Consider the following 57,671-nt stretch of genomic DNA (forward strand, 5'->3'; position numbering starts at 1 on the left):
CACCCTTTTGTGCGATTAGACATGCCACTCCCAATGTTGTCGACCAAAAGGACTCAGGAATGTAAGGATTCTTTAAACCGGCGGGCTGGAACAACGCCCGGTAAATTCGATTAACGTGCTGCTCTGTTGTTTGAGAATCCGTTTCACGTTCGCCTCGTGCCAGCAGAAACACATAACGCATCGACTGAAATAAGTTATCACCCGGCATAAACGTGTATTCTTTAAAAAATTTCACCTGTTTCTCAGTTTCCTGCTTTAAGCCGGAACCCACAGCCAGATCATCTAAATGTTCATGCAAATGCCGATACACTTGTTGAAAAATTCTGCGCTTCTCCTCCTGCATCACCTTATCTGTATAAATGCTTTGTAATTTTTCAAAGGCAGTTTCTTTTGTCCAAGTCATAGGAATCACCTCTTCATTCTTATTCGATAAAAGTATTTTCATTCCTTCCAAAGCCAAAGTTCTTAGCCTCCCATTCTACCGAACCATATAGCTCCGGGAGAGATGACGAGTGTTCCTTTAATAAGTCGGGAAGGTGCGGTACGATTTTATTCCAAACCATCGGGTTAGCTGCCATGGCTTGAAAGAGAGCCTTCTCGTCCCGTGACCATGGCCTCATGGATTGAATGTAATCAAGAGTTAATCGATAGCCTGGCTCTAATTGTTCGTCCCGCTTTTGCTTAAATTCAGCCATCACATGATCCCAGGATCTCCCTTCATCATGTTTCTGTATAGCCTCCGCCAACAAGAAGGACTGCATGAATGCATCGTTTATTCCGAGGCCAGTACTCGGGTCTTTACTATGAGCAGCATCTCCAATTAAAGCCCATCCTTCTCCAGCCGGCTCCCGAAAAAAATTCGGTACGCCGGGTGTACCGACGATTTTCCCTTGCAGCGAAGCCCTTTGCAACCGTTTTTCCATCCCATAGAAAGATTGATAAATCTCTTTAAATTTATGAGAATTTTTCACCATCTCCTTGAACTCTTCAGAGTGAACTTCCAGCCCTAAGCAGTCGATACCCGGCTCCATCGGAAAGAGGAAACCAATTCTTCCTTCATTAAGAAAAATCTCTGTTGTTGGCTCCGTTAACGGTTCAATCCCATGATAATAGCCGTAAAATACCGGCCGCTGTGGTGAGTGGAAACCGTACTTGCCTGCTTGAACGTTTTCGGCAATGAACGAATGTCTGCCATCTGCTCCTACCACTAGTGAAGCATGAATCCGCTTCGTCTCTCCCGTTTTATCCACGGCTTCCACACCTATCACACGCTGTTCATCAGTTATCAAGTCTTTAACCGTACAGCTTTCAAGCAGCTCCACTCCCTCATTACTGCAGGCTTTCGTCAAAAGTACATCATCTAAATGACTACGCTTAGGAATGATCGTATAGAAATCCCTTGGTCCTTCCACAAAGCTATCACCGACATATGTACGCATTCTATTAATCTTACGCAATCCAGTAGATTCCACTTCTTCTCGGACACCAAGCTTCTCCAAATAATGCACATGGGACAGATGATGTGTAGATAACGTATCACTAGGAAAGGATGCCTTATCAATCAGAAGGACCCGTTTCCCCATTTGTCCAAGTAAAATCGCCAGACTCGCACCAGCGACTCTTGCTCCCACGATCACAATATCCACACGTTGTTCCATAAATCCGCACCTCGTCCTCACTCTATTTCCTCTAGCGTAACGTTTTTTTGCAATAACAGCCAGTTATGAGTTTGAAACGAGTGAACACATGAATTGGATATTTATACATAAAAAATGACTCCCATCTAAGGGAGCCTCTTTTTACTTGAAATTCCATTCATTTTCTACGTTGTGATTTTTGTCCATAACCTGCAGACGGCTTGGCTTATTGTTCTCTGCCAGTTCTGTTGCCTTTTCGACGGCTGTATCTCGTTCGTCGTATAAGTCTGTCGGGGCTACGTCCTCAATTTTCACAAACCAGCCTGTAACATCCTTATTAGGTACCACACTATATTCCTTCATCAAAATCTCTCCTCTCCTCATTGCTCTATTAGATGTTTTCCCAGCATAGTTGTCTGTCAAACGTTCCTTCCTATTGCAAAAATAGTTTGACAATATTTACTTCTGCTTTTATAATTCGTAACATACATTTAAAAACAATATTCTATCTTGGCTGTATCGAAAGAATTCGTTAAAAGGCTTCATGCTTGTGATGATTGGAAAAATTAATTGAATATCTCTTATCGAGAGTGGCAGAGGGACTAGGCCCTGTGATGCCCGGCAACCTTCAAGCATTCGGCTTGAAAAGGTGCTAATTCCTACAGATCGAAGGATGGATCTGACAGATAAGAGGAGGAATATATACATACGCCCTCTTCTTATTACAGAAGAGGGCTTTTTATATGGAATTTTACATTAAGGAGGGATGATGCATGTCATTGCATAACCCTGTCGAACAGAAACAGTCTGTGGCAAAAGTTTCAATCGAAGACTTCACATTTGAATCTGGTGACACACTCTCCAAGATTGAGCTGGCATATGAACACTATGGCCCTGAGGGAGCCCCGGTTATTTTACTCTGCCATGCTTTAACTGGAAATCAGTACGCTGTCGGTTCAAGTGAAAATCCCGGCTGGTGGGCAGGATTGGTTGGAGAACAATGTCCGATTGATATCACTCAGTATCAAGTCATCACCTTTAATGTGCTGGGAGGGTGTCACGGTTCAACTGGACCGGCAAGTATAAATCCTGAAACTGGCGATCTTTACCGTCTTGACTTCCCTGAAGTAACGATTCGTGACATGGTTCACGCCCAGTATAGGGCCCTGCATCAGTTAGGGTATACCGAATTACATGCGGTCGCTGGCGGATCTCTGGGAGGGATGCAAACGCTCGAATGGGGTTTGCTCTATCCTGATTTCATGAGGCAGCTCTTCGTATTAGCTGCGACCCCTTATTTGAGTGATTATGGAATCGCCTTTAATCATATTGGAGCAAGGGCCATACAAGATGATCCAGCGTTTAAGGAGGGATATTATTCATCTAATGATACGCTTCACGGCTTTGAAGTTGCCCGGATGGCCGGCATGGTCACCTACAGAAGTGCTCCACTTTTCCAAAAAAGATTTGCAAGAGAGCAAGAGGATGCCCTTTATTCAATTCAATCCTATTTGAATTATCAAGGGGAAAAAATAAAGCAGCGTTTTGATGCCAACAGCTATCTGTATTTGTTAGAAGCGATGAACAACCATGATATTAGAAAAGGTCGAGGCAGCTTACAAGATACAGCTGCTGCCTATAAACCAGCCTTATTTACAGTAAGCTTTGAGCATGATCTGCTTTATCCAAAAGAACTGATTCAGCCCTTCTCCCATCATGCGTTAAATGGGGAACATTATCATGTGAAAACAGATTATGGACATGATGGATTTCTCGTGGAATTTGGAGAATGGGGAGCATGGATAAGTGATAAATTGAACGAGGAGGGAACTAACTATTGACTATTAAAGCAGCCATATTGGGATTTGGGACAGTCGGAGAGGGAGTCTATCAAATCCTGCAAACGAAACGAGACCATTTAACCAAATTAGCAGGAGCCCCTATCGAACTATGCGGCATCCTCGTAGATAACTTGTCTAAAGAACGCGAGCTCCCCCATTCTGTTTTCGTCACGGATCAATATGAGCAGATTCTTGCCCAGAAGCCTGATGTGATCTTTGAAGCCATCGTCGGCGAAGAACCATGTTTCTCCTATTTAACAAAAGCTGTTGATCGACACATCCATGTCGTTACAGCGAACAAAGTGATGTTTGCCAAATACGGAACCCGTTTATTGGAGCAGGCTGCCCAAAAAGTAGGAATTGGCTACGAAGCGACGACAGCGTCCGGCACGCCTATCCTTGGAACCATCACAAGGCTCCTCCAGGCAAATTCAATCACGAAAATAGAAGCGATTTTAAACGGGACAAGTAACTATATTCTTTCATCCATTCAGAATGAAGGAAAAGGTTTTCAGGAAGCGTTAGAGGAGGCTCAAAAACGAGGATTTGCCGAGGCTGACCCGACGAATGACATTAAAGGTTACGATGCCTTTTACAAATTAATGATTCTGAGTCAGCTTATCTATCAAAGCCAGCCAAGCTGGGAGTCGGTTCCCTGTGAAGGAATTGATCATATAACCGCAGATCAATTCAATGATGCTCAACAACAGGGAAATAAAATTCGTCATATCGCTTCGATTGAAGAAGTAAATGGTGAACTTCATGCCAGTGTAAAACCGCAAGTCCTGTCTCCTTCTCACGGGCTTCATTCGATAGATGGAGTTGATAATGCCATTCATCTTTTCGGAGATTTAGTTGGTCCTTTGACGCTCAGAGGACCAGGAGCAGGCCAATTAGCGACAGCCAGCGCCATGGTGGAAGATTTTCTTTATATTTGGCAATCTTACCCGGCCAAACAACTATTATATTAAATAAGAGCCCTTGACGAAGCTGCGTCAAGGGCTCTTATTTGTTGTCTATAATGCACTTACTGGTACAAAACTGTACCCTTGTGCCGTTAACTCCTCAAGTATAATTTCTAAGGCTTCTGGTGTAACAGAATGAAGGCTGCTTAAGACAATAATGGAGCCATCTTCCACCTTGGAAATCACTGCATGAGCAATTTCTGAAGCATTCGTTAAGTTCCAGTTTTCGGTAGTATTAATAGTCCAGGGAATCACCCTATATTGGTCTTTAAAAGCTTCTGAAAGCTTTCCACCAAACGGCAAACGCACAATCTTGGTATTCACACCCGTTACCTCATGAATCAACTGTTGGGTTTTATCCAACTGAGCTTCCCGCTGACTATCAGAAAGACGCCCAAAACTTGGATGATCCCATGTATGGTTACCGATCACATGCCCCTGTTTCACTACTTCTCTAGCTGCTTCAGGGTAATGCTTAAGTCGTTTTCCTATCATAAAAAAGGTGGCGCTGGCGTCATACTTCTCTAGCATGTCTAAAATAAGGGGCGTTCTTTTTGGATGTGGACCATTGTCAAAGGTGAGTGCTACTTTCTTTTCGACTGCACGTTCAGGTGCCTGATCCGATTTCTTAATCTTAGGAAAAGAAGTTTTATCCTTCTTCTTCTCTGCAGTTTGTACAACTTTTTGTGCATATTCTGGTAATAATATATCGTTCAGCTCGTGTTTATCTATAGATACCTTCGATGTGCTCGTGTTCCATCTCTTTTGGTCTTCATTAGTTAGGTACACAACTAGAGAACTTCCCGTCAGTGCTGTATTTTCAATACTGACAGACGTGTGCCCTGTTTCGTTTTGCGTCCCAAGTTCTTCTTTTGCTTCCTGGGCCAAGACTTCTTTATAATTGGTATCCTTTTTAAATAAGTTCTTCAGTTCCAAAAGCTTGCCACTTGATTTATCAAAATTCATGACGGTACGGCTTACATCCACCTGCTTTTGCCCAACGTCTGCTGTCTCTATAAATTCAACGACAAATACTTTTTCATTCTGATACACGACATCAAAATCAATATGCAATTCATGTACAGATTGCTCTTCACTAGTTAAAACTACTTCATAACTTCTCTTTTTAAAGGCATCTTTCTTCTGATTCACGTAATCTATAATCACCTGATCGATTTGGTCATTTGGCGTTTGCGGATAATGAATAGTGATATGATATTTTTCATACTCTTCTATATCACTAACCATGGATACGTCATAGTAGCTCGCAGGATCGGAAGCCACCTTGACAGAACCTTCATTTGCATCTGCTATAAAAATAGAACAAGCCGTCAAAATCAACAATAAACTAAGGAGTGCTATATATATATTTAGTCGTCTCATAACCTTCCCTCTTCACCGTAATAAACTCACACCTTAGTGTAACATAAATGTAATAATAAAATAATATATTTGTTATGTTCCGGCTATTCTGTTAATTTAGAGGGTCGTACGAATATCCCATAGTTCTGGAAAGAAACGGTGGTCTAATACTTTCTTTAAATATCCTACACCTGATGACCCTCCTGTCCCCGTTTTGTGGCCAATAATTCGCTCTACTGTTTTCATATGCCTGAAACGCCACTGCTGAAACCAATCTTCAATATCCACTAACTTTTCTGCCAACTGATAAAGATCCCAGTACTTATCGACATCCTTATACACTTGTTCCCAGGCTTTTTCCACTGTAGCATCAGACTGATAAATGGTTGTATAGTCCCGATTAATGAGATCAGGATTAATTTTGAATCCCGCTTCGACCAGCCTTTCAATGGCTGCATCATATATACCTGGAGCTTCATAAGCATTTTTAAGTTCTTGATGGAGTTCAGGATCCTTTTCATAAATCTTTAATACATGTGGTGTTTTATATCCTAACGCAAATTCAACCATACGGTATTGGTAAGATTGGAAACCAGACGCCTGCCCTAAATCATCCCGAAACTGGATATATTCAGCAGGAGTTAGTGTGGATAGAACATCCCAGGCGTGGATAATTTGAGTTTGTGTCTTTGATACCCTCGACAACATCTTCAGTGCTTCCTGGATCTCCCCCTCCCTAATCAGATCAATGGCCGCCCTTAACTCATGTAAAATAAGTTTCATCCATAACTCACTCACCTGATGTATGACTATGAACAACATCTCATCATGATGTTCAGAAAGTCTATTTTGGGAAGAAAGTAGCCGGTCAAGGTTTAAATACTCGCCATAAGTCATTCTTTCTTTAAAATCTGTATGTACATTTTCATTCGTTTTCGAATCACCGTTGCTCATCTTAATCCCCCTATGTTAATATCCCGCGATCTGGAATATGATTGGCCGTAATGGGTAAAAATTCCGTATGCACTAATCCCTCGTACATGAGTAAAGTTCCTAGTAAAGGATGATCCACATGGACGTGAACGCGAAATGCTTTCTGTTTCTCGTCATAATGCTCGTACAAGGATGTCCGTGGACCATTGAAAGAGAACTTGTCTGCTACTCTCATCTCCCGGGAGTGCATGAGTAATCCGCCTTCTCTTGTCACATCAAGATCCATCTGTGTCGATAAGCAGCCTGACTTGCCTAAATCGTCTATTAATGATTGCTTTTCATTGTCAAAAGACATAACGGCATCAAACCCACGAATCGCATATGGGAAGAAAAAGCGGCGAATATAGCTAATTGATTCTCGGCCCCGTTCATCCACATAAGCATAGTTTTCCAGGGTAAAAGGAACTTCTTTACCCCTCTCTGCAAAAATAAGATGATCTTTTGATCCTATGCTTAAAAAGGGACGGAGAATGAGAGGAGTCCCCCGGATTTCTGTCATACGTCCTTGACCTAGGACCATTAATTTTTGATCACTCGTTAAACCAAATTTCTTTTGCAACTCAGGGTGCAGTCGGTCGAATTTTTCACCTAACGCTTGCTGATAAATGGATTTCAAGTGGATCTTCCTCCTTATAAAGTTATATGTAGGTGGGCTTCACTAAGCAGCCCACATTTAATCACATGACTTCTTCAGCAAAATCACTGATCGAATAGCCCTTTCGCTGTTTCATCAGCCATCCTTGCTTTTCTAATTGATTAAACAACCGTTGTATATGCTTCGGCGGCCACTCAGCCAACAGGCCGAACCAGCGGGTTTCATGAAGTTGGAGGCGCCGAAGTTTATTGGTTGATTTACCTGCAAGTACTTGAACTAGTGTATGGGCAGGGTGATCTGTACCGTAATAGTGAACTAAATCAAGAACTTGTTGAACAGCTGAGTAGCTTAATTCATGACCTTTGATCGTAATAATTATATCTTCCTCCGTGTATTCCGCTTCATCAAGCCGTACTTGCAGCTGATGAAGCAGGTCCACAGCCTTTGCATTCACCTGGTCATCCATTTGATTTCTCCAGGCTAGTAGTTGTTTGAATAGGACCACATCGCTTAGTTCTACCCTCGAAAGCCATATTAAGAGCGACTCTGAACCTCTTTGAGGAAGTGTTGAACAGGAGAGCTTATGGTGCATTTCAAGCAAAGGATAAGCGTTGGCGACGGCTGCATCCTCTTGATACCTTTCGATTTGTCTGGCTACAGAAAGGGCCTCATCTAAAGTATGCTGCACAGGACGAAGCTTCCCTTTCATGTTGATTAACTCTTGAATTTGGTGGGTGAGATCCTTGTTTTGGGCTGCAATCTCATTGAATTGATGTTCAATCGTTTCAATTCGCTTGCGGGCACGCTCCACATGAAATTCTTCCTGTAACGTAACTTGATCACTATCAAGATGATAGTAAACCGTATAATCACAGTGATCACATCGGCAGCCGACAGTCCGTTTAGTGGAATAGAACCCCAATTGCTTATCATGCCTGCACATTTCCATCCTTCCCGTAAACCACTGCTTTGGAAAAGTTCGAAATGGCCTCATCACAATAGTAACATGGTCTCTCCACATAGCTACATCTTCCGGGTATTTGAGTTGGGAAAGTAAAGCGGATTGATTCATTTGTTCCACAGCTTCTATTACATCGCGCTTGCTTTGGGTCAATTGTACGAGCGGATGCTTATCGAAGCTGGCAGCTATTTTAGTTAACCAATAGTCTCTTGAATGCTCTGCAATTTCAGCTACAAACAGGTGGTCTTTAATCACTTCAATCAAATGTTGTTCCAATTTCTCTGATGATAAATGAGTAATATTTGTGTCGTATAGAAACCGCTTATCGAAAGGCAGACCATCTTCCCCGGTAAGTTCAGTCCAAAGAAATAATTCTGGTCTAATTAAATAAGGGTTTAACGTATCATCTTTAATAAAAGAAACAGGTAAAACAGTGTTCCCTTCAACTGATAAATAACGCTGCAGCCGATCTAATGGTAATGATCGGTGCTTTACTTGATCGGCGATCACTTCATTAATTCGCGACAGCAATCCACGTTCGAACTTATGACCGATAGAGCGTATTTGTTTGTTCATGTTTCCAATAGGAGTAAGGATAATGTACGGGTAGCGATCGTTCTTGTAAGTCATACTTTCTGGCAGTCCCATAATGATTTCCCCTTTTAGAATTGAAGGATATACTACTATTATAGAAAAAGTATGTAAACTTACCAATAATTATTGTAATTTTGGGCTTATTCTTGCATCTTCCTTACTTTTATCACCCGAAAATGATGTAAGTTTTTAATTATACGGACAGAATTTCGACAGGATAATCCAGAAACAGACCAGATTCAATCACTCCAGGCAAGGCACTGATCTCCCTTTCCATATTTGAGGTAATCTCCTCAAATTTAACATCTAACAAAACGTTTCCTGCTTCCGTTATAACAGGGCCGTCCTTTGATGCCGCCATCCGCAAACTTACGGCTTCAGTACTAAAGGCTTCATACAGTTTCGTTTCGACGAGATGAATCGCCCGAGGATCAATTTCAATGGGTACGGCAAAGGCAGCCCCGAGTTTCGATACAAATTTACTTTCATCTACGAGAATATACGTTTTCTGCGCACTGGCCATGACAAGCTTTTCAGCAAACAATGCACCTCCGCGCCCCTTAATAAGCCTTTTCGTGCCATCGACTTCATCTGCTCCATCAAATCCCCAATCAGGCCTCGCTGCAGTTAAAGCCGTTACAGGAAGTCCGAGAACTGTACAATTAAGAGCCGCTTCTTTAGAGGTAGGAATCGTCTGAACGTTCATCCGCTCCTTTTTCACTCGCTCAGCGATTGCTTGTAAAGCTAGAAAAGCTGTAGAGCCTGATCCCACACCTATCACATCTCCATCTTTTACAAAATCACTCACTTGTTCAGCTACCTGCATTTTGTCCGATTGATTTGAAATTTCTCCAGACCAATTCAGGATGTTAGCTAATGAATTATTCCACGTCATTTCGATCACCTCGTCTACCTTGTTATTCCCTAAATCCTTATAAAAAAACAGGCTCAACCTCTTCAAGTGAATGGATTTCATAATTCTCAGCCATTGCACGGCGAGGGGTTTGGTAAGTAGTAAAGGAAGCACCTTCCAAGTTTAGGTAAGTAGAAAATTTGAAATAACTGTTACTAATTTAAAGGTCAGGATTGTTGAATAACGGTACAAGCGATTTCAGCCCATTGATGGATGAGTATATCCGTTGAAGCAATTATTCCCTAGCCTTTTACAACTCCGATTTTTATTAAGATGGTTCCGTTGCTCTCATTAACGAAATGGGGGGGAAAGCGAGTGGTTTCCCGCTCCCATTCTTAAAAATACGGAACCTTACTCAGGTTCAACAAACGGGGCGATTGTGGAGCAACACGAATAGAATAGTGATCTATCAGTCTTTATTTTTTTAAAAGAGCGATTATGAAATTGACTCATGTATCAGGCAATGAATGAATACCTTAAACATAATATAAAAGAAAACTTCATGAGGAGGGGGATCTCATGAGAAACGCCTACATCAAATTCGCTGTATTTTGTCTTTTTTTATTAATGGCCCTTCTTTATGTGATCATAAGGTAATAGCCCCACCCGCTGGTGAGGCTATTATTCTGCAAGGTTATGTTTAAAGGCATAAATGACCGCCTGTGTACGGTCCTGTACCCCGAGCTTACCTAAAATATTACTGACGTGTACTTTTACCGTTTTTAATGCGATAAACAACTGCTCAGAAATTTCCTGGTTCGTTTTTCCTTCGGTCATAAGCAGCAGGATCTCCATCTCTCTCGATGTTAACTGTTCATGAAGGTCTGTAGTCTGTGGTGTTCGCATTTTAGTCATAATCTTCCCGGTAACCTCTGGTTCAAGAATGGACTGCCCGCCATAAGTTGCACGAATGGCATCAGCAATTTCGCCCGCCTTAGACGTTTTCAGCATATAACTCGTAGCTCCGGCTTCAAGAGCAGGATAAACTTTCTCATCATCGAGAAAGCTCGTGACGATAATAATTTTAGCTTCCGGCCATTGATGGATGATTTTTTTCGTTGCTTCGATACCGTCCATTTCTTCCATGACAAGATCCATCAAAATAATATCTGGCCGCTGCGCTAAGGCGAGGTCAACAGCCTCTTTTCCATCATTTGCTTCAGCGACTACCTCGATATCTGACTGTGCTGATAAATAAGCGGAAACACCGATACGGACCATTTCATGATCATCAGCAAATAATACGGTAATCAAGATGGTTCTCCTCCTTTTACAACATGAGGTACTTTCACTTCAAGCCTTGTTCCTTGTTCAGACAAGCTGACAACCTTTAACATACCGCCAACTTCCAGAGCCCGCTCTTGCATATTTTGCAGCCCATATGAGCTTGTTTTTGCCTCTTCGACGTCAAATCCTATACCATCATCTACTATTCTTAAAATAATATGATCATCTCTTTCAATCAGCATCACTGTCAGCGTATTAGCTTTAGCATGCCGAAGTGTATTGGACACGGCCTCTTGCAATATCCGAAATAGCTGGTCTTCGATTCCTTTTTCAAGTGACAATGGTTCCACGGTCCAATCAATGTTCATCGGCACCTTTTGAGTCAGTTCATGTAAGAGTTCATTACACCCTTCAGCCAGTGACTTATCCTTAAGGGCCACTGGCCGCAAGTGGAGCAGCAATGCTCTCATCTCGAGCTGTGACTGATGAATCATTTTCTCCACCATAGCCATCTGTTTATCCCTCGACTCCTTGGCTGTTGTCTTGTTTTCATTAATTGCTGACATCATCATGGAAGCCGCAAATAACTGTTGGCTTACGGAATCATGAAGCTCACGTGCTAAGCGGTTCCTTTCCTGCAAAACAACCTCTTGCAGACTTTTCTCCCGCTCTTTAGCACGTTCAGAAGCTAAACGCTGGGCCGTTTCTGTCTGTTTCTTAAATCGAGCTTCTATTTGTTTCATTTTCTCTTCAATCTTCTGCAGATCTCCACGATCCACGTCATCGTACAGCACAGGATTCCCTTTGCCGATTTCATCTAGTTGATGTTCCACATAGTGAAACTTCCTCTTTAATACATAGCCCTGAGCAATTCCTATGCCTAATCCCCCAGTGACTGACAACGCTAGTGCAAGGAGAATATACGGTAAATCCAGCACTTCCCTTGCCCATAAATCTGACCAATCCTGGAGCGGAAAGGCCGAAAAGGTAAATACCAGGATAACCAGGGCAAAGAAAACAAATGATAGAAGACCGATGAGAACCTGCTTCTGCCATACGTTCATATCCGCTTCACCTCGATGTCGCCCGACACAATCGAGGTAATAATTTTAACCCGAGGCTTATTTGTAACATACTCAGGTGTGCGGTATGAGACCTGCTGATTAAATAACTTCGTTTTACGATATTGAAAAATAGCAGCCCGGCCAAGGATCGCACTATGATGTACGGCTACTTCCACTTCATAAGGGACATATATTTGCACATTTCCAACTAAATGGCGTATTGAAATGACCGCCTCATCTTCAGGGAAAACGGCATGACTAAGGTCAATAATACGATCACCAAACCCGCCATGGACATTAATATCCTGCCATTTATAAGAGGTCCTGGCCGTGGTTTGGTCACCGAATAACTTTTGCTTCACAAGAGGCTCAGTTCCCTCGTCAAAAGGAACATCATCCGATTGTATATCCAGGTGAATCCGTTCTGGTTCTTTTTTTGTCCGAAAGTAGTGGCGTACGAAAAGAATGATGACGACAATGATTAGAAAGCGAACAGCTATCATGTTTAAAATCGTCAGCGTCAGACTGATTATGCCGATCCAAAATATAATCTTCCCCCACACTTTTCGGTACTTTTTCCAACCGATATAGATAAACAAACCTGAAAAAAGCACAGAAAAGATCAGACCGCCGTTAAAAAAAGTGATCTCAAGAAACAAGAGAATTACCCCTATGATTAAAATGGTGTTAATGGTACTTGTCGACATATGTTTAAACATAAAGGTAACCTCCTTCTTACGTGTGAGCAAATTTTTGTAGTATGCCATCTATAGCACCAAAAAGACGCAGTGCTCTGCGCCTTTAATGATACCATGATTCTTACTGTACCGTAACGTCCTCTGTACTCTTCATATCTTTTTCAAGCTGCGCAATCTTACTGTCAAACGTGTTACGGTAATAGGCACTATTGACTTTGTACTCTAAATCTTCAATATAACGATCCATTTCGGAGAACCTTGCATACGGCTTGTCCGCTGTATCTTCCAGTACCTGGTTCATACGGTGATGAGCGCGGGCAATGTTTTCACGCCCCATCAGCTCCATCCGCTTCACATGCATGTCCTTTAGCTTGTGCTTCATTTCTTCATATTTCTGTTCAAGTGTTTCAAGCTGCTTGACCGCTTCTTCATAAGAAGACTTCAGTCGCTCAGCCCTTTCTTCATAGGCTTCACGTTCCTTCACTGCAAACTCGTACATCACGTCTTCTCCAGCATTTTGAGCTACTTCCGCTTGGTGTTTACGCTTGTCCACCATTTCTTCTGCCCTATGCTGTTCACGAGCAAACTCGTCCTTCAAACGATATTGACGTTCAACTAGCTTGCGAACTTTTTCCGTTTCCTTTTCACTTTCACGTAAGTATTGATTCAACATCGCAATCGGATTCTTCTGTTCTTTTTGATCCAGAGCATCATGCAAATCAGCTGTAATCGTATCTTTTAAACGTGTAAATAAATTAGCCATCTTTAGTCTCTCCTTTTTAATCATAAGATTATTTGTTTAACTCTGCCCACTGTCTTTCAAAGTTCGTAAACGGGTCAGAAGTACTGCTTGATTCTATGACTGTATCGTCCTTACGCTTTGTCATTTTCTTGTAAATAACGTAAAGAACATAAGCAGCAGCTAGTCCAATAACGGCAAAGATATTGGAAACAGCTATGCTCAGGATCACTAATCCAAGCGCAATCCAGGCAATTTTGCCGAATGTTGAGTCAGACTTCATGAATTGCTTGAACACAACATACAGAAGCCAGACACTGACCCCTAATAGAACCATTGGACCAAGATTAGCCAGCAGAATGCCTAGCGCCACCAGTCCTGCAATAAACAGCAAAAACTTTTTCATCGGTATTTCCCTCCTCGCTGATTTCTTATCTTCATGATACGAGGAATCGCTTCTCACCGTAATGAGCCAGGGATATATTTTCGAATAGGACCAGAGGCGTATATGTTTCTAATTTCATTACATGAATGAGAAAGCATACGATAAGAATACACTTGTAAGATTACTTTTTTATGAGGAGTGATGGAGTTTATGAGTAAACGATCAAAGTCTAAACGTACGATTCAAAAAGGAAAAGATGCTGTTCAACCAGCCACAGGAGAAGAGAGAATCACTATATCAAAATCGGGCAGGGAATTAAGTGACAAAAAAGAGTAGGATTTTTGAACGAGGTTCGGAATAGACAGCAGTACAAAAACCTGAGCTCCGCATAAAAGCTCGGGTTTTTAATTACCTTCCGGGCCATTATCCGAGATATCCTCGAACAAAGAAGGTGTATTCTGTCCCATTAATGCCCGAAATTAACTTTAAAATGGGAAAAGCCTGAATCCATGGAGTGGATTCAGGCTTACATAACTATTCGATAATACGAAGGTCCTTTGGAGTTTTTGTTAATGTTTCATAACCGTTGGCCGTAACCAGGACATCATCCTCTAAGCGGACTCCCCCGATTGCTGGATCGTAAATCCCAGGTTCAATTGTATAAGTCATCCCCTCTTTTAACACTCCATCATTCAAATGGCTCATGGAAGGAAATTCATGAACGTTGATACCCAGGCCGTGTCCAATCCGGTGTGGGAAAAGATCACCATATCCGGCTTCTGTAATAATATCTCTTGCAGTTTGGTCTAGATCCCCGATTCGAGTTCCTGGTTTGCTGATAGAAAGAGAAGCTTCAAGTGCCTCTTTCACTTTTTCATAAATAGCCCTCTTTTCGTCGGAAACAGACTTATACGCAAAGGTTCGAGTAATATCTGATGTATACCCTTTCCAGACGACACCTAGATCAAATAACACGAAATCTCCTGCTTTTAGACGGCGGTTACCAGGATTCCCATGAGGCTGACCGGACTTCTCACCGAATAAAACCATGGTGGAGAAAGACATTTCAGCAACACCCTTCTTCTTGAGTTCATACTCAATCGTTGCAAGAACTTCCATTTCAGTAATGTCTTCCTCAAGGGATTCAGTTCCAACCTTGACTCCGTAGTCAGCAAGTTCAGCAGCTTCACGCATAATGCTGATTTCTTGCTCATCCTTTACTAAACGCATCTCGTTGAGCTGTCCTTCCACATCAACTACCGACAAGTCATCAAACAGAGATAGCAGCGATTCACTGCGTCCATAAGAAAGAACTTGTTTCTCAAATCCAACTGTCTTCACCCGAGAAATCCCATTCTGTTTCATCTTATCTGCCATCATCATCCAAGGATCCTCATGATCCGCATAACCAATTACCTCGTGCGTCCAGCCTGCATCACGAATTTGGCCCGCTTCCATGCCAGGAAGCACAACGATCGGATCCGCTTCTGCGAAAACTAGCAGTCCTAACAAACGTTCATGCGGGTCTGTGTGAAAGCCCGTCAGATAGAAGACGTTCTCCGTAGAATTTAAAAACGCCATATCAATCTGATTCTCTTTTAAGTAATTCGAAAAATTATCCAATCTATGTTCCATAAGATCATCCCTTCTCTAATTACATTACCTCCTCCATCATATCTCAAAAAAGCACGCACTCCAAATATAGCAGAAACCCCCGCATACCAATTATTACCACCTCAGGTCATCCATAATATGGATGACCTGAGGTGGGTTTTTATTCCAATAAAAAACGAGCATATTCCATGCTCGTTTTTCTTCTATTCACCTAGCTGGTTAAGGTTTTGTTGGATTTGCTGGATGTCCCTAATCGCTTTAAATAGGTCGGAATTCTCTAATGCCTCAATGTTGATCACTTGTTCTTGAGCAGCCTGAATCATCTCTTCTATTCCTGATTCGAGCTGGTTTGTGTACTCCATGAGATCATTATGAATACTCTCCGCAAGCTCTGGCGGATTCAAGGCCTGTACTTCCTCTATCTCAGTTTGAAACTCTTGAAGACGTTGTTCCACATCAGCAAAAGCCGTAACATCACTTTGCGCCTGCTCAATTAATTGCGGCAAATCGTTAGAAAACTCCTCCGCATCAGCTATAAATTGTGTCACATCTTCTGTATATTGCACTCCATTTGTTGCTTCCTCAATCAGGCTGCACCCACTTAATGCGATTAATAACAATGGAAGTATAAACAGTTTTCTCACTTGATCTCCTCCTCTTCCATGATTACCTACCATACGAATGAATCAGAGAAAGGTTCCAATAAAAATAAAAATAAATCTTAATCAAAACTGTTTGTTTTTTTGAACCTTTTGCAACATCTCTGCTATGTTCATTTCTTTTATAAGGTACCTTCGATATAATAGCAGAGGGTTACTATTGTAAAATGGAGGGATTTCCATGGATCGTACTCGGTTTTTCATACGAGTTTCAGCCATTTATGCTTTGATCGGCGCTTTTATGGGATCACATATGGCTGGTGGCGGCGGTTATCAACTTACAGCAGTCCACGCACATATACTCGTTGTTGGATGGTTGTCTTTATTTGCTTTTGGTATGTATTATAAAATGTTTTCAATCCCGAAGGACTCTAAATTATCCAAGGTACATGTTTGGACTTCTTTCTTCGGAGTACTAGGCCTCACTACAGGCATGTGGTTATATTTCACCCAACCCTTTGGTGGCGGCATGGAAACGTTCAACACCGTATTCTTTATTGTAGGCGGGACGATTCTATTAATTGCTTTTGTTGTTTTTGCTATCATGGCATTCGTCCATGGCAAGTTCATTTCCGAGGACTAAAAAAGTTCAGGGCATTGCTTTGTAAGAAAGCTGCCCCGAACTTTTCTATTAAGGAACAAGTCGCAACAGCCGATCATCTTCCTCATCAGGATTCCCACGGCCGTCCGTATTATTGGTTATAAAATAAAGTGATCCCCCGACCTTTTCCACATCTCGAATTCTTCCATATCCATCTGCAGCCACGGCGGGATTTTGGCCATTAAGAGAGAGCGTACGCATTGCTGTTCCTCTCAATGATGCGATATAAAGTTTTTCGTTAAACACCGCAATACCTGAAGGAGCCCATGTGCTCTGACCTGTTTGGTATATAGGTAACTGCATTCCTTCAGCCTTTTCACCTCCCACTATTTTTGGCCAGCCATAGTTACCTCCCGGATTAATTACATTTACTTCATCATGGTGGTCAGGTCCATGTTCCGAAGCATATAACTGGCCTTCCTCATCCCATGCCAGCCCTTGCGGATTTCGATGCCCATAGCTATACACATAAGAACCTTCGAAGGGATTATCTTCCGGAACTGATCCATCCAAGTTTATACGTAATATTTTACCGGCTAAACTAGCCTTGTCCTGAGCGAGTTCACTGTCCAACGAATCCCCTGTTGTAACATAAAGCTTTTGATCCGGCCCTATTTCAATCCGGCCACCGTTGTGAAAATTAGCACCTGGTATGCCTTCTAAGATGACATCCGTTTCCGACCATTGATCATTCTTATATTCGATTATAATAATTCGATTTTTATTTTGACCATCCTCTTTATAAGTATGATAGGCGAATGCCTGATTGCTCTCACTGAAATGAGGGGCCAGCTTAAAGCCAAGCAAGCCGCCTTCACCGATCTGGGCAATATCCTGTTTCGTCTCAACTTTAACTCTGTTCAAGCCTTGTTCCTCTGACCATGAAACGATCTGACCTTTACGTTCCGTGATAAAAAAAGTACCCTTATGTTCCTCAATGTCCCACGGTGATTGCAGGTTTGTTACGACTTCTTCAACCCCATCAGTAACTTCAGATGGCTTCTCTCCTTGTTTCGATTGTTCACTTTCTGGTTGACATCCTATCACAAACAACAGCATCAAAAGACAAGATAGAAGAATTCTCATATCCACCTCCGCACTGAATCGTTTCTTCTATTATAGCAAGACTATTATGACATCTCACACTTTAAGCTGCTCGACGCAGAGGAGTACGCTGAAGTATACCTTTCTCTAAACGGTAAGCAAAAAAAACCGCTAATATTGTTAACGCAAAATCTTTGACTAAGAATGGACTCATGCTTGTCCAAGCAATGGCATATCCAATTCCTGAACCTTCCCCCACCCAAAGACGAAGGGCCATGTACATCCAGTTTACTCCCACTACATAATTAATGACCAAACCTACAATGGCTGCAATTATGTAGACGGAAAAACTCCTACGGTTCTCAACTATTTTCCCCACCACAAATGCTAACAGCATAAAAGACAGGATAAACCCAAATGTAGGCATGAACAATGTGCCCATACCACCTTTAAATCCCGCAAAAACAGGTGCACCTATAAGACCGAGTACTGTATATACAAACATGGAAAAGAAACCTAACCGGCTTCCTAATATGATACCAGCCAAAATTGCGACAAAGGTTTGTAATGTGAGTGGTACGTTCATAATAGACAAAAAGGGCGCAAACGCAGTTATATTGGAGCCAATTACCATCAGCGCCACAAAGAGAGCACCGATAGTTATTTCATAAGCTGTCGAACGTGATTTCTGCAATTTATTTTCCTCCCATTCTCTTACTATTACTAAGATAGCGGAGGATCGCCAAAACTGTCAACCTAAATAACACAAAGTTAACAAATAGCAATTTCATCAGTTGGATAGACCTTTAATCACCTTTTTTCTTTATTAAGCAAACTAAATAAGTGAATTGAACTAATTATCGCCACCCAATTAATGGTGACTTTTTACTCATTTTGGTGTAAAGTATATTAAAAAATTACGGAGGAGTTTCCATGCTATCCTACCAGCGCTCCATGGGGCAATATGAAACACCCTTATCCACTGTTGAATACATGGTCAAGACTATGCTTCAGGAAACCGGACAAACATATAAGCCACCCCGTATATTAGATCCTTCTACTGGCGATGGTGTTTTTGTCAGAGCGCTGGTGGAGGCAGGAGTCCCGCCTTCTCTTATTAATGCTTATGATATTGACCCTAACATTTCCCTTGAAGTGCCTAAAGTCCAGTTTACCCATCAGGACTTCCTAAAATCAAATCCAACGCATGCTTTCGATGCGATTATAGGAAATCCACCCTATAAATCAATTCGTCAAAACGCTTATTTTAAAAATAATAAACAAGATCTAGAAGAACAATTTCTAGAGATCGGTGTACATAATATGTACACGCTATTTATCTATAAAGGACTCCAACTATTGAAAGTAGGCGGAGTTTTATGCATGATTGTTCATGATTCATTTTTAACGAATGTGCATTATACCAAGTTTCGTCAATATTTAATCGACCATACGGAAATAATTGAAATCATACTCGCCCCGAGGAAGCTGTTTCATGCAGGCCGAGCGGATGTTCGAACAGCTATAATTACAATTAGAAAAAGCACTCCTAAGCCTGAACATATGATGAAATTAGTAGATCGTCTGGCAACAGAAGAATACACCTCCCCGCCCGCGGAGAAGGTTCAATATTTACAGCAATCCAATTTTAGTCTGATGCCTGGTTTCAATTTTGCTATAAACGTCCCTCAGGAAATTCTCTCCCTATTTATAAGACCAGAGTTCACCTTGGCCGATAAAGTACAAGGAGGCACAGGGATTTCAACTGGAAATGATAAACAGTTTTTATTTAAGCCTTGGGAAGTCAATGTCGATCTTGAGGAATGGATCCCTTTTTATAAAAACGGAGGGATTCGTGATAGTTGGTATTATGAACCGAAGTACTATATTCACAAGAATTGGAGAAAGTACAGTCGATCAATTCCCAAATTTACGGTTCGCAACCAGCAATACTTTTTCCGCGAAGGGATTACTTGCTCTTCTATGGGAATTGATTTTCAAGCCTCCTACCTGCCAAAAGGCAGTCTGTTTGGGGTGAATACAAATCTCTTTACTGACAATGAAGAAGACCTTTATTACCTTCTCGGTCTACTGAATAGCAATTTGACAACCTATATGCTCCGTAAAGTGTTGAATCGCACAAATATGATTACATCTGGGTATGTTAAAAAGCTACCTTATACTGAACCAGATCCTCTCTTAAAAAGCAGCATCATCCGGCAAGTAAAACACATCGTATCAGAAAAGCAGAAAAACTTAGCCTATGATTCCACGATTCAGCAGCAAGAAATAAATGACAGTATTTTTGATGTTTATCACATTTCGCGCGCCAATAGGACTCATGTCAATCACTTCTGTGAACGACTTATAGAATTGTTATAAGAAAGTAAGCTCAAGCTGACAATTGGCTTGAGCTTTTTGCCATGTCAAAGCTACGCAGCTTTCAGGCTTTTTCTTTTCTTCCTAATATCCCCTTTAGTCAATATGGACACAATTAATGCCACCACGAAGAGTCCGGCAAAGAAGATTAAACTACTTTCATAGCTGCCCGTTGTATCATTCATATAGGCTGCAAATTGCGGCCCGACAAGTCCCGCTGCCGCCCAAGCTGTCAGAATATACCCATGAATCGCACCCAACTCTTTAGTACCAAACAAATCCCCAATAAAGGCTGGAATAGTTGAAAAACCTCCACCATAACATGTGTAGATAATACCAATTAAAATGACAAATAAAGCAACAGAACTTGTATAGGAAAGGACAACAAACAGAACGATCTGAATAATAAAAAATGCAACATAGGTGTTGGATCTTCCAATATAATCAGACGCACTTGCCCATCCGATTCGACCTAATCCATTAAATAGTCCCATCACCCCAACCAGGGTCGCTGCAGCACTGGTACTTAGGCCAACACTGTTTTCTGCTAATGGTTTGGCAGCAGAGATAACAGCAATGCCACACGTTACGTTTATAAACAACATGATCCAAAGATAATAAAAACGTTTCGTTTTCAGTGATTCTTTCGCCCGAAGATTGGCTAAATCTTTTTTCCTTCCTGTATTTTCTTTCTGGTCATCATACCCCTTAGGTTCCCATCCTTTAGGAGGCTTTGATAAATACAAAGAAGATAGAATCATAATTACAAAATAACTGGCCCCCAGGATATAAAAAGTAGCTGCAATACCAACCGAGCCAATTAACCAATCCATAATTGGACTGGAAATTGCCGCCGCGAAGCCAAATCCCATGATCGCCATCCCTGTTGCAAGACCGCGTCTGTCAGGAAACCATTTAACGAGCGTAGATACTGGGGCAATGTAACCTACTCCAAGACCAATTCCTCCCAAAACTCCATAAAAGAAGTAAAGTGCCCATAACGAGCCTAGGTTAACAGCAAGCCCCGAACCAAATACACCAACCCCAAAGAAAACAGCGGCCGTGATCCCCGCAGCCCTTGGGCCATACTTTTCAACAAACCATCCCAAAAATGCTGCAGACAAGCCTAGAAACAAGATAGCCAAGCTGAATGTTAATTGTACTTGCTGAGAGTTCCAGCCAAATTCATTTCTCAGGGGTGATGTAAAATTGCTCCAAGCATACACAGACCCTATGGATATATGTATCCCAACTGCACTTAATGCTATCAGCCAACGATTTTTCGGTTTTCTTCCTTCCATTTTATCCCTCCTAATTCCTGACATCATTGCTATTACCTAAATTGCGTCTTTCTAAACTCAAAATTTTCTGAAATATATAAAAGGATGCTTGTATACCCTGTGAGGTACAAGCATCCATGTTATTATAATCGTTGTACAAACTCAATAATTTCTTTGTTGGGACCCTGGTAATAGACCACTTCTAGTCCTGCCACACTGTATGGGCCCTCGTAGATAGACAAACCCCTGTTCTTTATTTCCTGAATTTTAGCAGTCAAGTCCTGTACTTCTATCGCAAAATGTACACCTTGGGGCCTCCGATCTTTAGGCTGGACTAATTCAATCGTACATTCTGCCTTTGTCAAAAAAACAATACGTTCGTCTGCCCATTCAAGCCTCCTTACAACCGAAAATCCCAATATACTAACATAAAACCTTTCCGCCTGCTTTACATCGAACACCTCTATCCCGACATGGTGAAACATTTACAGGCGGCCCGGGATAATTAGATTCATGTCTCCAAATTCATGCCACAAATATTGTTGCTCAATGGCTTCATGATATGCCTCTATTAATATCTCATGTTTAACGAAGGCCGTGAGCAAGTCTAAATGACTTGCTTCCGGTTCATGAAAGCCAGTTAGTAGGGCATCCACTACTTTTAATGAATGTTCCTGATTAATATACAAATAGGTTAGGACAGAATCCTGCTTAGTTAACTGACCATTCTTAAAAGCTGATTCCAGCGCACGTACAACTGTTGTGCCTACAGCTGCTACTTGGCGTCCTTCTTGCTTGGCTTTATTGATAACTGTTACTGTTTCCTGTGGGATCGTATAAGGTTCAGGATGACTCGACGGAGAAGGCCATCTATCATTCTCGTAATAGCTCAAAGAAGTATGAAGTGTTATATAGCATATTTTCACTCCTTTTTGTTCCAGCTCCGTGATGGTTCCCCAGGTAAATGCGCGTCCGGCTGAAGCCATCTCAATAGAACCCGGTGTGGAACTGTAGACGTTTTGATAGTCGTTCAGCGGCCAGGGATCCTCCACATATTCATAGTAAATCGGGCTGCCATGGTCATAAATATACTCTATTAGCGACATGCCGCTGAGCTTGAACTTCAGTACTTGCAAAGGATACTCACTTCCGCCCTTTTCAACTACGGCAAAGAGGCCATCCTGGAAATAAAGCTTCTCTCCTTCTTTGTATTGCTTTCCCACCAATAATACTTCGAATCTATGGTCATCAATTTTTCTAGCTAATCGGACTTCAACTTCCCCATTCGTCCCACTAGCTTGCAAACTCGAAGGAATCGTTCTTGACTGGTTGAGGACAAGTACATCTCCTGCTTGAAAAGTATCGACGATGTTACGAAAGTTTGTATGGGCCCTCCTTCCGGAAACAGGGTCGAGGAGCATCATTCTAACCTGATCACGATCCAGCCCTCTTCGTTCTATAGGAGATGATGCATGAAGATGTTCAGGAATTTCAAAAGCAGTTAACAGATCACTCATTTAACGGCGCCTCCCTTAAGAAGCCATCAGCTTCAAAGCGTTCCCCGTTACGGTTTCTTGACTCATCAGAAGCTAAATAAAAGAAGACGTCCAGTCTCTCTTCCGGCTTCGCTAACTGATAATCACAATCTGGAACGGCCCGGTCATGCATGTCGGTATCCATTTCGCCCGGATCTACCATATTAATTCTAATACTGTAGTCAGCAACTTCGTCCGCCCACGTCTGTGTCAATCCTTCCACAGCAAACTTTGAAACCCCGTAAGCGCCCCACTCGGCAAAACCAGTATGCCCCGCTTCTGAAGTTAAGTTAATAATCGATCCCGATCGGTTTGCAATCATTCCTGGCAGCACTCTTTTTGTCACGAGAAATGGATTCATGCAATTGACTTTTAATACCTGAAGAAACTGTTCATGATCATAATCAAGAAGCTGCTTCGGTCCTGGGCCAAATACGGAAGCATTATTAATTAAAACATCCACACTTCCGAATTTATCCTCTACTACAGAAACAAACTTTTCGATTTCATGAATCCTCGAAACGTCAGCTTGAAGAGCAATCACTTCTGCGCCTATCGCTTCAATCTCCTTCTGTACAGCTTTCAATTCGCGCTCACCTCTTGCACAGACAGCGATACGATGCCTTTGTTTGGCAAAACCCAGAGCTAATGCTCTTCCAAGTCCCTTTGATCCACCCGTAATCATAATAGTTTTACTCATAAAAAATCTCCTTTCCCTATCTAAGTATCCTTAGTATAGAAAAAGGAGCAGAACTAAACATGAGCCACACAAAGTATCTTAGTGTCACACATTCGATTGAGGGTAATTTACGACTTTTGTCGTAACCTATTTCCCGGGAAATAAATTAATGGATTGTTTTGTAGTTTTTCCACTCTTCCGGTAGAAGATTGACGTATTTGTTTGTTAAAAAACGATCATCAATTAGTTGGATAACACCGTAGTCTTCTTCTGAACGAATGAGCCGTCCGCCAGCTTGTAATACCTTATTCATTCCAGGGAATACGTAGGCGTAGTCATATCCATTACGCCCACGATTTGAAAAATAAGACTTTATTAATTCACGTTCGAAATTACGGGGAGCTAACCCGATCCCAATGACGGCCACTCCGTTTAGACGGTCCCCTCTTAAATCAACACCTTCAGAAAAGACCCCGCCAAGTACAGCGAAACCCGCTAAGTGTCCGCCCTCAACAAACTGAGCAAGGAAATCATCTCTGCGTTCCTCGGTCATTCCTTGTTCCTGTGAAACAGCATCTAGATCATACGATTGAAAATGTTCATAGACTAACTGCATATACTGATAGGAGGGAAAGAAGAATAGATGATTTCCAGGTTGACTTTTTACCTGTTTATGCAAAAGTTCAGCTAAACGATTCGCGGTCTGTTGTCTATTTTTAAACCTTGTTGAGAGTGACACTAAGCTTACGTCAATTTGACCCGGATCATATGGGGAAGGAAGTCTGAGGATATAGTCATCATCCTGCCCGCCAAGCATATCCTTGTAATACCCGAACGGTGATAAAGTAGCAGAGAAAAAGACATTGGAGCGAAATGCCTTCGCAGCCTGGTGCAATACGTTAGAAGGGTCGATGCAATAAAGCTTCATGCTTACATCTTGGTTAAAGTTGCTGCCAATATAAACATAATGTTCATCAACTATGGCCAGCATTTTCAGAAAGTTTTGTGTTGCAAAATAACAATTCAGCAACAGTTCATCTCTTTCCTCCTCCTCATTTTGGTCACGAAGCTGACGTTCAGCTTTATTGATAAACCTTTCCAGATTCTCTTCTAACTGGCCAGGTACATCCTCAAGTTTGTATTCCATTGCTGACTCCCTGTCATTCACAGCGCTCATATCTTTCATAACACTTGCGGCTGCTTCAGCTAATTCATCATTTGCTCCCCCATACCATTTGTTAACTTCTTCATATGAACCGCGTTTAATTTCAGCCGAGTACATTTCACGGGCACGCTCTACCAGGTTATGTGCTTCATCAATGAGCAATGTTGTTTTCTTCTTTTGCTCAGGCATAAGCCTTTTTAACGATACTCGCGGGTCGAAGATATAATTGTAATCCCCTACCACCACATCGACGACATCCGTTAGATCCAGCGAAAACTCAAATGGACATACACGATGTTTTCTTGCATATTCTTCAATAACGCTACGCGCGATTTGCGTTTCATTCATTAGGACGTCAACGATCGCCTCATTAATTCGATCATAGTAGCCATCTGCAAACTCACAGTAATCCGGCTGGCAAATCGTTTCTTCTTGAAAGCAAATTTTGTCCTTAGCTGTCAGCGTTACAGAACGTAACATTAAGCCGGTTTCTTCCATCAAACGAAGCGCTTCCTCTGCTGTCGAACGAGTGACTGTTTTTGCTGTTAAATAAAATATCCGTTCAGACTGTCCTTGTTCCATGGCCTTAATCGCTGGAAATAAAGTGGAGATCGTTTTACCGATACCCGTTGGCGCCTGAGCAAATAAGGTGCGTTGTTCCTGTACTGTACGATATACACTTCCTGCGAGCTGACGCTGTCCTGATCGATAGCTAGAGAATGGAAAAGTCAGATCAGGGATTGTTTGCTCTTTTTGTTGCCGAATGTGCAAAAGAATTCGAGCATAAGACATATATTCTTCAACGGTTTGCTGCATAAAGGATATCAGATCTTCCATTGTGTATCTGTGAACAAAGCGTTTCTTTTCCTTCGTTTGCTTCTGAACATAGGTTAGTTGAACATCTATTGCGTCCAATCCCTCTTGCTCTGCATATATGAAACCATATCCTTTAGCTTGAGCCCAATAGACCGGAAAGCTATCTTCAGTGAGTTCTTCAAGCTCAAGAGCAGTTGATTTGATTTCATCGATTTTCGGGCCGCTTTTTGTGGTAAGAACCCCGTCACATCTACCATGAATATGCAGCTTGACCTCCTCATGAGAGTACACGTATTCAAGAGGCACTTCCTTCTCTTCCCCTTCATTGTACTCCTTTTGAACAGCTTTATGAATAGCTGTTCCTTCTTGAAGCGCCGTATTGGATCGAAATCGATTATCGATACTGCCTTCACGATAAACGTATTCAACTAACGCCCGCACCGAAATACTTATCTCTTGATCCACTAACACCCCTCCTATCTACAAACAAGTGATAAAATACCGTCATTTTTTGCTATTGATTTTCGAATGTCTACTGAATAAGCTAACATGTTATAATAATAGGTAAACCTTATTTATTTCTCAAAATTTAATTTCGTCATATACTATATGATAAGCGAAATTACTCAGAAACTACAGGTGATTGCACTATGAGAAAACTAAAGTGGCTGGCTATTGTTATCCTTTCACTCATCTTTCTGACTTTGATTCTCGCGTCTTTTATCAATCAGCCTGAGAGCTTGTCTAATTCAAACAAAAGCCAAACACCCACCGAAGAGAAACAAACTGAAGAAGAAAAACCCGTCCCTAAAGAAAAAGAGCAAGAGGAAGAACCTGTTGAAAAAGAGCAAGAGGGGACTTTAGGCGAAGGGTTACGCGAAGCGTTTTCTAGTGTGATCGAAGGAGCTAAAGCCCTTTTTGTGGAAGAAGACCTGAAAATCGTTGCAATAGGTGATTCTCTTACCCAGGGGGTTGGCGATCGTACCGATAATGGCGGATATGTAGGTATATTAGAAGAGACACTCAACAGTAACATAGAGGGCGAAGATATCAATATAGAAAATTACGGTAAGCGCGGTAATCGTACAGACCATCTTCTCGAGAGAATGGAAGAAGAGGAAATGGCATCTTCTATTGAAGAGGCTGACATTGTATTAGTTACAATTGGCGCTAACGATATGATGAACGTTGTGAAAAACAACTTCACAAGCTTGAACTACGAGGATTTTGCAGCAGAGCAAGCAGGGTATGAAAAACGTCTCCATGAAGTTATGCAGCGTATTGAAGAATTAAACCCTGATGCGCCTTTTTACCTTATTGGACTTTATAACCCTTTCTCTAAATACTTCGACAACATTCCTGAACTTACACAAATCATAAATGAGTGGAACCGTATTGGGAAAGAGGTCGTTTCAGAACATGATCAGGCTGTCTTTATTCCGATTAAGGATATCTTTGCTGGCAAACTGGATGAATACTTATGGAAACAAGACCATTTTCATCCAAATGAAAAAGGTTATAAACAGATAGCCAAACGGGTTCTTGAAGTCATCAGACCCGAAATTGAGAAATAACACAGGTGGAATGCAATATGTTAAAACGCTGGTTTCTAAAAAATAAATGGAGGTCTTCATTCTTCATATTAGCTGTCATCAATTTAGGCATAGTTGCATGGATTTTATCTTTAATTTTCCTTCCCACCTCATATACACTTGTGAATGTGCAGCCAGAAGAAGAGAGTTCAGATGCGGAATTTACGATTGTTTCGACTAAACAAAATTTGGAACAGTTAGCCAACGAGTACTTAAGTGAACTATCGACACAAACGGTATTTGACTATTCAATTTCTTTAGACCGCAACGTTACTCTTGTTGGGAATATTAAAGCATTCGAACAAACTATCCCTATTAAAATGGAGTTAAATCCTGTCGTACAAAAAAACGGGGACCTCGTCCTAGAACAAGAAAGAATTTCACTCGGTAAACTGCCCCTGCCAAATAAAAAAGTGCTGGAGTTTATCGCTGACAATTATAAATTGCCAGAATGGGTGAGAGTTCATCCCAATGAAGAAAGTATTTATTTAGCCGTTACACAAATGGATACAGCTTCAAACTTTAATGTTGCAGTGGATCGCTTTAATTTAAATGCCAATCAGTTAGCCTTTCGCATCTCCGTTCCACGCGAGACTTTCGACATTGCCCAAGTCATTGCCGAACAAAAGCTGCAACAATAACCGCCGCTCCTCTTAAAGAGCAGCGGTTTCTTTTTTCATATAAAGCTCAACTGGTATCCCTGAAAGAATAGGACAATTATTATGAATAAAAATATCCAGTTCATGCATGGCTCGTGTGCAGGCCGTGTATAACATCAAATGGCCGCCTTCGAATTGATAACCTGGATTGGCGGCATTATAAACGACCACTCCATCAAACTCAATTCCTTTGGCCAAATACACTGGCAAGATGAGAACACCTTCTTGAAAGGATTGTGTTTCTTTATAAATTAACGCGGCGTCTAGTTCTTCCCCCACTAATTCATACGCTAACTTGCTTTCTTCTAGAGAATAACAAAGAATTGCAATCGTTTTATGACCCTCTTTTTGCCTACTACGAACGACATCGATGATTGCCTTTTTAGCTTCTGTGTTCCTTTCTGTCTTCCATACCCTCGGCAGCTGCCCATCTCGATTGAACGCTTCAATCTCCGCACCATCTTTCAATAGGCATTTTGTAAAATCAACAATAGGTTTTGTTGAACGATAACTCCTGGACAACTCCATTTTCGTTGCTTTTCCTTCATGGACCTGCTCATCTAGAATTGTCTTTTGCCCATGGTTATGCGAGTATATAGCCTGGTGTTTGTCGCCTAAAAGGGTGAACTGGGCATGCGGGAACAGCTCTTTTATATAAAGAAACTGAAAAATAGAGTAATCCTGGGCTTCATCCATAAATACATATCGGATCGAAGTATTTACTTTTTTCCCTTCCAGCTGGTCCTTTAAGTATAAATATGGAGTCTGGTCTTCCACTGGGAGGTAGCGCTGCTGCAAGTTTCGGAGGGTTCGATTGCATATTATCTCCCAGCTTTTCGGCAGCTTTTGATTTTGAATAGAGTAAGAATCATGAAACATTCCCCCGTAGACTTTCCTTATGTGAATAAACTGATAGTCCGCTACTTTCCTTCTTAGAGAATCAATTCTGCGTTTAACCACCCAGTTCCTAAGCAGCCATTCCTCTTTTTCAAAATCATCGAAGGTTTCCTCATCAAAATTGTGTCCGCGCTCAAGCTGTTGAAAGGCCTGATGGTATTCTTCCTTACTGAGCAGCCCTGCTTCTTCCTCCGCCCAATCCTTTGCTTGCTCTTCTTTCTCTATTCTCTTCAGTTCGCTGAACAGCCAGTCTTTTACGAGGTCTACTCTGTTTGCCATTTTCATTGATGGATCCAGCTGATAAAAATACTCTTTTATCTCCTCAGCGGTGATTACAACCTCTCCTCGGAACTTGAGATTTCTAAACTTCATGCCGTTTGTAGATAGCTGGGTCAAGTAGTGATCAATCATTTCTTTATAATAAACACTTGATTTAAAATCCACAGTCTCTTGATTATAGGGTCCAGCGCCGCTTGCTTTTGTAGCCAAAGAAGCCTCAAGTTGTTCAAACGGTGTCTGCAACGTAAATTCACTATCTAAACGTTTGGAAACATACTCCTGAAAAGTGGACTGCTGCATAGGCTCCTCGCCTAGTTCAGGCAGTACAGCAGCCACGTAACTGGAAAACATTTGGTTCGGGGAAAACAGTAGGATTTGATCTGCACCGATCTGCTTACGGTATCTATATAGTAAATAAGCCACCCTTTGCATGGCTGCTGAAGTCTTCCCGCTCCCAGCTACCCCTTGGACGAGCAGGAGGCGGCTGCTTTCATTTCTAATGATCGCATTCTGTTCTTTCTGTATCGTAGCTACGATACTTTTCATTTGAGAGCTTGCCCGGTCTCCCAGAACTTTCTGAAGTAAGGAATCCCCAATGGTAATCCCGGTATTAAACATCCCTGCTAACTGACTGTTCTCTATCACAAACTGCCTTTTCAATTCGATTTCGCCTTTGACCGTACCTGAGGGAGTAAGGTAATGAGCCGGACCAGGTTCAAAGTCATAGTACATACTTGAAACCGGTGCACGCCAGTCATAAACGAGAAAATACTCTTCTTTCTCATCCATTAGCGAAGAAACCCCTATATAGATCTGTTCCTCCCCTTCACCCTCTTCCTCAAAATCAATTCTCCCAAAATATGGAGACTTCTCCATACGCTCCAATAACTGCTTATTTTTATGATAGTGACCATGGCTTCTCTCTCGTTCTGACAAAAGTTCAGACTGCTGCTTAATGCTTGCATAAGTTTCTACAGCATCATCTACCTCATCGAAATTCACCGTCACATCATCCCAGAATTTCTTTCTAAGGTCGATAATATCCTCTTTAAGTGATGTTGTATTTAGCAGTAATTGTTCCTTCTTCGTTTCGATCACCTTGAGTACATCAGCAATTCTGCTTCGCTCGACACTCCACTCATTACCATCACGAGTCATAATACAATCTTCCTTCCGCAAAAAGTTGACAAACGCGTCAAAATCATTTAAAATTTAAATTGGGTATTTATATACTTAGTAAAATAACAAATTTAATAGTACCACACTTTTCAGTAGAAAACAATCTCTCAGACACCAGTGTGTGTCTTTTTTTATGTGATCCTATTGATACTGTGATATTATTTTTCTTATAACTATAGATAAGGAGTGACAGCATGCAAGTTGTTCATAATATTGCTGAATTAATCGGAAATACTCCGCTTGTAAAACTTAACCGCATTGTTCCAGAAGACGGTGCAGCCGTTTACTTGAAATTAGAGATGCAAAACCCCAGCGGCAGTGTAAAAGACAGAGCTGCTTACAATATGATCATCCAGGCTGAAGAAGACGGTTACCTGAAAGAAGGATCCACCATTATCGAGCCAACCAGCGGGAATACGGGAATTGGAATTGCCATGAACGCAGCTGCCCGCGGATATCGTTCTATTTTAGTGATGCCTGATACAATGACTCAGGAACGTATCAACCTATTAAAAGCTTATGGTGCAGAAATTGTTTTAACACCAGGAGACGATAAAATGCCTGGAGCGATTGCCAGGGCCAAAGAGCTTGTGGGAGAAATCGAAGGCGCCTTTATGCCTATGCAATTTGAAAATGAATCCAATCCTGATGCACACCGCCAGACAACAGCAACGGAGATCGTAGAAGCTCTTAATGAAATTGGTAAGCCTCTTTCTGCTTTTGTCTCCACAGCTGGAACTGGCGGGACCATAACTGGTACAGGGGAAGAGTTAAAGAAACATTATAACAACTTGACGATTCACGTTGCAGAGCCTTCCGGTTCCCCTGTACTTTCTGGGGGAGAACCCGGTAAACATAAGCTTGTTGGGACAAGCCCAGGTTTCATTCCTGACATCTTAAACGTAAACGTCATGGATGAAATTTTTCAAGTAACTGACGAGGATGCTTATGAAGTTACCCGGCGGCTAGCACGCGAAGAAGGACTTCTGCTGGGAACCTCAAGCGGCGCAGCTTGCTGGGCAGCACTTGAAGTTGCTAAAAGGAAGAATCCAGAAGATGTTATTGTAGTAATCGCACCTGATACAGGTGAACGTTACCTGTCAGGCGACCTTTTCCGCTATTAGCCGAAGTTCAAAGAGAGCCTCTCGCTTGCAGTGAGGCTCTCTTTTTACTTAACCTATAAGCGATATAAATCTCGAAACCGCAAATGCCAGCCCAAGTGATAGGACAGAACCCGACAGCCGAAAACAACCCCAAATAAAGTATATTTCTGCCACACGTTCCCCAAATCCACTAATTCAAGCCCGACAATGAAACCAACTGTCATTGCCCACACTCCATAAATTTCCTGGTGAAGAACCATAGGTCTTCTTTGGGCGAGTACATCTCTCGTCACACCTCCCCCAACGCCTGTTAATATCGCTGCAAAGATGATGCCCCCAAGCGGAAATTCCTGCTCAACGGCAAAAGCAGCACCTTGCAACGCAAAAGCCGATAGCCCTATAGCATCCAGATAAATGTTCCAACGGTCCCAGAACATCACCCAGCCTTTAGGGAAGAAGTAGACAATAACAATCGTGATAAAGGCGACATAAAACAGATAACCCTGCTCCCACACATGAACAACCGGAACATCCATGGCTATATTTCTAATAATTCCTCCGGCAAAAGGAGTGGCAATACCTAAAATAAACGTACCAAATATATCGTACCGCTCACTCAATGCCACAATCGCCCCACTAAAAGCAAACGCACTGACAGCTATAATTGTTAATATTTCAAAAGACACACGATCCCCCCTTTTCAACTTATTTCTCCTAATCCAAACACCTCTACATATCGATCATGACAGGATTACTTTTCTCCAGTTCAGGGTAAAAACTAATATCTTTGTTGCTAAATCAAAAAGCTGGACAAATATTAATTAGACAGCTTTATAATAGTGCCCTTACTAAAAGGTACCCCTGCTTCCTGAAATATTTTAATTGACGGGCTAATTTGTTGCAAACTGCCACAAGGACTTCAATTGCAACACTCGAATTATTATATAAATATAGAGATAGTGGGTGTAATTAATCATGAGAAATTGGCTGGTTCAACTCAGAAAAGAAAGAAACTTAACACAACAACAAGTAGCTAAAGGGGCTTTTATAGACCGGGCTTATTATGCTCAAATTGAAACAGGCTCAAGGAACCCCAGTATCGCAGTAGCTTCACAAATTGCAAGTTTTCTTCATGTAAATCCGTCGTTATTTTTTACTGAACATTTAAGCGAACCATTTAAACTCGCTCTCCTTCATTCCCCTATAATCGTGGCACATTGTGACCTTGAGTTAAGATACACCTGGATGTTCAACCCCAATCCAGAATTTGATACAAGAAGCATAATCGGAAAAAGAGATGATTATAAAGGGACAAACAAAGGGATTGTCGAACTTATGGAGTTAAAGCATAACATAATAGAAACAAAAGACAGACTTCGTAAGCGCATTCACTTCCCTCTATCTGACGAAGTAGTAGAGTACTATGTTTTTGGCCAGCCCCTATACGACAGGGAGGGCAGGATACTCGGAGCAGCTACAACTTCTACTGCACTATTACCATAAGCCAAGGGGGTACTATCTTGAATTTAGAGCAGTTACCTATACGTATACTTAAAGTAACCTATATTAGAGCTATTGAACTGGAGCTGGATGAAGAATTCATCGGTCTCATAGAGGATGAATTATCCAAAAGAGAATTTGAAAGAAAGGCTCGCATTGAAACAATTAAATAGTCTCCAAGCTCCTTGAATAAATATAACTTCGCGTGCCTTGGTTCTGAGGTCAGGATCACCTTCTTTTAAGGTGCCCGAAAACAAAGGTCATAGCAAGGATAGAAAGGCGAATGTTATTTCCCCTTTCCTAATTTTGTCCATCTTAATTGACAAATCTGTTATTACATAGTATTATTTATCTTGAATTCAAGATAAAATAAAGACCTTTTTACAACCTTTAGGAGGTGGTTGATGTGAATATAAAAGGAATCCACCATGTATCAGCCATTACAGCCAACGCGAAGAAAAATTATGATTTTTATACAAATGTTTTAGGCATGCGCCTCGTAAAAAAAACCGTAAATCAGGATGACAATTCAATGTATCACTTGTTTTACGCTGATGAAAAGGGGAGTCCCGGTACTGACTTAACCTTTTTTGAGATACCACGAGCTGGAACCACTTACTCTGGCACCCACAGTATCTCTACCACTTCATTAAGAGTAAAAGACGACAGGGCTCTAGAATATTGGAAAGAGCGCTTTGACCAGTTCGGAGTAGATCAAGACCCCATTAAAGAAGTGCTGAACAGGAAGACCTTGTCTTTCCGTGACCCCGAAGGTCAGCGGCTAACACTCGTTTCAGATGGAAATAATGAAGGTGTAGCACCTGGAGTAGCCTGGGACCAATCTCCAGTACCGCAGCAAGCAGGAATTAACGGACTAGGTCCTGTCCATTTAACCGTTGCAGATGCTGCTCCGACAGCAAATGTCCTGATTGATATCCTTGGATTCCGCAAAGTTGGAACTATCGATAATCGAATTGTATTCGAAACAGGAGAAGGCGGAACGGGAGCTGAAGTGCATGTCGAAGTTAATCCTGAATTGCCACGTGAACGTCCTGGGCGAGGCAGCGTACATCATGTAGCTTTCCGTGTCGAGGATGAAGCAGAGCTCGCCAAATGGGAAGATAAAATCAGAGGCGCCGGTTTTCCTAATTCAGGACTAGTGGATCGCTTTTATTTTAAATCATTATATTTTAGGGAGCCCAATCACATCCTGTTTGAGCTGGCAACAGATGGCCCAGGATTTGCTACAGATGAAGATGAAAATCATTTAGGTGAAAGCTTAGCTCTTCCTCCCTTTCTTGAGCATAAACGCCAGCAAATCGAATCAGAATTAGTTCCTCTTGATACTTCAAATAAACAAAACTAACATCAATTAAAGGAGCCTGTGATCCATCACTGTGGATCACAGGCTCCTCTTTATCTGACAAGTCTCAGAAAGATCGGGATAATCCTTCTCTATTTAAGTGTCTAAGCGATTTTTTACCCAGTTGACTAATCCACCTGATTCCATCATTTCCAGTTGACGTTCAGAAAGGGCATGTTCCGCTTTAATAGTCTTATCTTTACCTTTCACTGCCACATCAACTTCATTCCCTTTGTGGATCACTTTTCGAAGGTCTTTAAAGATTAATACATCTCCCTGCTCAAGATCTTCATAATCTTTTTCATTTACAAAGGTCAGTGGAAGAATACCAAAGTTTACTAAGTTTTGCCAGTGAATACGGGCAAAGTCCTTTACAATAGCAACTCTTAACCCGAGATAACGCGGAGCCAGCGCCGCATGTTCACGACTTGAGCCCTGACCATAATTAGTCCCGCCTACTATGATATGGCCGCCTTCTTCACGTTGTTTCATCGCCCTGTCGTAGTAGGTATCATCTACAATTTCATAGGTGAATTTGCTAATCTCAGGAAGGTTACTCCTAAATGGCAGTACTCTGGCTCCTCCCGCTAAAATTTCATCTGTAGAAATGTCGTCCCCTACTTTAAGTAAGACCGGCAATTCCAGCTCATTTGGAAGTTCATCCATCTTAGGTATAGAAGCAATATTCGGCCCCTTCACAAGTTCTTCCTTAGCAGATTCCTCTGGGGTTAACGGTTTATCAAGAAGCTGTGTATCGATAGTTGGTTTATCAAGTTCCTGGACTTTCGGAAAATCAAATCCAGCATTTCGAGGATCAGTAATTTTACCATTTAGCGCAGATACAGCAGCCGTTTCTGGACTACATAAGAACACACTATCCTCTTTTGTTCCGGAACGCCCCGGGAAGTTCCTAGGTGTAGTTCTTAAGCTATTTCTTCCGGTTGCCGGCGCCTGACCCATACCAATACACCCATTACATCCAGCCTGATGCAAACGAGCTCCTGCCTGCAGGAAGTTTGCGATATGACCTTGCTCAGACAAATCAATGAGCATTTGCCTGGAGGTCGGGTTTAAGTCAAAGGACAGCCCGTCAGCTATATGTTTGCCTTTTACGATCTTTGAAGCAATGGCAAAATCACGATATCCAGGGTTAGCTGATGAACCAATATAAGATTGGTAAATTGGTTCCCCTTCTACTTCCCTTACAGTGACCACATTACCAGGACTTGAAGGTTTCGCAATCATAGGTTCGAGTTCCGAAAGGTTAATTTCATCTTCAACATCGTACGCGGCATCATTATCAGCTTTTAACTCGATCCAGTCATCTTCCCGACCTTGCAGCTTCATATAACGCTTCGTCTCTTCATCGGATGGGAAAACAGTTCCCGTAGCTCCTAGCTCCGCCCCCATATTGGCAATAACGTGGCGGTCCATAGCTGTTAGGTTCTTGAGTCCTGGACCATAGTATTCAAACACATGATTGACTCCGCCCTTCACTCCGTGGCGTCTCAGCATTTCTAAGATCGCATCTTTAGCACTGACCCAATCCGGGAATTCCCCAGTTACTTTTACTCCCCAGACCTTAGGCATTTTCACATAAAAAGGCTCACCTGCAATGGCCATGGCAACATCAATACCGCCTGCCCCCATCGCAAGCATTCCCATACACCCATTCGCACACGTGTGACTGTCCGAACCGAGCAGCGTTTGCCCCGGCTTAGCGAGACGCTGCATATGGACCGGGTGACTTACCCCGTTTCCAGGGCGGCTAAAGTGGAGCCCAAATTTCTTTGCAGCACTTTCTAAGAACAAGTGATCATCAGGGTTTTTACTATCTTCCTGAATCAGGTTATGGTCAACATATTGAGCGGAAGCCTCCGTTTTCGCCCGATCAATTCCCATTGCCTCCAGTTCCAGCATAACCATCGTTCCTGTAGCATCTTGTGTTAGGGTCTGATCAATTTTTAACCCAATTTCCGCACCAGGTTTCATTTCACCTTCAACTAAATGATCTTTAATTAACTTTTGTGTGACATTATACCCCACACAGCACTCCTCCTTATTTTTACGATTCCCTAAAAAATTACCTATGTTTTTTATACCCTTTTCTACCTTAATTTACTCACTATTTCCGTTTATATCTCAATTAACAAAGAAAATCAGCATAAAAAAAGGATGAGATCTTTGATCTCATCCGCCATCGATATATTTTAAGGGGGGAGGATTAGTAAATTTAAATCAATAAACTCCTACATTATTCCAAGCTTGTGTAATAGCATTGGCAGCTTGCGTTCCATAAAGATCATTAGCAGATTGCTCTAAAGCTGCTTTAGCATAGGCGAAGTCACTGCTTGGAGTGAGATAAACAGTTAATGCTCGATAATAAATTTGCTCGGCTTGAGAAATACCTAAGTTATTAATGGTATAATATGCGGCTTTGTTCGGGATTCCACTATTAATATGAACACCGCCCCAATCGCCTTCACGCGTATTCGGCAAATCCTGATACTCATTCATATGATCAGGCTGATTATAAGCATTAGGGTTGGAAAGGGAGCGCAAGGCATCACCTGAGCGACCAGGCGTATATACATCTTCACCCATCAACCAATCTTCCGAGTCTACAAAGAACCCAAACACATCAGAAAATGATTCATTCAAAGCACCAGATTGATTTTCATAAATCAACCCGGCCGTTGTATCTGTTACAGCATGTGTCAGCTCATGTGCCACAACGTCATCTGCCCCAGAGAGATACGTAAATGTTGTACCATCTCCGTCACCATAGATCATTTGATTGCCTGTCCAGGCTGCGTTATTGTAGTTTGAACCATAATGTACAGTGGAACGGATATCAGCACCTTGGTTGTCATAACTTATCCGGCCGAAATTGTTATAGTAATAATCAAATACTTCACCCGCATAATAATGGGCATCAACAGCAGCTTTTTGCTGTTCACTATAAAAAGTATTTCCAGAATCCGTTACATAATTCCCTGGCAAGTATTGACCCTGATTAGCAGTAAATGTTTCAATCACACCATTCATCGGCTTTGTAGTATCAAACAAATAATACGTGTTATTTGTATAATAAGTATTTAAAGATTTAGTATCACCAAGAACACCGGTGCCTGTCCCTGTTGCTTCCTTTACAACGTTGGACGCCTTAATCACATCGCCGGACTCTGCATTAACATACAACTGCCAGTTCGCAGGATATGGCTGAGAGAATTGTAGCTCTACATGATACGCCAATTGGTATTTACCATTTTCATGATAGACAACTAGATTACTAGCTTCCGTTAAGGTCTCAAACGTTTCTCCCTTTGCTGTTTGCTTTACTTTATCTGCTTCATCTTTATCTACATCAATATGTTCCCATGCTATTTTAACAGCTTCTTTTTTCTTCACTTGACGATGCTGTCTTAGCTTTTCCGGGGCGTCTTCATGAAATTCACCATTCACCGATGTTACTGTTCCATTCTCGTCCGTATGTACAATGACTTTAGAATTAGCTACAGGGATATTTTCTACCATTGGCTGGTATGTATAGTGTGTCATACCCAGGTCATCCTTCTTCGCCTTAATAAACTTTAAGTCTTTATTAAGGTTGATTCCAAATTTCTCTGCATTCTCTTTAAAGAATTGCTGCACAGCTTTCTCTGACACGACTTTAGCTGCATCGAAGTTCTTTTTTACAAAATGAGGAGCATTAGTCTTGGCTTCTTGCAGTGCAGAATTAGCAGATCCAGCTGATTCCGCATGTACAAACGCGCCACCAGACACTAAACTAGAACCTATGACAACAGACGCCATTAATGACTTCCACTTCATCAAATTCCTCCTTTTTCTCGAGTACATTACCAATATAACACAATTTTCTGTCACCTGGTTTGTGAAAGTTAGGGCAATATACCCCACTTAAAGGCATGAAATTTGAACGACTTGGGAAACCTATCAATATAGTTGAAATATACTAATCGAACGTGTATTCTGAAAATAGATTTGAAAGAGCAAACCTTCTGACAAATCTTCAGTTGATCAACTAGGTGTGTGTGGAAAATGGAATATGGTAAAGTGCTTCGTTTTCACAGAGTTAAACAGGGTTTAACTCAAAACCAGCTGGCTGAAGGCATTATTTCATCAGCTTATCTTTCAAAAATTGAGAACGATCAAACAGTTCCAGCTGTTGAAGTTCTTGAATTGCTTTACGAAAGACTTGGCCTCGACTTTTCTGATTCTTCCTATAGTCATCCTTCGAAGGAGAAGCTAAAGGAATGGTATGAATCGATTGTATTCAAGCGTAAAGAGGATGCAGAGCTGCTCATGAATGAATTGCTCCAGCAAAAAGAAACGCTAGCTAACCATCATTTATATATTTTCTTTGAGCTGTACCGCATTCGATACCTTCTGTTGGAAAATGAGGTGGAGAAGGCTTATGAGGCTTGGGAAAATATCCGTCAGCATAAAGATACTTTTGATGACGAAATGAATTTCTATTTCCATTTGGTTTCTGGGCTAATGAAGTATTATAAGAGTAAGTACGATGATTCCTATCAGGATTTAATAGAAGCCAAAAATTATAGCTCGTCTTTGGAATTAGAAGATTGGCAGCAGAGCGATCTTTATTACTTACTTGCATTAAGTGCTGGTCAAGCTAATTACATATCGGCATCCATTTTCTATACAGGACTGGCTCTTGAAATCTATCAGAGCCATTATGACTTAGCAAAGAGTGCCGATTGCCATATTATTCAAGGGATAAGTTTTAGTCGATTAAGGAACTATTCAAAGTCTCTCGAAAATTTCGATCTCGCCCGGAAGATTGCCACTCAAACCAATAATCGTGTTCAACTCAAGCTCGTTTACATTAATATAGGAGTTTTAGAATCCAGGCTTGAAAATCACGAGGCATCAATATCTAGTTACAAGAAGAGTTTAGAATATGTTGACGAAAAAAACACTGCATTAGACACTTTTGAATTTCTAAATATTATTCATGGGTTAATTACTCAACATTATAAATTAAATGATGAAAAAGGGTGCATAAAATGGATCAATGAGGGAGAAAGACAACTTATTTCCTACCCATCAAAACCTCATGAGTTACACTTTAAAATTTACAAATTTATTATGACTAAAAATGAAGATATTCAGGAGCTATTAGAAAATGAAATAATCCCATATTTTCAGGAAAAAAGAGATCATACATACACGATTAGATATGCAATGTTCTTAGCTGATCTCCTTGAAAAGCAACGAATGTATAAAAAGTCTTCATCTTACCTTAGGTTAGCAATTCAATTGTTAAATAAACACTCTCACTTGGGAGGAGGGATAAGTTTATGAAAAAGTTATTAGCAGTCATAGCGCTAACAGGCTTATTAGTATCAGCTGCTGCTCCAGTACTTCATGATAGTGCTGTAGAAACATTTCCAAGGCCTTTAGTTATGGACCAAGTTTAGTCTATCATTTTTTCATGTAGTTAATGTATTTAATGAACACCCCTAATCCTATACCTATATATTGACCCTCTATCCTATGGTAGAGGGTATTTTTTACGAAAGGGAGTCACCCATATGTTTATAGTCGGCATTGACCTGTCTGGACCTGCCAATCATAAAGACACAGCTGTTGCCGTGTTTCAAAGTGACGAACATAGCTTGCATCTCGATCAGTTGCTGACGTCCGCTTCTGATGACGACATCCTTACGCTCATTACCCATTTGTCTGAAAGAAATCGGGTTCATGTTGGCATTGATGCTCCTCTTTCTTATCAAGATGGCGGCGGGGATCGTCCCCTTGACAAAAGGCTGCGCCAATTCACGAAAGAACTTGGAATGAAACCAGGTTCAATTATGCCTCCAACTCTAACAAAAATGATCTACCTGACCGCTAGAGGAATGAAAATTGCCTCCATGTTAACGCGTATCCCAAATGTTGAAGTAATTGAAGTCCATCCAGGAGCATCCCTAGCCGCTAGAGTTCCTCAAGATAAGGCTAAAAAGCACATCGTTCAATATAAAAATTCTTCTGATAGTTTAGAGTGGATTGCAGATTGGATGATTTCATTTGGTTTGAGTGGAATCCGGTCAGACCTTCTAAAAACCAGTCACCTAGTTGATGCATGTGCTGCCGCTATTGCTGCGTGGGACTACGGACATCCCAAGCGTAATTCGTATTGGATGTATGATTCTGTTCCGCCTCACCATCCGTGTCCCTTTTCATGTTAAAAAGAGCTTTGTCCAATAATTGGAACAAAGCTCTTGATAAGGAGTTATGCTTTTGCAGTTTCTTTATGCTTGATCCACGCATCATATCCTCCTGCAACATTGATCACGTTTTTAAATCCATTCGCTTGAAGAACACTTGCGGCAACTGCAGAGCGTGCTCCGGATTTGCAGTGAACGATAGGAGTCTTGCTAGATGGGATTTCATCCAATCGGTTTGGCAGTGTCCCGAGCATAATATGGATTGCGTCACCGATGTGTCCTTCCTCCCATTCAGATTGATTACGGACATCAATTATGACATACTCCCCACTACTTTGCTTGTCTTCAAGCTCTTCAACTGTAATAGTTTTATACCCTTCTAAATCAGTAACTTGATCCATTTCTTCAGTTGGCAGATAACCTGTTAAGCGATCAAAACCAATAGATTGAAGCGTTCTTCTTATTTCAGGGGCTTCATCCTTACTCGCTATAATTACCGCATCTTGATTATAATGAAGCAGCCATCCTGCCCAGTTAACAAAGGACTTGTTAAAAGGGATATTGATAGATCCCTGCAGATGGCCTTCAGCGAACTTCTCTTTAGAGCGAGTATCCACTATGGAACCATTCAGCTGGCTTATTTCTTGCAGCTTTATCTCGGGGAGATTCTGGTCTTCGGCTAATACAGCCGGCCCCTCCTTATTCAGCCTTTTCATGATAGGAAAATAGGCAGGCGGTTCAGGTTGACCGGCTATTAACAAGTCGACAAACTCGTCCTCATTCTCCACTTCCATCGCCCAATTTGTCTGCTTTTCATAGCCTATGGTAGAAGAAGGAACAGCTCCTAGTGATTTTCCGCAAGCACTCCCTGCACCATGCCCTGGCCACACTTGAACGAAGTCCGGTAATTTTTTAAAGCGTGCTAAAGATTGATACATTGCTTTAGCTCCAATGTTCGCTGTTCCGGCAGCTCCTACTGACTTCTCAAGCAAGTCCGGGCGACCGACATCTCCTACAAACACAAAGTCCCCCGTGAAGATCCCCATAGGAACAGAAGCCCCTCCACCTTCATCTGTTAACAAAAACGATAGGCTTTCAGGCGTATGTCCTGGTGTGTGAAGCACATCTAAACGTACCCCTCCTAAGTACAATTGATCCCCATCCTTAAGCCATTCGTGACTTACTTTTTTTCCAAAGTTGTACTTCCACTCTTCATCTCCTTCGTTTGAAAGGTACAACGAAGCACCTGTTTCATGTACTAACTCTCTGGAGCCAGAAAGAAAGTCTGCATGGATATGAGTTTCCGTCACCTTTGTTATGCGTAAGCCTTTTTTGCGGGCAGCTTCTAAATATGGCTGAATATTTCTGGCCGGGTCGATCACAATGGCTTCTCCTGTTTTTTGACAGCCTGCCATGTACGAATTTTGCGCTAAGTTTTCATCAAAAAAAGTTTGAATATACATGTTTATTCCCCCGTTTATTGTACTAATTCTCCCTTTATAAGGATTACACTTTTTGTGGAATAATCCTGCCTGAAATGAAAAGAACCACACCTGGTGTGGTGTGATCCTTAAGATTCTCTAAAGTAAGCTCTCAATGTTTCAATAGGTGTATGAGCTTCCAGCGGGCCATAAATCAATTCGGCATTTGTAATATAATTAATCTCTTCTGCATCGATAGCTTCATACTCTAACCCGTCTGCAGCTTCCTCCACCATAGCCTTAACCTGATTCATCATGCCTAAAATCTGGCGGTTTGTCGTTTTTGTATAGACAAACTGCTCAGCAGCTTCTAACATGTGGTCTGCAATTTCTTTCTCTATTTTCAAAAGTTGAAATAATTGGTTTAAGGATCCTTTAATAACATTTTCTATATTATCAAATTGTTGCTTTCTAAGTCCAAACAATGTCAGATTCAAACCCGTTCTATTATTTATCAGCATCAAGCATTTGCGTCTATTTATGGTAATCACATTTGCATGCCATTGATAAATATCCGAGACGTCTTGATATTGTTCGGGATTTGCTAATTCATTATCCAGCTCCTTGGCCAGCTTTTGTGTTGCCCCGATAACAAACATATTCATCCCACCTCAACTATCTATTCTTCCCCTAGTGTAACAGGTTAACCCTTTCCACACTATTGATATCCTTTCACTTACAGCTGTTGCACAATTATAAAAAACCGCAACCCCTTCAGGAGGTTACGGCTATTCACCCTTTATTTTGTTCGACGGGCAAAGTCGACAAACTGAAATTTGTCAGGTCTGTGTCTGGATTCAGTGTATTGAAATAAAGTGGCATCAGCCAAATAAACATAGCTTCGAATCACAACGACCTGAGCATGGCCGTCCAAGTCTAAGTGCAGCTTATCTTCTTCCGTTACACCTTCAACCACAATTTCTTTTTTTGCAAAACTAATATCCAGTTCGAGCTTATTTTCAATATAATCGTAAATTGAATGTTCTGCGATCGACTTTGTCAGCTCAGGTACAATGTCTTCAAGTATATAATCCTTATCTAAGATAATGCGCTCTCCATCGATATCTCTTGTGCGGGAAATTTTCCAAACTCTTTTATCTTTTGAGCAATTCAGCATCGACCGCAATTGGTTATTCGCTGTTTCTAAAATTAATTCATGAACATGAGTTTTAACGGTCTGACCAAGTTGATTGGATAGCTCCTTGAAACTTGTCAATCCCGAAACGGGAAATTCAAATTTACTATGATCGAGGATGACGGAGCCCTTTCCTCTCACTTTTTGAATATAGCCATTTTGGGACAGCAAGTTTAAAGCTTTTCGAATCGTCTCCCTCGAGGTCTCAAATCTTAGCGCCAATTCATTTTCCGAGGGCAGCGTATCCCCAGCTGTATACTCCCCCTGTCGAAGGGCCTGTACTAGATCGTTGTATATAACAATAAATTTATTTTTCATGTGCTATCACCGCTCTTTATCATATCAATTCGAGCGAATATGGTAAACGATTGACTCATAAGGTCTGAGCTCGATATGACGATAGTCTTCTGGAGAGTCAGAATAGTTGCTAATTAACTGTTCACCAGACCCCTGCAGCTCGACATGATCAGGAAGCTTGAATGTTGCTGTTTTGCCATAGAAATTGTTCACCACAAGTAAGTTCTCGTTCTCCCAATTTCTTAGATAGGCAAAAATTTGCTGATCGTCAGGCAGCAGCACCTGATAATCTCCATGTGTTATGATCGGATAATTTTTTCTAAGCTTAATAAGTTTCTGGTAATGATCGAAAATGGATAAGCCTTTTTGCATGACTGCGTCTGCATTTATTTGCTGATAGTTATCAGCTACCGGGATCCATGGTGTGCCTTCAGTAAACCCTGCATGTGGCTCATCATTCCACTGAACAGGTGTACGGGAATTATCACGGGATTTTTGTTTCAAAATTTCCATGATTTCTGGTTCGCTCACACCTTTTTCCCTTAACATCTCATAAGCATTTAATGATTCTACATCGCGATATTGCTCGATGGAGTCGAAACCGGGATTGGTCATTCCGAACTCTTCACCTTGATAAATATAAGGAGTCCCCTGCATCATGTGAATCGTTGTGGCTAACATTTTTCCGGATTCGTCAGGATAGTTTACATCATCTCCAAACCTTGATACTACCCGCGGCTGGTCATGATTACACCAGAACAACGCATTCCACCCGTTGCCTTCGTTCATTTTCTCCTGCCATGTGGAGAGAATTTGTTTTAATTCGATAAAGTCGAACGGAGCTTTCGTCCATTTTTCGCCATTTGGATAATCAACTTTTAAATGGTGAAAGTTAAAAGTCATGCTTAGCTCTTCTCTCTCAGGCGCTGTGTAACGAATGCAATGACCAATTGTTGTCGACGACATTTCGCCAACCGTCATAAGATCATAAGGAGCGAACACTTCCTGATGCATCTCATGCATGAATTCATGAGCTCTAGGACCGTCTGTGTAAAACTTGCGGCCATCTCCGGGCGCAACACTTCCATCATCTTTTGGGAAGGTTTGATCTTTTGAAATCAAGTTGATGACGTCTAATCGAAAGCCATCGACACCTTTTTCTCCCCAAAAACGCATCATTTCATAGATTTTTTCACGAACTTCAGGGTTCTCCCAGTTTAAGTCAGCCTGTGTTACATCAAATAGATGGAGATAATACTGATTCGTTTGCTCATCGTATCCCCATGCATTTCCTCCAAACTTAGACTGCCAATTAGTCGGAGGACCTCCATCAACAGGATCTTTCCAGATGTAATAATCACGGTATGGGTTGTCCTTCGATTCCTTCGACTCCTGAAACCACCTATGCTCTGTTGACGTGTGATTCACAACGATGTCCATAATCAGTTTCATGCCACGTTTGTGGGTTTCTTCAAGTAAACGCTCAAAGTCCGACATGGTCCCGTATTCTTCATGAATGTCGTAGTAATCGCTAATATCATAGCCGTTATCGTTCTGTGGCGATTTATACATAGGGGTCAGCCATAGGACATCGACCCCGAGTGTATTTAAATAATCCAGCTTTTCGATAATACCTTGAATGTCGCCTACTCCATTTCCGGTCGTATCGTTGAAGCTCTTTGGATAAATTTGATAGACGACGGCTTGTTTCCACCAAGGTTGTTGTTCTTCTGTCATATGAGCACCACCGTTTTTGTAAAAATTGTCTTACACGTCACGTTTACGTTTGGCATATAGGAATGTTCCCAGGAAAGGAAGTACAATCACGATAACCATTCCAATCGCAAACTCAAGCCAGTACTGGGCAACAATAGAGAATATTCCAGGAATACCTCCTACACCGATTGAGCTTGCTACAACCCCGGATGCTGAGATATAAAGTCCAGCAATGGCAGAAGATGTAATAGCAATAATGAATGGGTATTTAAAGCGCAAGTTTACACCGAATAAGGCAGGTTCTGTTATTCCGAGATAGGCTGAGATCCCTGATGAAAGTCCAAGACCTTTTAATTTCTCATCTTTAGAAGCTGCCATAATAGCTAGAGCGGCTGAACCTTGTGCAATGTTTGACAGGGCAAGCATCGGCCATAAGAAAGTTGTTCCTGTGCTTCCGATCAGTTGAATATCAACCGCTAAGAATGTGTGGTGCATGCCGGTAATAACCATTACCCCATATAAAGCACCATAAATTAATCCGCCTAATGCTGCAAAATTATCAAATATAGATACTAATCCGTCTGTTATTGCATTTCCGATACCGAATGTGATTGGACCAATAATAATAAAGGTTAAGAAACCAGTTACAAGTAAAGCTACAGGTCCAACGACCAACAGTTGAATACTTTCGGGAACTCGTTTACGCAAAAATAATTCAATTTTCGTTAAGACATAAGAAGCTACTAGTACGGGCAGAACCTGACCTTGATAGCCAATCTTCTCAACGGTTAATCCAAATAAATCCCAAGTGGGAACAGTACCTTCTTTAACTGCTTGTCCATAAGACCATGCATTCAGTAATTCCGGGTTTACGAGGACAAGACCCATAACTATACCGAGAATCGGACTACCTCCGAATTTCTTAACTGCGGACCAACCAATCAGTCCGGGCAAGAAAGCAAAGGCCGTGTTGGCGATGACGATAATCATGTTCGCGATCCCCGACCACTGCGGGTAGACGTCTATAATAGATTGATCATCAAAGAAAATACCCGGGGCAGTCAAAATGTTATTAATACCTAGAAGCAGCCCAGCAGTCACGATTGCCGGTAAAATAGGAATGAAAATATCTGCCAGCGTTTTAACAGCGCGCTGCAGCCAGTTCATGTTTCCTTTTGATGCTTCTTTCACCTCGTCTTTTGAGGCCTCCCCAATATCCGCCAATTGGATTAATTCTTTATATACCTTATCTACTGTTCCTTGACCGACAACAATTTGAAACTGGCCGTTGGTTGAAAAAGAACCTTTTACAGACTCTAATTGATTTAGCCTCTCTTTATCAACGATATCTTCATCATGCAGGGCTAAACGAAGCCGTGTCACACAATGTGTACCAGCCGATAGGTTCTCTTTACCGCCAATTGCTTCTAGTATTTGCTCGGCCTGTTGTTTGTGATTCATACGATTCCCTCCTATTTGTTGTTAACTGTCAGCAATTCTGTTTCTCCTGCTGATGCTTGATGATTCGATGTTAACTCAATATCAAATTCATCACTATTTGTCACAATAATGGGTGTAACTATACTCTTTGCTTTTTCTTCCACTAGGCTCTTGTCAAACTTTATCAAACGGTCTCCTGCTTTTACTTTATCTCCCTGTTTTACAAAAGCTTCAAACCCTTCCCCGTCCATGCTGACGGTTTCTAAACCGATATGAATAAGTATCTCCGCACCCGTTTTCGTCTTCAGCCCGACAGCGTGCTTCGTTGGGAAAAGTTGAACAATTTCACCCTCTGCCGGGCTTACAACCGTCCCGCCGATTGGTTCAACTGCTATTCCTTGGCCCATCATTTTTTCTGCAAAAACTGGGTCTGGTACATCCTCAAGCGGGACTACCCTCCCATTTACTGGTGCAACCAGGACGACTGATTTCTCTTTATTTCCAAAAAGTTTTTTGAACATATAGGGTTCCTCCTTAAACGCTTACATTTAAAATAATATAGACATGTATATACATAATTCGACTTTATTATAATTTGTATATACATGTTTTGCAACCGTTTTAATTTGCCAATACTTTTTATGCCCCATCCATTTGGAGTGTTATTTCTTTATATTTGGAAGTTATTATGCTATAAAAATATTTAGGGTATCGAAATATTTGGGGAAGAAGGGATCCGCTATCCTAACACAGGAACAACGTGCAAGGCGTAACTTATGGATCATGTGGTTCGCCAACTTTTTCATAGCTGGCAGTATTACGATGGTTTTACCGTTCTTATCTTTATACATTGATGAACTAGGCGACTTCTCCAGCTCATTCGTACAAACATGGTCAGGACTTGTATTCGGAATTACCTTTGTTACGGCTTTTATTTTTTCACCAATTTGGGGGCGAATTGGCGATAAATATGGAAGACGCAACATCTTGATCATCTCTGCAACAGGGCTTGCTTTGTCCGTATTATTGATGGGGTTCGCAACAACAGTTTGGCAGCTGTTCCTGCTCCGACTGTTCATGGGAATTTTCACTGGGTTCATACCGATGTCTCAAGCGTTAATTGCCACTCAGACACCGAAGCGCATTGCCGGGCAAGTGCTTGGCACCCTGCAAACCGGGAGTATTACGGGAAGCTTGCTTGGCCCGATGCTTGGCGGCTTTATTGCAGACTCCATTGGATATGGTACAACGTTTCAATTTGTATCGATAACTGTTTTTCTATCTGCCTTCATTGTGTTCTTCGGGATTCATGAACAAAAGGTGGAGAAAGAAGATGAGGATGAAAAGTCGAGCTACTCTTCTCGGGAAGTTATTCAGCACATCGTGAAACAGCCAGTACTTCTGATGGTGATGATTATTTCAATGTTTGTGCAGATTGCCCATTTCAGCATTCAGCCGATCCTATCACTTTACGTTGGGGAATTGCATGGGCCGGCGAACTTGGCCTTATTTTCCGGAATTGCCTTTTCGGCAGCTGGTCTCGGAAATTTGTTAATGGCCAAGCGCTGGGGGCGTCTTGCCGATCGAATGGGTTACGTGAAAATCCTTGTTTTCCTATTATTTATGGCAGGGATTGTTTATATCCCCGCAGCGTTTGTAACGAATATCTGGCAGCTCGTAGCGTTACGTTTCTTGCTCGGTGTTTCCATTGGCGGAATCATCCCTGTTCGAACAGCATATATTCGTCAGGAGGCTCCCTTGGCTATGCAAGGTGAAGTGCTCGGTTACAATACAAGTCTTCGCTTTTTAGGAAATATTATTGGACCGGCAATGGGTGGTATGTTGTCAGGGATCTATGGATTTTCGGCAGTGTTTTTCGTGACGAGCGGATTACTGATTTTGTGCGGAGCGGTTATGTTTTTGACCATGCACAAAAACTCTGAATCGGTTCGGCACGCTCATTCTGTCTAAAAGGCAGACTTGTCCCTTTTTAATAAAGAGGAACTGCAGTCTGTATTCTATTCATCAGCTAAAGAATATTTTGCTTGTTGAACGTAACTTGAATGAATTGCAGAAATTTAGATAACTTGCTCATAATTGCATGGAAAATTCAGCAATTGTATATTTCGCTCCTCCAAACCCTGTGTTAAGATAGGTGTATATACACACAGGAGGCGGTAAACCGATGAATCGCGCACTTATTGTGATCGATTATACGATTGATTTTGTCGCAAAAGAAGGCGCACTTACGTGTGGGGAACCTGGCAGGAACATAGAAGACTCTCTCGTACGCCTTACTGAGATGTTTATAAAGAGCGAGGATTATGTCGTGCTGGCAGTTGATGTGCATGAAGAAAGCGACCCTTATCATCCAGAGACAGACTTGTTTCCGCCCCACAATATTCGCGGGACAGAAGGAAGGCGTTTATATGGTGACTTGATGTCCTTATTTGATGATAACCGTTCTTCCGTTTATTTCATGGATAAAACGCGTTATAGTGCTTTCCATGCCACAGACTTAGATATGAAACTCCGTGATCGGGGGATCAACGAAATTCACTTAGCTGGAGTTTGCACAGATATTTGTGTCCTCCATACAGCTGTGGATGCTTATAATTTAGGATATCAGATCGTCGTGCACAAAGATGCGGCAGCTAGCTTTAATAAGCATGGTCATGAGTGGGCTTTGGAGCATTTTAAGCAGGTACTTGGGGCATCAGTTGTATAATATATCATACTTAGAGGCACCTTTAATGCAAAGGTGCTCTTTTTTATGAGCGCTTTGGTACATGAATATACCTTTCCAAGTGAAGAGAAGTGGTTAGTTGAATTTTACGTTAAAATCGAATATGATGGTGTATGGACATTTTATGTTTTTTATTATAATGCTTGATCTATATATAGGAGGAATCACCAATGAGCTCAAAAGATTACCGAGTTCTATTATATTACAAGTATGTTGACCTGCCTGACTATGAGGAATATTGTGCAAACCATTTGAAGTACTGCAAAGATCTAGGTCTGCGCGGCCGAATCATTGTCGCTCCCGAGGGAATCAACGGAACGGTTTCCGGCACAGTGGAGCAGGTAGAACAGTATATGGAGTATGTCCGCTCAGACGAACGTTTTACAGACATTCATTTTAAAATTGACGAACACGAAGGACATGCGTTTAAGAAAATGCATTGCCGTGTCAAGCCTGAGCTTGTTAACTGGAGCATTGATAATGATGATATTGATCCGAAAAAATTCGGCGGCCAACATCTGAAGCCGAAGGAATTTTATGAAATGCTTCAAGATGAAGAGACGGTTGTGATTGACGGGCGTAATGAATATGAGTACCGCATCGGTCATTTCCGTAATGCGATTCAACCTGAGGTAGAGCACTCTCGCGAATTTCCAAAGTGGATCGCGGAGAATGCCGACCAGTGGAAGGATAAAAAAGTTCTCACCTACTGCACCGGCGGGATTCGCTGTGAGAAGTTAACAGGTATTTTGAAGAAAAACGGTGTTGAGGACGTCTATCAGCTTGAAGGCGGCATTAATACGTATGGAAAAGATCCGGAAGTTAAAGGACAGCTTTTTGACGGGAAAATGTATGTATTTGATGAGCGTATTTCCGTACCTATTAATCAGGTAGAGGAAAAAGTCGTTGCTGAGTGTGAACACTGCGGAAAAACTGAAGATCGCATGATTAATTGTAGCAACCCTGTATGTAATCGTCAGTTTGTGTGCTGTGCTGAGTGTGAAGAAGAACATCATGCTGCTTGTACAACTGAGTGTAGAGAACACCCTGAGAATCGCTGGGATGTTGTCCGTAAGAAGCAAATAGATAAATATGATCGTATCGAAAACTAATTGTGATAGAAAAGGCCTTGCTCATTAAGCAAAGGCCTTTTGTTTTGTCGCTTGAATCGATATGGTTATCCAGAATATGGATGACCTGAGGTGGAATTATTTTCTATATGGACATATCCTTCGATTGTAGTGAGCTTTTGGTTCTCGAAATAGATTCCGGATTCGTCTGCAATGCCGTAGCCGAACCCAACATCGGTATGAGTGATCACCTTTTTCAATTGATCTTGTTCTTTCCACTTCAGGTAATGGGCTGATAAGACACCATCCATGAGTAAGCCCAGTCCTCGTTGGTATAAGGTAATCTCTTTAGGATTATCCTTTGGTGAGATCACACAATTCTCTGGCGAAATTAGGGCTCCTGCTGAGAACCCCGCAACAGGTACCCCTTTCTGAAATTGATCTTGAATGACCTCAGCCACCTCTGTTTCCACAATATAGTTATAGTAGGCTAATGTATCCCCACCACCAATTATAATCCCACTGGAGTCTCTCAATTGGTTTAGTTGTTCCTTTGTATAGGAAGCTTCTATTGGCAGCGAGAAAATTTCTAGCTCTGGAGCATAGTCCCGTAGAGTTAGTGAATATTTGGGGAGGTACTCTTCGGAACCTTCCCGTTCTATGTATAAAAGAGCTATAGTTCCCTTCTTGTCTCTTAGTGTTTCTGCAAAACGGTTAGCCAATAGTTCGGTCATAGGTGGACTGCCGCCAAACAAAAACAAATGAGTATCTGTCACTTCAAAAACCTCCAATTATTTCCACCCCAGGTCCTCCAGAATCTGGATGACCTGGGGGAGGAAGTTTATACCATGTCTACTTGTTTTCGTATTTACGGTGGGCGGCATGGTTGGTTGAGCCAATTCCGCGGTTAAAGGATAAAGCGTGACGGATGGCACTGGTTACGAATGACTTAGCTGTTGTGACAGCTTCCTCTACCGTTTTTCCTTTTGCAAGCTCTGCAGTGATTGCTGCTGAATAGGTACAGCCTGCCCCACTTGTATGAATCGTATCAATGCGCTCTGATCCATAACGTCTCAAGGTGCTTCCATCATACAGAATATCGATGGCGTGATGGTTAGTAAGCGAACCGCCTTTAAGGAGCACGTATTTGGGACCAAGCTCGTAAAGATTCCGGGCGGCCTCCTCCATTTCTTCCGGCGACTCTGGTGCAGGCTCATCTAAAATTCGCGCTGCTTCTTGCAAATTGGGTGTGATAATTGTTGCGAGGGGCAGCAGGTGCTCGATCAGCGTTTCGATGGCCTCATCCTGGAGCAGCTGTGACCCCATTTTCCCAATCATAACTGGGTCGACCACGACCTCTTTTACCGAAGAAGCAGCGATCAGCTCACTTGTCTGTTTGATAATGGGTTCGGTGAAAAGCATGCCGGTTTTCAGTGCATTGGGTCCGACGTGCTCCATAGAAGCATAAATCTGTGCTTCTATGGCTTCGAGGGGCTGGGTGAAAATACCTTGTTCGGTTGTTGAGTTGTTGGCAACGATGGCTGTGATCGCGCTCATGCCATAAACTCCTAGTTCTTGGAAGGTTTTTAGGTCGGCTTGGATGCCGGCGCTTCCCTGTGCTGCTGATCCTGCGATCGTTAGTGTTCGTGGTATACTCATAGTTAGGCCTCCGCTCATTACAATTCGTCTACTTGAATTGTAACAAATCCTGAACAGGTGAGGCTATTGGTATGAGATGGGTGATGGAATTGAAACCTTTTACAGAAAAAGTGATAGCGATTATTATGGAAATTCCCGAGGGACGCGTGATGACGTACGGACAAATCGCTCGTGTCGCCGGAAGTCCGCGTGCGGCGAGACAAGTTGTCCGGGTACTTCATTCCATGAGCAGAAAATATCATTTGCCATGGCACAGAGTCATCAATTCCAAGGGAGAAATTGCAATTCAAGATGAAGAATCAGCAATGGAGCAGCAGCTTTCCCTTGAAAGCGAAGGCGTTGTCGTTATTAATAAAGTAGTCGACTTAACTACATATCAACACAGAATTGAAAGGAAATGATTGTAAGACCTGAGGTGGGAGTTTATGGATGAACCGAGGAAGAGGAGGGGTTTGGGTTGAGGCGTTTTCCGGAGTTATCATGGTCGCTTTCGCGGCATAAGACGATGCTGACGTGTCTGCGTAAGTATGCTTATGATTATTATGTCTCTCATAATGGTTGGCTATCTGGTGGCGATTCATTGTCCCGGCAAGCTTATCGTCTAAAGAAGATCACGAATCTTGAGATGCATTTTGGCAGTATTGTCCACGATTTAATCTACCAAATCATACAAAATGTGTTGTATGATAAGGAGATTCCTAGTCAGGAATCGGTCGTGGATGAAGTCCGCCATTATTTGAATAAAGGATTTATTGAATCGATACGTAAAGAGCATCTATGGAATAACAGGCCAAAACATTATACGATGCTTCATGAAATCTATTATAGTCAGACAAACACACTTCCCGAAGCTAAAACTAAGAAAATAACTGACCGCCTTCATACTACAGTGAAAAATTTCTTTGCGAGCCAGTCCTTCGCGGACGTCCTCAACAAAGAAAATATGCGATTTATAGAATCAGAGAAATTCAGATTTATGAAAGTAGATGGTATAAAAATCTTCGTTGTAATGGACTTAGTTTACAAGGATTTACAACAAGGAAGATGGGTGATTGTCGATTGGAAAACAGGTAAATCCTCTGATGAAGACCGAAATCAGCTGGCTCTTTATGCTCTTTATTTACAGCAAAAATATGCTATTGAATCATTAGATGAAATCATAATTCGAAATGAATATTTATTAGAGGGCACTCATGTAGAGCACCAACTAACGACCCATGATCTCGTTAATGTTCAACGCCTCTACCAGATCAGCATGGAACAAATGAAGAATTATCTGCTGGATTCCAATCAAAACCAGCCTTTGCCTATTGATCAATTCCCAATGCAGGATAACCCGCGTATTTGCGCCCATTGTAACTATCAAGAACTATGCTTTCCTTCCGGCTCATAGAATGTTTGAACAAACCCGGGAACGGAAAAACTTAGTGTAGGATTAATAAAAGGAGATGTTCAGAAGTTATGAAAGTACTTGTGGCAGGAGCAAATGGAACAACAGGACGTTTACTAATACAGTATTTAAAAGATGGCGGCCATGAGCCGTATGGCATGGTACGTAAAGAAGAGCAAAAAGCAATGATTGAAGAATTAGGGGGGACTCCCGTCCTTGCGGATTTAACTAAAGATGTAGGTCATGCTCTCAAAGGAATGGATGCTGTTATATTTGCAGCTGGTTCCGGCTCAAGCACTGGATCAGACCAAACCACAGCGGTTGATCGTGATGGTGCTATCAACCTGATTAAAGCAACGGAAAATCTTGGTGTTAAGAAATTCATAATGCTTAGTGCCATTTCTGCAGATGATCCAAGTCAGGGATCAGGCCCTATGGAGCATTACTTGAGAATGAAACTTGAGGCTGATGAATACTTGGAAGGCACAGAACTAGACTATACGATCGTTCGCCCAGGCGGTTTGACCAACGAAGATAGTACCAGCAAAATTAAAGTTGGTAAGAAAGTCGACCGTGATTCTATTACAAGGGCAGATGTAGCTAAAACGATGATTGCAGCTCTTCAGGAACCGAATGCGTACCATAAAACATTTGAGATGGTTCAAGGTGAAACGCAAATCGAAGACGCTTTGAAAAGTCTATAAATCAACAACAAAACAGCAGCCCCCTTCTCGATGGGAGCTGCTGCCTTTTTTACATTCCTACAAGGTTTTTCTGCCAATTTTTAAACTCAAGTTCTTCAAATTTCTGTCCCATTTTCTCTTCATCAATGAAAAACAGAGCCTCTTCCAACGAACAATTCACACTGGCTTCACAATGAATTCGTGCAAGCTTTCTTGAAAGGTGAAGCATCTCCAGGTCCTGCTCAATTTTATTACGTTGTGCCTTCGTTAATTGATCAATATTTTCTAGTATTCCCTCTATCGTTTTATGCTGGATTAATAGTTTGAGTGCTGTTTTCTCACCAATTCCTCTTACACCAGGGTAATTATCACTGCTATCGCCCATTAAAGCCTTTAGATCTACCATTTGTGCTGGCGTGATCCCCTTTTCTTCAAAGAAAGAGTCCTCACGATATTCAGCATAATTTCCATACCCTTTCTTCAGTAAAACTACAGAAACATTCGGCTTGAGAAGCTGAAGCATATCCTGGTCCCCTGTCAGAATAAATACTTGTGAATCTTTACAATATCCATTACTCAGAGTTCCCATACAGTCATCCGCTTCAAAACCAACTTGCCCTACATTAGGAATGTCAAATGACTCAATAACTTCCTTTGCTAGCTCAAACTGAGGGATTAATTCTTCCGGAGCTTCCCCGCGGTTTGCTTTGTATTCGGGAAAAAGCTCGTTACGGAATGTTTTGCTTCCCATGTCCCAGCAGCATACCACGTGTGTAGGCTGGTACGTATCGATGGCCGTAAATAGATGCTTTACCATTCCGTATACGGCATTTGTAGGCATTCCTTTACTATTAATCATAAAATAATTGCTCATTGCTGTAGCGTAGAACGCACGGAAAAGCAAGGCCATTCCATCAACAAGCAAAACTCGATTAGTTGTCATCATTTTCCGTCCCCTTCATTTGAAAAAGTTGATTCTATTATAACAAAATTACAGGACACATGCGGGGATTAATAGCCAATAGCTGGAGCAAACCATTTCACCTGAAAAACTAACCTCTCCAATTCAAAATAATTAAATTGACTGATAATTGACAAAATTATGTTACAGTGATAGTTTCGAATTAGGTGCAATCCATTTACATATTCTCCTTTGTAAGCGTTTGCACATTTAATAGAATAATAACGGGAGGTTTGGAGTAATATGGTATATTCATTTCCTAATACCGAGGGATCAATTGTTCAGTACAAAGAACGTTACGACAACTTTATTGGAGGAAAATGGACTCCGCCAGTAAAGGGGCAATACTTTGATAATATTACACCTGTAACTGGGAAAAGCTTCTGTCAGGTACCCCGGTCAACAGAAGAAGACATTGAGCTTGCCGTTGATGCAGCTCATGAAGCAAAGGATGCCTGGGGGAAAACCTCAGTAACAGAGCGCTCGCTCATTCTAAATCGAATTGCTGATCGGATGGAAGAAAACCTTGAGAAACTGGCCGTTGCTGAAACGTGGGAAAATGGAAAAGCTGTCAGAGAGACACTTAATGCTGACATTCCTTTGGCCATCGACCACTTCCGTTATTTTGCTTCAGTTATCCGCTCTCAAGAAGGCTCCATAGGAGAAATTGACAACGACACCGTCGCCTACCATTTCCACGAACCACTTGGAGTAGTGGGTCAAATTATTCCGTGGAACTTCCCAATTCTTATGGCAACGTGGAAAATCGCGCCTGCCCTTGCAGCCGGAAACGCCATTGTCCTTAAGCCGGCGGAGCAAACTCCTGCCTCCCTGTTGCTTTTACTAGAGATGATTGAAGATTTACTTCCTGCAGGTGTATTAAATGTCGTAAATGGTTATGGACTTGAGGCTGGTAAACCGCTGGCTCAAAATCCAAGAATTAATAAAGTTGCCTTCACTGGTGAGACGACAACCGGTCGTATGATTATGCAATATGCTTCTCAAAATATAATCCCTGTCACACTCGAACTTGGCGGAAAATCACCAAACATATTCTTCGAAGACGTGATGAGTAAGGATGACGACTTCCTTGATAAGGCCATTGAAGGAATGGTTATGTTTGCCCTGAACCAGGGAGAAGTTTGTACTTGTCCTTCACGTGCGCTCGTTCAGGAGTCTATTTATGATCAATTTATGGAACGAGTAATCGAACGAGTCAAAGCCATTAAAGTCGGAAACCCGCTTGACCCGGAAGTCATGATGGGAGCTCAAGCATCGTCTGAACAGCTTGATAAAATTCTTTCCTATCTGGATATTGGTAAAGAAGAAGGTGCAGAATGTCTTATTGGCGGTGAACGGAATCAACTTGATGGCGATTTCGCTGACGGCTATTACGTGCAGCCAACGATGTTCAAAGGAAACAACAGTATGAGGATCTTCCAGGAAGAAATCTTCGGACCAGTTCTTGCGGTTACTACCTTTAAGAACCCAGAAGAGGCAATGGAAATTGCTAATGATACCCTTTACGGTTTGGGAGCAGGCGTCTGGTCTCGTGACATTAATACCGCCTACCGCTTCGGGCGCGGCATTGAAGCGGGACGTGTATGGACGAATTGCTATCACGCTTATCCTGCTCATGCGGCTTTTGGCGGCTACAAGATGTCCGGGGTCGGCCGCGAAAATCACAAAATGATGCTGGGCCACTATCAACAGACTAAAAACCTGCTTGTAAGCTATAGTGGTCAGAAGTTAGGATTCTTTTAAGCTTACAAAGGAGGTGACGGAATGGTTGAACGTGTAACAGCTACCGACGATGCCCTCCAGTTGATTGAAACACTTAAAGGTAAACACGGGCCGCTTATGTTCCATCAGTCCGGCGGCTGCTGTGACGGAAGCTCGCCAATGTGTTATCCGGAGGGCGACCTGATCACAGGCACACAGGACGTACTCCTTGGAGAAATTGGGGAAACCCCTTTCTACATTCACAAGAAGCAATATGATTACTGGAAGCATACCCAGCTCATTATTGATGTTGTCGATGGCCGCGGCGGTATGTTTTCCTTAGAAGGTGTAGAAGGAAAACGATTCTTAACTCGCTCTCGCGCTTTTACTGATGAAGAATACGAGGAGCTTAAAACAGCTGGTGTACTTTAAGGATGCCCCCCTGCCTTCCGTGGCAGGGGATATTTTTTATTTAGAATTGGCCATGGTACCAGCTGAAATATCCTAACAAATAAGAAATATAAGCAATCACAACTAGCGAGAAGAGCGTAACGATTAAAAATATCCAATCCCTAGTTTTTATTGTGAAAGTACGATAGAAACTTCGATCCCTGGCACCGGTAAACCCTTTCGATTCCATCGCGACGGCTGTCCTTTCAGCCTTACGGATTGCCCCTGCCAGTAATGGGATCATAAATCTCCTGTATTGCTTCATTAATTCCTTTACCTTTTTCGTACGTTTAACTCCTCTTACCTGATGGGCCTCTTGGATCTGGTGGAATTCACCCTTCATTAAGGGCAGAAAACGATAGCCTGCCAACACCCCATATGCCAGCTTTGG

57 protein-coding genes and 1 riboswitch (2 of these 58 only partly in view) are annotated in these 57,671 nt (G+C 41.8%); of the genes, 21 read left to right on the forward strand and 36 right to left on the reverse strand.

Features of this window, described 5'->3' with window-relative positions:
- From P9989_RS19745 to P9989_RS19755, 3 genes are all read right to left on the reverse strand, one after another.
- Positions 1 to 403, reverse strand: the 5' portion of a protein-coding gene (locus P9989_RS19745; RefSeq protein WP_283076552.1) for a hypothetical protein. The gene continues 80 nt to the left of window position 1, outside the view; only the first 403 of its 483 coding nucleotides appear in the window; it begins with the start codon at positions 401 to 403; its stop codon lies beyond the left edge, outside the window.
- Positions 404 to 422: 19 nt separating this feature from the next.
- Positions 423 to 1,658: an NAD(P)/FAD-dependent oxidoreductase gene (locus tag P9989_RS19750; protein ID WP_283076553.1), complete on the reverse strand. Its 1,236-nt coding sequence runs from the start codon at positions 1,656 to 1,658 to the stop codon at positions 423 to 425.
- Between the two features lie 141 nt (positions 1,659 to 1,799).
- A complete protein-coding gene (locus tag P9989_RS19755; RefSeq protein ID WP_283076554.1) occupies positions 1,800 to 2,000 on the reverse strand; it encodes a DUF2188 domain-containing protein in 201 nt (66 codons plus the stop codon).
- 215 nt (positions 2,001 to 2,215) lie between these two features.
- A riboswitch (SAM riboswitch) is annotated at positions 2,216 to 2,330 on the forward strand.
- A gap of 80 nt (positions 2,331 to 2,410) precedes the next feature.
- On the opposite strand from P9989_RS19755, the gene metX reads away from it, so the two are divergent.
- The gene (gene metX, locus P9989_RS19760) at positions 2,411 to 3,478 is read left to right on the forward strand and encodes a homoserine O-acetyltransferase MetX (RefSeq protein WP_283076555.1); all 1,068 of its coding nucleotides are present in this window, start codon (positions 2,411 to 2,413) and stop codon (positions 3,476 to 3,478) included.
- Complete coding sequence (locus tag P9989_RS19765; RefSeq protein WP_283076556.1) at positions 3,475 to 4,449, forward strand: homoserine dehydrogenase; 975 nt, start codon at positions 3,475 to 3,477, stop codon at positions 4,447 to 4,449. The genes metX and P9989_RS19765 overlap by 4 nt, the downstream gene beginning before the upstream one ends.
- A 45-nt stretch (positions 4,450 to 4,494) precedes the next feature.
- Here the strand turns inward: P9989_RS19765 and P9989_RS19770 are convergent, their stop codons facing one another.
- The 10 genes from P9989_RS19770 to P9989_RS19815 form a co-directional block, all read right to left on the reverse strand.
- Positions 4,495 to 5,826 (reverse strand): polysaccharide deacetylase family protein, encoded by a 1,332-nt coding sequence (locus P9989_RS19770; protein ID WP_283076557.1) that lies wholly within the window; start codon positions 5,824 to 5,826, stop codon positions 4,495 to 4,497.
- 96 nt (positions 5,827 to 5,922) lie between these two features.
- A complete protein-coding gene (gene kynA, locus P9989_RS19775; protein WP_283076558.1) occupies positions 5,923 to 6,759 on the reverse strand; it encodes a tryptophan 2,3-dioxygenase in 837 nt (278 codons plus the stop codon).
- Between the two features lie 10 nt (positions 6,760 to 6,769).
- The gene (locus tag P9989_RS19780; RefSeq protein WP_283076559.1) at positions 6,770 to 7,414 is read right to left on the reverse strand and encodes a DUF4166 domain-containing protein; all 645 of its coding nucleotides are present in this window, start codon (positions 7,412 to 7,414) and stop codon (positions 6,770 to 6,772) included.
- A gap of 61 nt (positions 7,415 to 7,475) precedes the next feature.
- Entirely contained in the window at positions 7,476 to 9,002 is a 1,527-nt protein-coding gene (locus P9989_RS19785) for an RQC-minor-2 family DNA-binding protein (protein ID WP_283076560.1), read from the reverse strand.
- Positions 9,003 to 9,141: 139 nt separating this feature from the next.
- Positions 9,142 to 9,942 (reverse strand): ribose 5-phosphate isomerase A, encoded by an 801-nt coding sequence (gene rpiA, locus P9989_RS19790; RefSeq protein WP_283076561.1) that lies wholly within the window; start codon positions 9,940 to 9,942, stop codon positions 9,142 to 9,144.
- Between the two features lie 540 nt (positions 9,943 to 10,482).
- A complete protein-coding gene (locus tag P9989_RS19795) occupies positions 10,483 to 11,115 on the reverse strand; it encodes a response regulator transcription factor (protein ID WP_283076562.1) in 633 nt (210 codons plus the stop codon).
- On the reverse strand, positions 11,112 to 12,152 hold the full coding sequence (locus P9989_RS19800; protein WP_283076563.1) for a sensor histidine kinase: 1,041 nt from the start codon (positions 12,150 to 12,152) through the stop codon (positions 11,112 to 11,114). The genes P9989_RS19795 and P9989_RS19800 overlap by 4 nt, the downstream gene beginning before the upstream one ends.
- Positions 12,149 to 12,871: a cell wall-active antibiotics response protein LiaF gene (gene liaF / locus P9989_RS19805; protein WP_283076564.1), complete on the reverse strand. Its 723-nt coding sequence runs from the start codon at positions 12,869 to 12,871 to the stop codon at positions 12,149 to 12,151. The genes P9989_RS19800 and liaF overlap by 4 nt, the downstream gene beginning before the upstream one ends.
- Positions 12,872 to 12,971: 100 nt before the next feature.
- Entirely contained in the window at positions 12,972 to 13,613 is a 642-nt protein-coding gene (locus P9989_RS19810; protein ID WP_283076565.1) for a PspA/IM30 family protein, read from the reverse strand.
- Between the two features lie 28 nt (positions 13,614 to 13,641).
- Positions 13,642 to 13,995: a lmo0954 family membrane protein gene (locus P9989_RS19815; protein ID WP_283076566.1), complete on the reverse strand. Its 354-nt coding sequence runs from the start codon at positions 13,993 to 13,995 to the stop codon at positions 13,642 to 13,644.
- A 189-nt stretch (positions 13,996 to 14,184) separates the two neighbouring features.
- Here P9989_RS19815 and P9989_RS19820 point away from each other — a divergent pair, with 189 nt between their 5' ends.
- Positions 14,185 to 14,310, forward strand: a complete 126-nt coding sequence (locus tag P9989_RS19820) for a hypothetical protein (protein WP_283076567.1) — start codon at positions 14,185 to 14,187, stop codon at positions 14,308 to 14,310.
- Between the two features lie 198 nt (positions 14,311 to 14,508).
- Here the strand turns inward: P9989_RS19820 and P9989_RS19825 are convergent, their stop codons facing one another.
- Both P9989_RS19825 and P9989_RS19830 read right to left on the reverse strand, forming a co-directional pair.
- Positions 14,509 to 15,609: a M24 family metallopeptidase gene (locus tag P9989_RS19825; protein WP_283076568.1), complete on the reverse strand. Its 1,101-nt coding sequence runs from the start codon at positions 15,607 to 15,609 to the stop codon at positions 14,509 to 14,511.
- Between the two features lie 182 nt (positions 15,610 to 15,791).
- Positions 15,792 to 16,232, reverse strand: a complete 441-nt coding sequence (locus P9989_RS19830) for a DUF6376 family protein (protein WP_283076569.1) — start codon at positions 16,230 to 16,232, stop codon at positions 15,792 to 15,794.
- Between the two features lie 196 nt (positions 16,233 to 16,428).
- Here P9989_RS19830 and P9989_RS19835 point away from each other — a divergent pair, with 196 nt between their 5' ends.
- Positions 16,429 to 16,830: a hypothetical protein gene (locus tag P9989_RS19835; RefSeq protein WP_283076570.1), complete on the forward strand. Its 402-nt coding sequence runs from the start codon at positions 16,429 to 16,431 to the stop codon at positions 16,828 to 16,830.
- A gap of 48 nt (positions 16,831 to 16,878) precedes the next feature.
- Here P9989_RS19835 and P9989_RS19840 read toward each other — a convergent pair whose 3' ends face one another.
- Together P9989_RS19840 and P9989_RS19845 are read right to left on the reverse strand one after the other, a co-directional pair.
- Positions 16,879 to 17,934, reverse strand: a complete 1,056-nt coding sequence (locus P9989_RS19840) for a PQQ-dependent sugar dehydrogenase (RefSeq protein WP_283076571.1) — start codon at positions 17,932 to 17,934, stop codon at positions 16,879 to 16,881.
- Positions 17,935 to 17,995: 61 nt separating this feature from the next.
- On the reverse strand, positions 17,996 to 18,586 hold the full coding sequence (locus tag P9989_RS19845) for a biotin transporter BioY (RefSeq protein WP_283076572.1): 591 nt from the start codon (positions 18,584 to 18,586) through the stop codon (positions 17,996 to 17,998).
- Between the two features lie 239 nt (positions 18,587 to 18,825).
- Here P9989_RS19845 and P9989_RS19850 point away from each other — a divergent pair, with 239 nt between their 5' ends.
- Positions 18,826 to 20,274, forward strand: a complete 1,449-nt coding sequence (locus tag P9989_RS19850) for an Eco57I restriction-modification methylase domain-containing protein (protein ID WP_283076573.1) — start codon at positions 18,826 to 18,828, stop codon at positions 20,272 to 20,274.
- 50 nt (positions 20,275 to 20,324) lie between these two features.
- Here the strand turns inward: P9989_RS19850 and P9989_RS19855 are convergent, their stop codons facing one another.
- The 5 genes from P9989_RS19855 to P9989_RS19875 all read right to left on the reverse strand — a co-directional run bounded on the left by P9989_RS19855 (position 20,325) and on the right by P9989_RS19875 (position 26,211).
- A complete protein-coding gene (locus tag P9989_RS19855; RefSeq protein ID WP_283076574.1) occupies positions 20,325 to 21,572 on the reverse strand; it encodes an L-lactate MFS transporter in 1,248 nt (415 codons plus the stop codon).
- A gap of 122 nt (positions 21,573 to 21,694) precedes the next feature.
- Positions 21,695 to 22,036, reverse strand: coding sequence for a VOC family protein (locus P9989_RS19860; protein WP_283076575.1), 342 nt, complete (start codon positions 22,034 to 22,036; stop codon positions 21,695 to 21,697).
- Complete coding sequence (locus P9989_RS19865; RefSeq protein WP_283076576.1) at positions 22,037 to 23,068, reverse strand: S-adenosylmethionine:tRNA ribosyltransferase-isomerase; 1,032 nt, start codon at positions 23,066 to 23,068, stop codon at positions 22,037 to 22,039.
- Positions 23,061 to 23,786, reverse strand: coding sequence for an SDR family NAD(P)-dependent oxidoreductase (locus tag P9989_RS19870; RefSeq protein ID WP_283076577.1), 726 nt, complete (start codon positions 23,784 to 23,786; stop codon positions 23,061 to 23,063). Before P9989_RS19870 ends, P9989_RS19865 begins: the two co-directional genes overlap by 8 nt.
- A 145-nt stretch (positions 23,787 to 23,931) precedes the next feature.
- Positions 23,932 to 26,211, reverse strand: a complete 2,280-nt coding sequence (locus P9989_RS19875) for an ATP-dependent DNA helicase (RefSeq protein ID WP_283076578.1) — start codon at positions 26,209 to 26,211, stop codon at positions 23,932 to 23,934.
- A 185-nt stretch (positions 26,212 to 26,396) separates the two neighbouring features.
- Between P9989_RS19875 and P9989_RS19880 the strand changes: the two genes are divergently transcribed.
- Together P9989_RS19880 and P9989_RS19885 are read left to right on the forward strand one after the other, a co-directional pair.
- Positions 26,397 to 27,320: an SGNH/GDSL hydrolase family protein gene (locus P9989_RS19880; RefSeq protein WP_283076579.1), complete on the forward strand. Its 924-nt coding sequence runs from the start codon at positions 26,397 to 26,399 to the stop codon at positions 27,318 to 27,320.
- Positions 27,321 to 27,337: 17 nt separating this feature from the next.
- A complete protein-coding gene (locus P9989_RS19885; protein ID WP_283076580.1) occupies positions 27,338 to 27,979 on the forward strand; it encodes a YpmS family protein in 642 nt (213 codons plus the stop codon).
- Between the two features lie 12 nt (positions 27,980 to 27,991).
- Here P9989_RS19885 and helD read toward each other — a convergent pair whose 3' ends face one another.
- Positions 27,992 to 30,331 (reverse strand): RNA polymerase recycling motor HelD, encoded by a 2,340-nt coding sequence (helD, locus tag P9989_RS19890; RefSeq protein WP_283076581.1) that lies wholly within the window; start codon positions 30,329 to 30,331, stop codon positions 27,992 to 27,994.
- Positions 30,332 to 30,546: 215 nt separating this feature from the next.
- On the opposite strand from helD, the gene cysK reads away from it, so the two are divergent.
- Entirely contained in the window at positions 30,547 to 31,476 is a 930-nt protein-coding gene (cysK, locus tag P9989_RS19895) for a cysteine synthase A (protein ID WP_283076582.1), read from the forward strand.
- A gap of 53 nt (positions 31,477 to 31,529) precedes the next feature.
- Here the strand turns inward: cysK and P9989_RS19900 are convergent, their stop codons facing one another.
- Positions 31,530 to 32,141 carry a trimeric intracellular cation channel family protein gene (locus tag P9989_RS19900; protein ID WP_283076583.1) on the reverse strand — a complete coding sequence of 204 codons (612 nt, stop codon included), beginning with the start codon at positions 32,139 to 32,141 and terminating at the stop codon, positions 31,530 to 31,532.
- A 289-nt stretch (positions 32,142 to 32,430) separates the two neighbouring features.
- On the opposite strand from P9989_RS19900, the gene P9989_RS19905 reads away from it, so the two are divergent.
- From P9989_RS19905 to P9989_RS19915, 3 genes are all read left to right on the forward strand, one after another.
- Positions 32,431 to 32,958 carry a helix-turn-helix domain-containing protein gene (locus P9989_RS19905; RefSeq protein WP_283076584.1) on the forward strand — a complete coding sequence of 176 codons (528 nt, stop codon included), beginning with the start codon at positions 32,431 to 32,433 and terminating at the stop codon, positions 32,956 to 32,958.
- 17 nt (positions 32,959 to 32,975) lie between these two features.
- Complete coding sequence (sda, locus tag P9989_RS19910) at positions 32,976 to 33,128, forward strand: sporulation histidine kinase inhibitor Sda (protein WP_283076585.1); 153 nt, start codon at positions 32,976 to 32,978, stop codon at positions 33,126 to 33,128.
- Between the two features lie 233 nt (positions 33,129 to 33,361).
- Complete coding sequence (locus P9989_RS19915; RefSeq protein ID WP_283076586.1) at positions 33,362 to 34,321, forward strand: ring-cleaving dioxygenase; 960 nt, start codon at positions 33,362 to 33,364, stop codon at positions 34,319 to 34,321.
- 93 nt (positions 34,322 to 34,414) lie between these two features.
- Here the strand turns inward: P9989_RS19915 and P9989_RS19920 are convergent, their stop codons facing one another.
- Together P9989_RS19920 and P9989_RS19925 are read right to left on the reverse strand one after the other, a co-directional pair.
- Entirely contained in the window at positions 34,415 to 36,364 is a 1,950-nt protein-coding gene (locus P9989_RS19920) for an aconitate hydratase (RefSeq protein WP_283076587.1), read from the reverse strand.
- 192 nt (positions 36,365 to 36,556) lie between these two features.
- The gene (locus tag P9989_RS19925; RefSeq protein ID WP_283076588.1) at positions 36,557 to 38,152 is read right to left on the reverse strand and encodes a M4 family metallopeptidase; all 1,596 of its coding nucleotides are present in this window, start codon (positions 38,150 to 38,152) and stop codon (positions 36,557 to 36,559) included.
- A 228-nt stretch (positions 38,153 to 38,380) separates the two neighbouring features.
- Here P9989_RS19925 and P9989_RS19930 point away from each other — a divergent pair, with 228 nt between their 5' ends.
- Both P9989_RS19930 and P9989_RS19935 read left to right on the forward strand, forming a co-directional pair.
- Positions 38,381 to 39,667 (forward strand): helix-turn-helix domain-containing protein, encoded by a 1,287-nt coding sequence (locus tag P9989_RS19930; RefSeq protein WP_283076589.1) that lies wholly within the window; start codon positions 38,381 to 38,383, stop codon positions 39,665 to 39,667.
- Positions 39,668 to 39,897: 230 nt separating this feature from the next.
- Positions 39,898 to 40,551, forward strand: coding sequence for a DUF429 domain-containing protein (locus P9989_RS19935; RefSeq protein WP_283076590.1), 654 nt, complete (start codon positions 39,898 to 39,900; stop codon positions 40,549 to 40,551).
- Between the two features lie 44 nt (positions 40,552 to 40,595).
- On the opposite strand, the gene P9989_RS19940 is transcribed toward P9989_RS19935, so the two are convergent.
- From P9989_RS19940 to P9989_RS19965, 6 genes are all read right to left on the reverse strand, one after another.
- Entirely contained in the window at positions 40,596 to 41,993 is a 1,398-nt protein-coding gene (locus P9989_RS19940; protein ID WP_283076591.1) for an MBL fold metallo-hydrolase, read from the reverse strand.
- A gap of 107 nt (positions 41,994 to 42,100) precedes the next feature.
- Positions 42,101 to 42,610, reverse strand: a complete 510-nt coding sequence (locus P9989_RS19945) for a DUF6933 domain-containing protein (RefSeq protein WP_283076592.1) — start codon at positions 42,608 to 42,610, stop codon at positions 42,101 to 42,103.
- A 140-nt stretch (positions 42,611 to 42,750) separates the two neighbouring features.
- Positions 42,751 to 43,464 carry a trehalose operon repressor gene (gene treR, locus P9989_RS19950; protein WP_283076593.1) on the reverse strand — a complete coding sequence of 238 codons (714 nt, stop codon included), beginning with the start codon at positions 43,462 to 43,464 and terminating at the stop codon, positions 42,751 to 42,753.
- Positions 43,465 to 43,488: 24 nt separating this feature from the next.
- Positions 43,489 to 45,180 (reverse strand): alpha,alpha-phosphotrehalase, encoded by a 1,692-nt coding sequence (gene treC / locus P9989_RS19955; RefSeq protein WP_283076594.1) that lies wholly within the window; start codon positions 45,178 to 45,180, stop codon positions 43,489 to 43,491.
- Positions 45,181 to 45,210: 30 nt separating this feature from the next.
- Positions 45,211 to 46,620 (reverse strand): PTS system trehalose-specific EIIBC component, encoded by a 1,410-nt coding sequence (gene treP, locus P9989_RS19960; protein ID WP_283076595.1) that lies wholly within the window; start codon positions 46,618 to 46,620, stop codon positions 45,211 to 45,213.
- Between the two features lie 11 nt (positions 46,621 to 46,631).
- Positions 46,632 to 47,120: a PTS sugar transporter subunit IIA gene (locus tag P9989_RS19965; RefSeq protein ID WP_283076596.1), complete on the reverse strand. Its 489-nt coding sequence runs from the start codon at positions 47,118 to 47,120 to the stop codon at positions 46,632 to 46,634.
- A gap of 262 nt (positions 47,121 to 47,382) precedes the next feature.
- On the opposite strand from P9989_RS19965, the gene P9989_RS19970 reads away from it, so the two are divergent.
- From P9989_RS19970 to trhO, 3 genes are all read left to right on the forward strand, one after another.
- Positions 47,383 to 48,570 carry an MFS transporter gene (locus P9989_RS19970; protein WP_283078991.1) on the forward strand — a complete coding sequence of 396 codons (1,188 nt, stop codon included), beginning with the start codon at positions 47,383 to 47,385 and terminating at the stop codon, positions 48,568 to 48,570.
- A 214-nt stretch (positions 48,571 to 48,784) separates the two neighbouring features.
- Positions 48,785 to 49,327, forward strand: coding sequence for a cysteine hydrolase family protein (locus P9989_RS19975; RefSeq protein WP_283076597.1), 543 nt, complete (start codon positions 48,785 to 48,787; stop codon positions 49,325 to 49,327).
- A 188-nt stretch (positions 49,328 to 49,515) separates the two neighbouring features.
- Positions 49,516 to 50,457 (forward strand): oxygen-dependent tRNA uridine(34) hydroxylase TrhO, encoded by a 942-nt coding sequence (gene trhO / locus P9989_RS19980; RefSeq protein ID WP_283076598.1) that lies wholly within the window; start codon positions 49,516 to 49,518, stop codon positions 50,455 to 50,457.
- Positions 50,458 to 50,522: 65 nt separating this feature from the next.
- On the opposite strand, the gene P9989_RS19985 is transcribed toward trhO, so the two are convergent.
- Both P9989_RS19985 and thiD read right to left on the reverse strand, forming a co-directional pair.
- On the reverse strand, positions 50,523 to 51,191 hold the full coding sequence (locus P9989_RS19985; protein WP_283076599.1) for a Type 1 glutamine amidotransferase-like domain-containing protein: 669 nt from the start codon (positions 51,189 to 51,191) through the stop codon (positions 50,523 to 50,525).
- A gap of 76 nt (positions 51,192 to 51,267) precedes the next feature.
- Positions 51,268 to 52,074 carry a bifunctional hydroxymethylpyrimidine kinase/phosphomethylpyrimidine kinase gene (gene thiD, locus P9989_RS19990; protein WP_283076600.1) on the reverse strand — a complete coding sequence of 269 codons (807 nt, stop codon included), beginning with the start codon at positions 52,072 to 52,074 and terminating at the stop codon, positions 51,268 to 51,270.
- An 89-nt stretch (positions 52,075 to 52,163) separates the two neighbouring features.
- Between thiD and P9989_RS19995 the strand changes: the two genes are divergently transcribed.
- From P9989_RS19995 to P9989_RS20005, 3 genes are all read left to right on the forward strand, one after another.
- A complete protein-coding gene (locus P9989_RS19995) occupies positions 52,164 to 52,475 on the forward strand; it encodes an MGMT family protein (RefSeq protein WP_283078992.1) in 312 nt (103 codons plus the stop codon).
- A gap of 56 nt (positions 52,476 to 52,531) precedes the next feature.
- On the forward strand, positions 52,532 to 53,467 hold the full coding sequence (locus P9989_RS20000) for a PD-(D/E)XK nuclease family protein (protein WP_283076601.1): 936 nt from the start codon (positions 52,532 to 52,534) through the stop codon (positions 53,465 to 53,467).
- Positions 53,468 to 53,535: 68 nt separating this feature from the next.
- Positions 53,536 to 54,168: an SDR family oxidoreductase gene (locus P9989_RS20005; protein ID WP_283076602.1), complete on the forward strand. Its 633-nt coding sequence runs from the start codon at positions 53,536 to 53,538 to the stop codon at positions 54,166 to 54,168.
- A gap of 49 nt (positions 54,169 to 54,217) precedes the next feature.
- Here the strand turns inward: P9989_RS20005 and P9989_RS20010 are convergent, their stop codons facing one another.
- A complete protein-coding gene (locus P9989_RS20010; RefSeq protein WP_283076603.1) occupies positions 54,218 to 55,093 on the reverse strand; it encodes a 5'-3' exonuclease in 876 nt (291 codons plus the stop codon).
- Positions 55,094 to 55,351: 258 nt separating this feature from the next.
- On the opposite strand from P9989_RS20010, the gene exaC reads away from it, so the two are divergent.
- Positions 55,352 to 56,872, forward strand: a complete 1,521-nt coding sequence (gene exaC / locus P9989_RS20015; protein ID WP_283076604.1) for an acetaldehyde dehydrogenase ExaC — start codon at positions 55,352 to 55,354, stop codon at positions 56,870 to 56,872.
- 21 nt (positions 56,873 to 56,893) lie between these two features.
- Positions 56,894 to 57,262 (forward strand): DUF779 domain-containing protein, encoded by a 369-nt coding sequence (locus P9989_RS20020; protein WP_283076605.1) that lies wholly within the window; start codon positions 56,894 to 56,896, stop codon positions 57,260 to 57,262.
- 40 nt (positions 57,263 to 57,302) lie between these two features.
- Here P9989_RS20020 and P9989_RS20025 read toward each other — a convergent pair whose 3' ends face one another.
- Positions 57,303 to 57,671: the 3' portion of an energy-coupling factor transporter transmembrane component T family protein gene (locus tag P9989_RS20025; RefSeq protein WP_283076606.1), read on the reverse strand. Its footprint extends 411 nt past the window's final position; only the last 369 of its 780 coding nucleotides appear in the window; its start codon lies beyond the right edge, outside the window; the stop codon is at positions 57,303 to 57,305.

It is taken from the genome of Halobacillus naozhouensis (assembly GCF_029714185.1).
GTDB lineage: Bacteria > Bacillota > Bacilli > Bacillales > Halobacillaceae > Halobacillus_A > Halobacillus_A naozhouensis.

Coding starts and splice junctions, on each gene's coding strand:
- kynA (WP_283076558.1), bottom strand. CDS start 6,759: ATGAGCAACGGTGATTCGAAAACGAATGAAAATGTACATACAGATTTT.
- P9989_RS19975 (WP_283076597.1), top strand. CDS start 48,785: ATGAATCGCGCACTTATTGTGATCGATTATACGATTGATTTTGTCGCA.
- P9989_RS19865 (WP_283076576.1), bottom strand. CDS start 23,068: ATGAGTGATCTGTTAACTGCTTTTGAAATTCCTGAACATCTTCATGCA.
- P9989_RS19940 (WP_283076591.1), bottom strand. CDS start 41,993: ATGTATATTCAAACTTTTTTTGATGAAAACTTAGCGCAAAATTCGTAC.
- P9989_RS19770 (WP_283076557.1), bottom strand. CDS start 5,826: ATGAGACGACTAAATATATATATAGCACTCCTTAGTTTATTGTTGATT.
- trhO (WP_283076598.1), top strand. CDS start 49,516: ATGAGCTCAAAAGATTACCGAGTTCTATTATATTACAAGTATGTTGAC.
- P9989_RS19850 (WP_283076573.1), top strand. CDS start 18,826: ATGCTATCCTACCAGCGCTCCATGGGGCAATATGAAACACCCTTATCC.
- treC (WP_283076594.1), bottom strand. CDS start 45,180: ATGACAGAAGAACAACAACCTTGGTGGAAACAAGCCGTCGTCTATCAA.
- P9989_RS20010 (WP_283076603.1), bottom strand. CDS start 55,093: ATGATGACAACTAATCGAGTTTTGCTTGTTGATGGAATGGCCTTGCTT.
- P9989_RS19945 (WP_283076592.1), bottom strand. CDS start 42,610: ATGTTTGTTATCGGGGCAACACAAAAGCTGGCCAAGGAGCTGGATAAT.
- treP (WP_283076595.1), bottom strand. CDS start 46,620: ATGAATCACAAACAACAGGCCGAGCAAATACTAGAAGCAATTGGCGGT.
- P9989_RS19820 (WP_283076567.1), top strand. CDS start 14,185: ATGAGTAAACGATCAAAGTCTAAACGTACGATTCAAAAAGGAAAAGAT.
- P9989_RS19785 (WP_283076560.1), bottom strand. CDS start 9,002: ATGGGACTGCCAGAAAGTATGACTTACAAGAACGATCGCTACCCGTAC.
- P9989_RS19815 (WP_283076566.1), bottom strand. CDS start 13,995: ATGAAAAAGTTTTTGCTGTTTATTGCAGGACTGGTGGCGCTAGGCATT.
- helD (WP_283076581.1), bottom strand. CDS start 30,331: ATGACTCGTGATGGTAATGAGTGGAGTGTCGAGCGAAGCAGAATTGCT.
- P9989_RS19835 (WP_283076570.1), top strand. CDS start 16,429: ATGGATCGTACTCGGTTTTTCATACGAGTTTCAGCCATTTATGCTTTG.
- P9989_RS20005 (WP_283076602.1), top strand. CDS start 53,536: ATGAAAGTACTTGTGGCAGGAGCAAATGGAACAACAGGACGTTTACTA.
- liaF (WP_283076564.1), bottom strand. CDS start 12,871: ATGTTTAAACATATGTCGACAAGTACCATTAACACCATTTTAATCATA.
- exaC (WP_283076604.1), top strand. CDS start 55,352: ATGGTATATTCATTTCCTAATACCGAGGGATCAATTGTTCAGTACAAA.
- P9989_RS19800 (WP_283076563.1), bottom strand. CDS start 12,152: ATGAACGTATGGCAGAAGCAGGTTCTCATCGGTCTTCTATCATTTGTT.
- P9989_RS19870 (WP_283076577.1), bottom strand. CDS start 23,786: ATGAGTAAAACTATTATGATTACGGGTGGATCAAAGGGACTTGGAAGA.
- P9989_RS19925 (WP_283076588.1), bottom strand. CDS start 38,152: ATGAAGTGGAAGTCATTAATGGCGTCTGTTGTCATAGGTTCTAGTTTA.
- P9989_RS19905 (WP_283076584.1), top strand. CDS start 32,431: ATGAGAAATTGGCTGGTTCAACTCAGAAAAGAAAGAAACTTAACACAA.
- P9989_RS19965 (WP_283076596.1), bottom strand. CDS start 47,120: ATGTTCAAAAAACTTTTTGGAAATAAAGAGAAATCAGTCGTCCTGGTT.
- P9989_RS19750 (WP_283076553.1), bottom strand. CDS start 1,658: ATGGAACAACGTGTGGATATTGTGATCGTGGGAGCAAGAGTCGCTGGT.
- P9989_RS19880 (WP_283076579.1), top strand. CDS start 26,397: ATGAGAAAACTAAAGTGGCTGGCTATTGTTATCCTTTCACTCATCTTT.
- thiD (WP_283076600.1), bottom strand. CDS start 52,074: ATGAGTATACCACGAACACTAACGATCGCAGGATCAGCAGCACAGGGA.
- P9989_RS19755 (WP_283076554.1), bottom strand. CDS start 2,000: ATGAAGGAATATAGTGTGGTACCTAATAAGGATGTTACAGGCTGGTTT.
- P9989_RS20020 (WP_283076605.1), top strand. CDS start 56,894: ATGGTTGAACGTGTAACAGCTACCGACGATGCCCTCCAGTTGATTGAA.
- P9989_RS19860 (WP_283076575.1), bottom strand. CDS start 22,036: ATGTTTCACCATGTCGGGATAGAGGTGTTCGATGTAAAGCAGGCGGAA.
- P9989_RS19810 (WP_283076565.1), bottom strand. CDS start 13,613: ATGGCTAATTTATTTACACGTTTAAAAGATACGATTACAGCTGATTTG.
- P9989_RS19840 (WP_283076571.1), bottom strand. CDS start 17,934: ATGAGAATTCTTCTATCTTGTCTTTTGATGCTGTTGTTTGTGATAGGA.
- metX (WP_283076555.1), top strand. CDS start 2,411: ATGTCATTGCATAACCCTGTCGAACAGAAACAGTCTGTGGCAAAAGTT.
- P9989_RS19970 (WP_283078991.1), top strand. CDS start 47,383: ATGTGGTTCGCCAACTTTTTCATAGCTGGCAGTATTACGATGGTTTTA.
- P9989_RS19930 (WP_283076589.1), top strand. CDS start 38,381: ATGGAATATGGTAAAGTGCTTCGTTTTCACAGAGTTAAACAGGGTTTA.
- treR (WP_283076593.1), bottom strand. CDS start 43,464: ATGAAAAATAAATTTATTGTTATATACAACGATCTAGTACAGGCCCTT.
- P9989_RS19855 (WP_283076574.1), bottom strand. CDS start 21,572: ATGGAAGGAAGAAAACCGAAAAATCGTTGGCTGATAGCATTAAGTGCA.
- P9989_RS19935 (WP_283076590.1), top strand. CDS start 39,898: ATGTTTATAGTCGGCATTGACCTGTCTGGACCTGCCAATCATAAAGAC.
- P9989_RS19885 (WP_283076580.1), top strand. CDS start 27,338: ATGTTAAAACGCTGGTTTCTAAAAAATAAATGGAGGTCTTCATTCTTC.
- cysK (WP_283076582.1), top strand. CDS start 30,547: ATGCAAGTTGTTCATAATATTGCTGAATTAATCGGAAATACTCCGCTT.
- P9989_RS19825 (WP_283076568.1), bottom strand. CDS start 15,609: ATGGAACATAGATTGGATAATTTTTCGAATTACTTAAAAGAGAATCAG.